The organism is Azospirillum sp. ST 5-10 (assembly GCF_051225715.1).
GTDB lineage: Bacteria > Pseudomonadota > Alphaproteobacteria > Azospirillales > Azospirillaceae > Azospirillum.
Genome location: NZ_JBPJSP010000009.1, coordinates 153,729 through 199,795 on the forward strand (window position 1 = coordinate 153,729; position 46,067 = coordinate 199,795).

Genomic DNA, 46,067 nt, shown 5'->3' on the forward strand with positions numbered 1-46,067 from the left:
GCCGCCAACAGCAACGGTCATCCCGTGGCGCTGGCCGACATCGCCGAACGCCAGGAGATCTCTCTGTCCTACCTCGAGCAGCTGTTCGCCAAGCTGCGCAAGGGCGGCCTGGTGAAGAGCGTGCGCGGCCCCGGCGGCGGCTACCTGCTGGCGCACACCGCCGACGCCACCCGCATCTCCGACATCATCCTGGCGGTGGACGAGCCGATCCGCACGACCCGCTGCGCCAACATCACCCCGCAGGGCTGCCGCACCAACCGCTCGCGCTGCCTGACCCACGACCTGTGGGAGGAGCTGGGCAACCAGATCCACATGTATCTCAGCTCGGTCACCGTCGCCGACGTGGTCGAGCGCCGGGTGATCGGCTCCAGCATCCTCGCCGGCAAGCTGGCCGGCGCGGCGGAGTCCGGGAACGCCGCCGTCGCGGCGGAATGACCGGGGGCGCCCCTTCCCGACGATGCCGTCTCCCGTCTATCTGGACCACAACGCCTCGGCGCCGCTGAGACCCGCCGTCAGGGCGGCGATCGCCGGGGCGCTCGACCTCGTCGGCAATCCCTCGTCGGTCCATGGCCACGGGCGCGCCGCGCGCCGGGCGGTCGAGGACGCCCGTGCCGCGGTCGCCGCCCTGGCCGGCGCCGCGCCGGCGCGCGTGCTGTTCACCGGCAGCGGGACGGAGGCCAACAACCTGGCCCTGCGCGGCTTCCCCGGCCGCCGCGTCCTGGTCTCGGCGATCGAGCACGATTCGGTGCTGGCGGCCGAACCCGGCGCCGAGCGGCTGCCGGTGCGCCAGGACGGCGTCGTCGACCTGGCGGCCCTGGAGGCCCGTCTCGACGCCGCCGGGCCGGCGCTGGTGTCGCTGATGCTGGTCAACAACGAGACCGGCGTGGTCCAGCCGGTGGCCGAGGCGGCGGCGCTGGTCCACGCCCGCGGCGGCCTCGTGCACACCGACGCGGTGCAGGCGGCGGGACGTCTGCCCCTGTCCATGGCGGCGCTGGGGGCCGACCTGATGACCCTGTCGGCCCATAAGATCGGCGGCCCGGCCGGAGCCGGCGCGCTGGTGCTGGCCGAGGGGCTGGAGCCGGAACCGATCCTGCGCGGCGGCGGACAGGAACGGCGCCGCCGCGCCGGGACCGAGAACCTGATCGGGCTGGTCGGATTCGGCGCCGCCGCGGCGCTGGCCCGCGTCGAGGCGGCGGAGCCCGGCCGCACCGCCCTGCTGGCGGCGCTGCGCGACGCCCTGGAGGAGCGGGCGCAGGCGGCGGTGCCGCAGGCGCGCGTGTTCGGCGCCGCGGCGCCGCGCGTCGCCAACACCAGCTGCCTCGCCCTGCCCGGCGTGCCGGCGCAGACGCAGATGATGGCGCTCGACCTCGCCGGGGTGTCGGTGGGGACCGGCGCCGCCTGCTCCAGCGGGACGGTCAAGGCCTCGCACGTGTTGACCGCCATGGGCGCGGGCGACGCCGCCGCGGGGTCGGCCGTCCGCGTCAGCCTCGGCTGGACCAGCACGGCGGCGGACGTGGAGCGCTTCCTCGACGCCTGGACGGCGATGGCGCGGCGCCTGGCGCCCGGCGGTGCGGCCTGACCCGCGCCGCCGCCGGTGCCGCCGATCGTCATTCCCGATCGTGACCGTTGCGTCGCGCCGCCGATGCCGGTATGACGCGCCGGAACGGGCGCAGGGTCGTGCCGCGACGACCAGGGGTGGGAACGACCGTACGGAAATGAACGCGTCCAGGTGAACCGACCATGAGCGAATCGGGAAAGGGCACTGGCGGCCCGCGCATCGCCGGCACCATCGACGGCGACCTGCACCCGTGCTGGCTGTGCGGCCGCTCGGTGGCGGCGCGCGCTCTGTTCTGCCACGGCTGCGGCGCCGTGCAGCCGCCGGCGGCACTCGACCATTTCACCCGGCTGGGGCTGGAGCGCCGCTTCGACATCGACCTGGAGCAGCTCGCCCGCCAGCACGCCGGCCTGTCCCGCGCCCTGACGCCGGAGCGGTTCGTCGCCCGCGGCGTCCGCCAGCAGTCCAACGCCGCCGCCCAGGCCGAGGCGCTGGCCGAGGCCCACGCGGTGCTGCGCGACCCGGTGCGCCGCGCCCGCTACCTGCTGGAGCTGCTGGGCGGCGACCGCATCGAGAACGATCCCGGCACGGCGCCCGAGGAATCGGAGCTGCGCGCCCGCCTCGACGCCGCCGCCGCCGACCCGGACGCCGGCGCCGCCGCGATGGACCGGGTGGCCCACGAGGTGGCGCAGCGCATCGAGGGCTGCATCCGCGAACTGGCGCACGCCTTCCGCACCGGCCTGACCGGTGCCGCGGCACGGGTGCTGGCGCGGCTGGAGGCGCTGGAGGCGGTCGCCGCCGACGCCCGCGCCCGGCGCGCCCGCCGTGCCCCGCCGGCCTGACCCGCCGCCCCGCCCTTTTCCGACCATCGAACCGCCTACCAGGGAGTCCCGACACCGATGCCCAAGATGACCTTCATCGAACCCGACGGCGCCCGCCGCGACGTGGACGCTCCGCTCGGCCTGTCCGTGCTGGAGATCGCCCACAAGCACGGGCTCGACCTGGAGGGTGCCTGCGAAGGGTCCCTCGCCTGCTCGACCTGCCACGTCATCGTCGAACCGCAGTGGTACGACGTGCTGAACGAGGCCAGCGAGGAGGAGGAGGACATGCTCGACCTCGCCTTCGGCCTGACCAAGACGTCGCGCCTCGGCTGCCAGATCATCATGACCGAGGAGCTGGACGGCCTGACCGTGCGCCTGCCCGGCGGCTCCCGCAACGCCATGGGCGGCTGAGGCGCCGCCCGGCGCCGCGCCGCCGGGCCCGGCCGTGCTTGTCGCGCCGCACGGCCGGCCCATATGGGGCACCATGAATTCGCTCGGCCTTCCCAAGCGCCCGCAGGACACCCGCGTCGTGGTGGCCATGTCGGGCGGCGTCGATTCCTCCGTCACCGCGGCCCTGCTGCGCGAGGAGGGCTACGACGTCGTCGGCATCACGCTGCAGCTCTACGACCACGGCGTCGCCCTGCGGAAAGCGGGGGCGTGCTGCGCCGGCCAGGACATCTACGACGCCCGCCAGGTCGCCGACCGCATCGGCATCCCGCACTACGTGCTGGATTACGAGAGCCGTTTCGGCCAGGACGTGATCGACGACTTCGCCGACAGCTACCTGCGCGGCGAGACGCCGATCCCCTGCGTGCGCTGCAACCAGCGGGTCAAGTTCCGCGACCTGCTGAACACCGCCCGCGACCTCGGCGCCGAGGCGCTGGCGACCGGCCACTACGTGCGCCGGATGGCCGGCGCCGCCGGGGCGGAGCTGCACCGCGCCGTCGACCCGGGGCGCGACCAGAGCTATTTCCTGTTCGCCACGACGCGCGACCAGCTCGACTTCCTGCGCTTCCCGCTGGGCGGACTGACCAAGCCGGAGACGCGGGCGCTCGCCGAGCGCTACGGCCTGGCGGTGGCCGACAAGCCGGACAGCCAGGACATCTGCTTCGTGCCCGGCGGCTCCTACGCCGACGTGGTGGCGCGGCTGCGGCCCGGCGCCGTCGAGCCCGGCGACATCGTCCACGTCGACGGCCGCGTGCTGGGCCGCCACCGCGGGATCGTCCACTACACCGTCGGCCAGCGCAAGGGGCTGGGGATCGGCGGCTTGAAGGGCGAGGAGGAGCCGCTCTACGTCGTCCGCGTCGAGGCGCCGACCCGGCGCGTCGTGGTCGGCCCGAAGCGCACCCTGGCCCGCGCCCGGGTGCGGGTGCGCGAGGTCAACTGGCTGGGCCCGGCGGCGGCGCCCGGCGAGCCGGTGGCGGCCCAGGTCAAGCTCCGTTCCGCCCAGCCGCCCGCCCCGGCCACCGTGCGCCTCGCCGCCGACGGCACCGCCGAGGTGACGCTGGACGAGGCGCAGTTCGGCATCGCTCCGGGGCAGGCCTGCGTCATGTACCGGGACGACCGCGTGCTCGGCGGAGGCTGGATCGCGGCCGCCGCGTGAGCGCCACCGAACGGTCACACAAGCGCTTGACACTCCCGGCCGCTTCGCCTATCTAACCGGTCCCGGCCGGCGACGGCCGGACCCGATGGCAGCGTAGCTCAGTGGTAGAGCAGGGGAATCATAATCCCTTGGTCGGGGGTTCAAATCCCTCCGCTGCTACCATCATTGCAGTCCTTCGGCGACTGCCGCTGGCGGCCTCGCCCGACCCGGGTCGGGCGAGGCCGATCAGTTCTTCGATCCTCCCCAGCACCTTCAGTTCGGTGACCCCTCGCTCTGCGCCGGGATGCACCTCGATCCGCGCCACCAAGGCGCGCAGGTGGGCCATGGCCTCGGCCCGGGCTTCGTCGTCCTGCGCCAGCGACAGGGCGCTGTGCAGCGTGTCCAGGCGGCTGCGGTACAGGTCGACGGCTGCCGGGTGCAGGCTGACGACGGTCGCGCCTTCCTCGGCGGTCAAGGCCGCCCACTCCGCGGCGAGGTGTGCCCGCTCCCCTTCCAGCTCCCTCAGCTTCGCCTTCATGGTCGGGCTCGCCACGCCGTCGGCGATGGCGTCGACGATGTTGGCGCACTGCCGCTCGACCTTGGCGAGGCGCGCCTTGACCTCGTCCCGCCGGCCAGCCGATTCGCGGGCCAGGCGCCGGCGCTCGGCCTGGTAGGTCTCGACGAAGACGGCGACGGCGCGCGGCGACAGCAAGCGCGTGCGGATGCCGTCGAGCACCCGGCGCTCCAGGTCGCCCATGCGGATCGTCCGGCCGTTGGCGCAGGTGCCCGCCTCGCGGTGCACCGAGCATGCGAGCTGATCCTTGCTCTTGACGGTGTAGGCACCGCCGCAGCAGCCGCAGCGGATCAGTCCGGACAAGGCGTGCTTGGCGCGCCGACGCTTGTCGACGCGCATGTGCGCGAAGCCCGCCTTGATCGCCTGCACCGCGTTCCAGATCTCGTCATCGACGATGCGCAGCTCGGGCACCTCGGTGACCACCCACTCCGCCGGCGGGCGCGGCCGCGAGATGCGCTTTCCCGTCTCGGGGTCCTTCACCATCGTCAAGCGGTTGTAGATCAGGATCCCGATGTACGCCTCGTTGTAGAGGATGCCGTTCTTCCGGCTGGCGCTGCCGTTGATCGTGCTGGCGTTCCAGTGGCCGCCCGACGGCGACGGGATGCCGTCGCGGTTGAGGCCGGCGGCGATGGCGCGGGGGCTGAGGCCGGCGGCGTACTCTTCGAAGATGCGGCGGATGGCCTTCGCCTGGTCGGGATCGACGCGGCGCTTGCCGCGGATCAGCTCGCCGCGGGCGTCCAGCTCCCGCACCAGCGCATAGCCGTACGATAGGCCGGCCGGAACGCTGCCGGCGATGGCGCGGCCCTGCTGGCCCCGGCGCACCTTGGCGGCGAGGTCCTTGAGGAACAGCGCGTTCATCGTGCCCTTGAGGCCAACGTGCAGCTCGCTGATGTCGCCTTCCTGGACGGTGGCGATGCGGACGCCGGCGAACCCCATCCGCTTGTGGATGGCGGCGATGTCTTCCTGGTCGCGCGACAGGCGGTCGAGGCCTTCGGCGATCACCGTGTCGAACAGGCCGGCGCGGGCGTCGTCCAGCAGGCGCAGGGCCTGCGGCCGACTGCGCAGGTGCGCACCGGACAGGGCGTAGTCGGCATAGACGCCGGCCACCGTGCCGCCGTGGCGCGCCACCCATTCCTGGCAGAGGCGCACCTGATCGTCGATGGATCGCTCGTGCTGGTTCTCCGACGAGAACCGGGCGTAGATGGCTGCGCGCATGTCAGAGGGTCCGGGCCGTCTTGGCGTCCTGCTCGGCCCGATGGTGCGCGCGCGCCAAGCCCCGGGCAAGGGCACGCACGAAATCGTCGAGGATGTCATCCGCCGACCGATGGTCGGCGGGGATGCCCCCGGCAGGCCGTTCAAGAGGAGGAGGTTGGGCGCGCGGCATGCCGTCTCAGCCTTGCCGCTCGCGCCGGCCGGTGGCGGGGTTGTAGACGCGGGGCCGCCAGCGGCGGCCGGCGGTGCGGTCCTCGTCCAGGAAGCGGGAGACGAGGGCGGTCACGACCGAGAACCCGCCGCGCCGGCGCAGGACGCGCCACGCCATGACGGCCTCATAGAGCTGCGCGCCGCGCACCTTGGCCCGGTTGTTCCACCGGGCCCGGCACATCGGAGAGCAAAATTCCTGCGCGGCATCGCTGGGGCGGTAGGGTTTCGCGCACTCCCGGCAGGGGCACTCAGCGTAGCGGCCGCCGCGTGACGCTGTGGAGGCCTCTGGCGCGACGCGTGTACACGGCTTGCGCATCACGATCACTCCGCGGCGACGGCCGGCGCGCTACGCGCCAGCTCGAGGACGTTGGCGAGGACGTGAGCCGCCGCCCATGGAGGCGACACGCTGTTGCCGCACATGCGGATCTGGGCGGCCTTGCTGAAGCGCCGGCCGTCGTGGCCGCGGTCGATGACGTAGCTGTCCGGGAAGCCCTGCGCGCGGAACAGCTCGCGCGGGGTGAGCATGCGCATCCCGATGTCGACGATCTGCCAGGCGCTGCCGGCGACCGTGACTAGCCCGAAGCGGGCCTTGGTCGGCACGGTGTGCAAGGGGTCGCGGCAATCCTGATCCTGCCCGCCCTCGCCGTAGTATTTGGTGAGGAACGCGCGCACCTCGGCGACGTGGCTGCCGCCGGCGGTCACGGTCGGCATGGGCTGGTCAGGGTGCTGGCCGTCGCGGCAGGTGCCGTAGAGCTTCATCAGGCTGGCGGCGGCCAGCATCTGGTGGGACCCGGCGTTGAGGATGGTGGATGTCGGGCCGTCGACGCTGTGGCCGACCGCGCCTGTGTTGTGCTGGACCATCCATGGCATCACGAGCGCGCTCTTTCCGCCACCACCAGCCGTGACGGTCGCGGACGGCTCGTCAGCTCCGTGGCCGACGCTCTGGCCGAACTGGCGGGAGAGGTAGGGCGCGATGACGGCGTGCTTCCCGCCGCCGCCCCCATGGGTGACCGGGATGATGAACGGGTCGGCGTGCTCGATCACGTACCGGCGCAGGCCGGCGAAGATCCGCCTAAGGGTGTTTTCCTCGAGCGGCCGCTTCACCTTCAGCAGCTTCGCCTCTTCCTTCATCAGGAAGATCGACGGGCATGGGATCGACCAGTCGATGACGTCACGGGCTGCCGTGCGGTAGGGCAGCAGCGCGCCGGCCAGCACCTCAGGGCTGGTGGCCGGGCCGTGCGTCGCGGCCAGCCAGACGATGGGGCGCCCGTCGCACCGGGCGATCACCGCCAGGCGCTTGCGGATCGTCGGGGCGCCGTAGGTGCAGGCCCGGCTCTCGCGCCACTCCACCCGGTAGCCGAGGCGGCGCAACTCGCCGACCCACTCCCGGAAGGTGTGACCGCGCCGGTCCGGGCAGGGGTGGCCGGCCTCGGTGAGCGGCCCCCACGTCACGAACTCCTCGACGTTTTCGAGCATCAGCACACGCGGCCGGATGCGCATCGGGAGCTTGGCGTAGGCCACGACCACCCACGCCAGATCGCGGATGTGCTTCTTGCGCGGCACGCCGCCCTTGGCCTTGCTGAAGTGCGTGCAGTCCGGACTGAACCACGCCAGCCCGATGGGCCGACCGCGGGCGACGTCCGCCGGCGAGGCCTGCCAGATGTTCTGGCACCAGTGGTTGGTCTCCGGGTGGTTGGCGCGGTGCATCGACACCGCGTCCTCGTCGTGGTTCAAGGCCTCGTCGGGCGAGCGACCAAGGGCCATGCGGATGCCTTCGCATGTGCCGCCGCCACCGGCGAAGCCAACAACGATGATCTCGTCGGGGCTGGGTTGCCGAGGGCCATGGGCGGGAAGGTCGAAAAGGATGCCGTCCATCGCGGTCAACCTTCCCGATCGGCGCAGACGCACACGTCTTCGCCGCAGTGGTGGTCGTCGTCTTCCGGCTCGTCAGCGAGCATCGCTTCAATCGCCGCATCGGCTTCGGGGCTGGACCAAAAATCCAGCTCCCGCAGCTCCTCGAAAGCGGTTCGGAAATCCCACTCGTCGTGCTCGTAGGAAACGCGCCGATAGACGAGAGGCGTGCCCTTCAGCAGAGAGACGAATGGCAGGGACCGACCGGCGACGCGCTCGCGCTGGTGGCGCGGCCATCCGCGCGCCGGCACATCGGTGGTTTCGTCTCCATTTGCCGTGGTGAAGTCGCCCAGCTTGTAGCCGTGGCGCTCGCAAAGGATCTTTACCGCTCGCTTGGATAGCTTCTTCAGGATGCGGAGGTTCATGCCTCGCCCCCGCGCCCTTTCGCCGCCAGGGCGGCGTTGTGCAGGGTGATGAGGTGGGCGGCCAGGGCCGCCGCGTCCTCGTCGGACAGGCCGGCGTCGCGATGGGGATCGACCGTCAGGACGCAGGCGGCCGGGCCGTCCTGGCCGACGTCGGCGAGGATCACGCCGGGCTCTCCGTCGGGTCGCCAGGGCAGCGCCAGCAACTCGGCGGCCGTCATGACGCCACCTGCACGCCGAGGGCGAGGGCGAGGGCGAGTGCGGCGACCTTGATCGTCGTGCCTGTCGTCTCGCCATCGACCAGGTAGGTGCGGAGCATAGGCATGCCTCCGGAAAGGCCCCCGGCGCGGGTGCGCCGGGGGTGAAGGTTGACGGATACTGAGGTCGAGGCCGGGACAGGCTCCCGGTGGGCCCCGCCGGCCGGCGGCGGCCGGAAGAGGCGGCGGGGCCGCCCCCTCGGGTCGCCGTCGCCGGGCCGGCACGCAGCCGGCCCGGGCGGGGTCACGCGGCGTGGTCGAGGCCGCGGCGGCGGGCCAAGGCGCGGGCGGCGTCGCCGTGGCGGGCGATGTCCTCGCGGCTGTAGCCGGCGGCGAGAAGGTCATCCTCGGTGCAGCAGCCGCCGGCGGCGGCGCGCTCGCCCATCAGCTCGGCCATGGCGCGGGCGGCGTCGGCGGGGGTGGTGTGGCGCATGGTGGACCCTCAGCAGGCGGTGCGGGGATAAACGCGCCCGTGCTCGCCCAGGCGCAGGGCGAGGCGCTGGTGCGGCAGGCGCTCGACGACGACGCGGCGCGGGATGGCGAACTGGGCGTGCCAGTCGTCGGAAAGCCGGAGCTGCGCCAGCTCGCACAGGCCGGCGTCGTAGGCGGCGACGGCGGCCGCCAAGGCGCCCGGCCTGGTCTCGACGACGCGGCGCGGCGAGCCGACGGTGACGGTGGCGACGTGGTGGGACGCGAGATGCGCCGGCACCTTGTCGAGCGGGAGATCGGGGAGCTGCACGCGAAGCCTCCGGGAAAGATCCCCGGCGGGTGATGGAGCAACCCGCCGGGGGAAGGTTAGGGAGGAAACGCCCACTCGGGTGGACGCGTCACGCATATATGCGCCTACGCATAACGCGTGTCAACGCGAAAAATACAAGCGCGTATAACGGCGACGCTTGTGATGCGCGGTTATTCAGATCGGAGGGTGCTTAGCGCCGAACGAAGGTGCGGTACGATCCGACGACCAGGGCCGAAATCACGATGCTCTCGACGTCGTCATCGTGCCCGTCGTTCAGGGGGATCGGCTTTTGAAATGCCGGGTGATCGGACTCTGGCATCAGCCATGGCACGCCGTCGTGGACGACCAGCTTCTTGACGGTGGCTTCGATCAGGGCGTCGTGCCGATGCCGCTCGACAACGACGTAGTCGCCTTCGCGGGGCTCGGACATGATGTCCTCGAAGCGGATGCACTCGACGACCGCACCCTCCGGAAAGACCCGGTTCATGCTGGGCCCCCGGACTTCAAGGCCGAAGCGCTTGATGTTCGGAAACTGCGGATGCGGTGGGAGCGACACCGAGTACCACTGCTCTCTTTCCCATTCCACCGCTTCGACCCACTCTCCCGCCTGCACCGCGCCCAGCACAAATACAGGTTGGAGCGTTAACTCTTCATTGACCCGTTCGCCGAAAGCAAACTGCTGCGGCGTCTCGCCCGCAAGGTCGCTCAGTGCGACGATTTGATCGAACTCGGGTTCCTGCATCCCTCGTTCCCAGCGGCTGACGGTCGGCTGGGACACGCCCAGCAGTTCAGCAAACTCGTGCTGGTTAAGCCCGCGGGATTTGCGGAGCCGACGGATACGTTCTGCGAGCGGGTTCATGAGGTAGGGCATATTCGCTGGCGTATCACAAGGCAAATACGAGCGCACATAATCAACCAAATTACCTCTTGCGCTGATATGCGCATGCGCATAAATTCAGCGGCCATGAACCCGATGCGATACATCCGCAAGCACGTCCTCGGCATCTCGCAGTGCGAGCTGGCCCGGATCGCGTGCACCACACAGGCGACCGTCAGCCGATGGGAGCGCGGCGAACTGGAGCCGTCGCAAGGCGACTTGGCTCGCATCCGCACTCACGCCCTCACCTCGGCAGCGACGTGGGATGACGCCTGGTTCTTCGAGCCCCCGGCTCCGGAGGGGCAAGGAGCCGGGCGATGACGCTTCCGCCTACGCGCGGCGCGGCGGTGCTGGCCGTCCTGGCGACCCTGGCGCTGTGGGTGGTGTGGGCCGCGCTGCTGCGGCCCGCGCTTGGTGCTGGTGTCCATGACGGCAGTATCGCAGGTGGAGCGCCACCCGTCTTGTTCCATCCACAGGAAGGGATCGGACAATGAAGCTGCGGCAGCCGGGCACGCTCAAGGACGGGGTGTCACAGGCGCTCGTCATCCTCGGCGACGACGGCGCGAGCCGCGTCGCGGGCAAGAGCACGCGGCTCGTCCGCTACTGGGCGGACCCCGATGACGACGACCACCATCTGCCGGCCTATCAGATGGTCGCGCTGGACCGCGCCTGCATGGCCGCGGACGCCGCGCCGCCGCTGCTGGCGGGCTACCGGGCCGAGCTGCGCCGCGGGCGCTGCCGCTCGGCCGATCCTCTGGCGCTGGTGGCGGCCCTGATGATCGAGGTCGGACAGGCGACGTCGGCGGTGTCGGCGTCCCTGTCGGCGCGGTCGGCCGGCGGCTCGCGGGTCACGCCGGAGGAGCTGCGGGCCATCCTGCAGGAGTGCGCCGAGGTGCACGCCGTGGTCGACCGCCTCGAGGAAGCGGCGCAGGCGGCGGCCGAGCTGCTGGGCGCGGGGAGCTGACACCGTGGGCGCGCTGCCTCCCCTCACCGCCCTGGCCCTGGCCGCCAACGGGGCGAGCCTCGGCCGGTGCTGCGGCGACGCGGAGCGGGCGCGCCTGACCGAGGCGGTGGCCGCGGTCGCCGCCGACCCGCCGCCGCCGGGCGGCTTCGCCGGCACCTTGCTGGCCGAGGCCATCGCCTTTCTGGACGGCGGCGGGGGCCGCGACGCGCTGGGCCGCGCCGCCGCCGCCTACTGCGCCTCCGTCGCCCCGTGCCAGCGCGCGGCCGCGCGCGGCGGGGCGACCCCTTCAACCCCGGCCGCGACCGATGCGCAGATGACCTTCGCCGCGCTCGCCGCCGAAGCCATGGGAGAGTAGACCATGTCGAGTGCGACCAGCAGCATCGCCCGCGAGCCGGCGCCGGCGCCGGACGCCGAGGACAAACCGCGCAAGCGGGGGCGCACGGCGGAAACCGCGCTGGCGTTCGCGCGGGCGGCCGTGGAGCCGGGGGGTGCCGGCGAGTGCGTCACCGTCGGGCAGCTCTACGACCTCTATGTGGCCTACGCCACCTGGCACCAGGCGCGGGCGCTGGACCGCGTGCACGTGGTGCGGCTGTGGGCCGAAGTGGGGCTGGTGGTCTCCACCCGTCTCGGCGTCGAGGTCTATGCCGAGCGGCGGGTGAGCTGGACGCCGTGGGGCGGCCTCGCCGGGCGGACGCTGGTGCTGCCCGCGGGGCTCGGTCCGCAGGACGTGGTGGCGCTGCACCGGACGGCGGCCGAGCGGGCGCGGCAGATCACCGGCGAGGGATGCCGCCCGGCCGCCGACGACCGGTATCCGCCGGGCGAGCTGGCGGCGGCGGGGGCGGCCTACGCGCTGTCGGCGTTGGCGCACGGGCTGGCCGCGGGGTGGCGGCGCCGGGCGGTGCTGGGGCTCGCGTGGCTGGTGTGGCCGTGGTCAGCTGCCTGGTGGAAGCCGAGGGACGCCGGGCGCGACCTGGACCGGGCCGGGGCGCTGCTGGTCGCGGAGCAGGCCCGGCGGCTGCGGACGGGGGAGGCGTGACCATGGCGGTGATCACGCTGTGCGGCTCGACCCGCTTCAAGGCCGCGTTCCAGGAATGGGCGGCCCGCCTAACCCTGCAAGGCAACGTCGTCCTGTCGATTGCGGTGTGGCGCGGCATGGGGCGCGCCGACCCTGCGCCGGACGAGAAGGCGATCCTCGACGAGGTCCACCTGTCCAAGATCCGGCTTTCGGACGCGGTGCTCGTGCTCGACCTGCCCGTCGACGGGCAGCCGTACATCGGCGAATCGACGCGCAACGAGATCGCCTTTGCGGAGCGGCGAGGATTGCCGGTGCTCTACCTTTCCGCCCTTCAATCGGACTGGTGGGCCGCGCCGGAATACCGGTATGCGCCCGACCCGCGCGGCCCCTCGGAGGTGTGGTCATGACCGCCCCCGCCCGCCTCGACGTGCTGCCGCTGGTCGACCGGATCGGCACCACCGGCATCCGCCTGCTGAGCGACCTCGGCGACCGGCAGGCGACCCTCTTCGCCCGGGCGATGGCGGTCGACATCGCCGACGAGCGCGGCACGTGCACCGCGCTGCGCGGGCGCTGGCTCGACCTGGTGTGCGGGTGAGGTGCGGCATGCGAGCGCTGTCCATCCGGTCCCCCTGGTGGTGGTGGATTTTGCAGGGCGCCAAGCCCGTTGAGAACCGCCCGAAGCCGACCAAGATCCGCGGCACGATCCTGGTGCACACGTCGAAGTGGTGGCGGACCGTCGACGTGCTGGAAGAAATGTACGAGTTCAGCCCGATCGCCGAGCGCGCCGGATGCCCGAAAGTCACCGCCCCGATGGTCCGGCCGTCGATTGGCTGCATTGTCGGGCAGGTCGCTATCGTCGACTGCGTCACCAGGATGGAGTCTCCCTGGTTCTTCGGGCCGTACGGCTACGTGCTTGAACGCCCCGTCGTCTACGAACGCCCGATCCCCTGTAAGGGCATGCTGGGCTTCTGGACCCCGCCGGCCGAGGTGTTGGCGGCTCTGCCGGCGGTGGTGCGCCATGGGTGAGCGCAGCGGGATCGAGTGGACGGACCACACCTTCAACCCGTGGGTCGGCTGCACCAAGATCAGCCGGGCGTGCGATCACTGCTTTGCCGAGGGGTGGGCCAGGCGGTCCGGGCACGTGCAGTGGGGCGGCGAGCGCAAGCGGACGACGACGACCTACTGGCAGCAACCCATCAAGTGGAACCGCGCGGCCGAGGCTGCCGGGGTTCGGCCGAAGGTGTTCTGCGCCAGCCTCGCCGACGTCTTCGACAACCAAGTGCCGGCTGAATGGCGGGTGGACCTGTGGGCGCTGATCGCGTCCACGCCGCACCTTGACTGGCTGTTGTTGACCAAGCGCCCGCAGAACATCGGCAAGATGCTGCCGGGCAGCCACGTCGAGCAGCTGGTGGAGCGCGACCTTCCGCCGTGGCCGTGGCCGAACGTTTGGCTGGGCACGACGGCGGAGAACCAGCAGGAGGCCGACCGGCGCATTCCGCACCTGCTGGCCGCGCCGGCAGTGGTGCGGTTCCTCAGCGTGGAGCCGCTGTTGGGGCCGGTGGATCTCCGCGCGACCGCCGATGACGCGCTTGACGATCTCTGCGGCGACCGGCCGGCCCTCGACTGGATCATCGTCGGGGGTGAGTCCGGTGCGCAGGCTCGGCCGATGCATCCCGATTGGGTGCGGAGCCTGCGCGACCAGTGCGCGGCGGCGGGGACCGCGTTCTTCATGAAGCAATGGGGCGAGTTCCGCGAGTTCGACACGGGCAGCCCGGCCGTCGACGTGGTGGAAGCTGATGCCGATTTCGAGACGGCACCCAACCCGGCCGCCCTGGGTGCGATCCGCCCGTCGTTCGTCGCTCTCGACGGCCGCCATTTCCAGCAGTTCGGCGAGGTTCCCGAAGGGCTGCCGGTGCGACTGATCGAGCGCGTCGGCAAGAAGGCTGCCGGTCGCCTGTTGGACGGCGTGCTCCACGACGCCATGCCGCCGCCGGTGTTCGACGGGGGCCGGTCATGACCGGCGAGGTGCCCGGCCCCGAGCTTCAGGAGGCAGCAGCGCAGTACGCCGGCCTCGGTTGGCCCGTCTTCCCGTGCCAGGAGCGCGGCAAGGTTCCTTGCAAGGCCGAGGGCCTGATTGAACACGGGGTGCTCGACGCCAAGAGGTCCCCGTTCTGGGTAAAGCAGTTCTGGGGCCGCTGGCCGCACGCCAACGTCGGCGTCGCGGCCGGCGAAGGTGCCGGCTGGTGGGTGCTCGACGCCGACATCGACCAAGCCGCGGGAAAGGATGGATTCGCCACGCTGGCGCTCCTGCAGGACCTGTTCGGCGAGGCGCTGCCCGAGACGCTGGGCCAGTCGACGCCGTCGGGCGGTCGGCACTGGCTGTTCAAGTGGCCGGGCCATGCGGTGCCGAACAGCGCGTCGAAACGGCTGGGCCCGGGGCTCGATACCCGCGGCGACGGCGGGTACATCGTCGTCGGCCCTTCGATCCACCCCAACGGCGGGCGGTACAGGTGGTCGGGTGATCCGGCGGCGACGCCGATCGCCGCGGCGCCGGACTGGCTTCTCCGCCTGCTGGTGGGCGGGGACGAGGACCTGGAGTGGTGCCGGGCACGGGTCGAGGGCAAGACGCTGCCGGCGTGGCTGGCGAAACGGCTGGACAAGCCGCAGCCGGTTTCCGCGGCCCGGCCGCTGCCGGCCGGTGGTGTGCACCCCTACGCGCGCGCCGCCCTGGAGGACGAGTGCAAGACGGTCCGGCAGACCTTGCCGGGCAATCAGAACAATGCCTTGAACGAGGCCGCGTTCAAGCTGGGCACCCTAGTGGGCGGCGGCCACCTGCCGGAAGGCTTGGCGCGTCAGCACCTGATGGCGGCGGCGTTGGCGTGGTCCTGGGACCCGAAGAGGGGGCCGTGGAAGCCGGAGAAGCTGGCGAAGATCATCGACAGCGGGCTGACCGCCGGCGCCAAGGAGCCGCGTGACCTGCCACCGCCTCCGGCCCGGGGCGGGCTTGGCTCCCGGCGCGGCGGGCGCGCCGGTGCCGGCGGGATGCTGCGCCTCGATCCGGAGCGCCGGGGCGAGGCGGTTGAGCGGGCGCGGACGCTGTGGCGGTCGCGCCAGGCGCTTGAGCGGACCCCGGCGGCGCGCTGGCTGGCCGCGGAGCGGATAGACCCGGCGGGGCCGGGCGGCCGAGGCGGCTGGCCGGTGCTGGGGTTCGTGCCGGCGCTGACGTACGAGGTGGCGGCGGCCGGCGGTGGCGTCTCGGCGGAGTTGGGGCGCTGGCCGGCGCTGGTCGCCCCCATGGCGCGCTGGGGCGAGGACACGGACGGACGGCCACTCCTGTGCGGTGTCCTGGCGCTGTGGCTGGCCGACGACGGGCGGCCGGCGCACATCGTCGACGGCGGGGGCACGGCGCAACGCGCCATGCGCGGCCTCGGCGACTGGTGGGGCGCCGCTGTGCGGCTCTCTCCGCTGGGGGGCGACCGGTTGCTGTTGGCGACGGGCTTGGCGGTGGGGCTGCGCGCCCGGATGGCGCGGCCCGATCTGCCGGTTTGGGTGGCGGGCAGCCTGTCGGCCATGGCCGGCCTCGTGCTGCCTCCGTCGATCGCCGAGGTGGTGGTGCTGGGGGCGGAGAGGGCCGGCGACGAGGCGCGGGCGCGGACGCGCCATGCGCTCGCCCGGGGCGGCCGGGCCGTGGGCTTTGGCGACCGCACCGCGGCGCGCGCCGGCGCACCGTGGAGGGCGACGGGATGACGGACGAGATGGACGCCCGGAAGCTGGCCCTGGAATGGATCGGGCAGACCCGCCGTGCCCCGGCCGACGTGTACGCCGAGCTGCTGCGGCTCTACGGGCACCCGGAGCGCCGGTGCGCCCGGCCCCGGCAGCCGCGGCGCATCTGGTCGGACGTCTATGACCTCATGTGGCCGATGATCATGGAGTCGCCGACCTACGCACAGCGCGTGGCGCGGGCGGTCAAGGCCGCCCGGTTGCGGGGCGACGCCGTGGACGGTCATGACCGGCGGGGGAGGGTTGTGGCGTGACGCTGCGAGTGCTTTCCCTTGGCGCCGGCGTGCAGTCGACCACCATGGCGTTGATGGCGGCTCATGGAGAGATCGAACCGCCCGACTTCGCCGTGTTCGCCGACACGGGCGCGGAACCGGCACCCGTCTATGAGCATCTGCGTTGGCTGATGAGCGGCAACGTCCTGCCCTTCCCGGTGCACATCGTCTCCCGCGGCAATCTTCGTTCCAACCTGCTGGAAGGGGTCAACGCGGACGGTCACCGGTTTGTAAGCATTCCGTTCCATGGGCGTGCCCCAGCCGGCAAGCCGATGATGGCACGACGGCAGTGCACCGAGGAGTACAAGCTCAAGCCGATCCGGCGGTTCATAAGGGACCGCTTGGGCGTGAAGCGTCCGCGTCCCGGCTCCTGCACCATGCTGGTGGGAATCAGCCGTGACGAAGTCGAGCGGATGAAGCCGAGCCGGGTGAAGTACATCACCAACACGCACCCGCTGATCGACCTCGGCCTGCGCCGCTGGGACTGCCTGCGTTGGTTGGAGCGCAACGGGTACCCGACGCCACCGAAATCGGCCTGTTGCGAGTGTCCGTTCCGCAAGAATGAAGAGTGGCGCTGGCTGCGGGACAATGATCCGGCCGGGTTCGCCGCAGCCTGCGCGGTTGACGCGGCTCTACGGGCGAACGGTAGGGCCGGACGCTTCGAGGCCGCGCTTTACCTGCACCGCTCCCTGGTGCCGTTGGCCGAAGCCGACATCCGCAGCGACGAGGACCGCGGGCAACTGGATTGGATCAGCGAATGCGAAGGGATGTGCGGAGTATGACCGGCGATCCCCTCCCCGCGCCCCTCCCGGTGGCGAAGAACGCTCTCAACCGGCACGGGTCGGCGGCGTACGAGCACGATCCCCACGACTGGTACGTCGAAGAGCCCTGGTGCACCGACGAGCTGCTGCGCGCCGTCGACTTCGCCGGGACGGTGCTCGACCCGGCGTGCGGCATGGGACGGATCGTCGAGGCGTGCCGGCGGCACGGGCTCGACGCCATCGGGTCCGATCTGGTGGACCGGGGCTATCGCCATTGCACGCCGCTGGTCGACTTCACGCTGCCGGGCGCCTGGCCGGCGGGCAGCTTCGACAACGTCATCTGCAACCCGCCCTACTACAGCGGAAAGGGCAGCGTGGCGTTCGTCGAGGCCGGCCTGAGGGTGGCGCGCCGCCGAGTGGCGGCGTTGGTGCCGCTGCCGTTCCTCGCCGGGCAGCGCCGGCATGCGCTCTACCGGCGGGCATGGCCGGTGAGCCACGTCCTCGTCCTGTCCCGGCGGCCGAGCATGCCGCCGGGACGCCTGCTGGTCGAAGGCTCCGTCACCCAGAAAGGCGGGAAGGAGGATTACGTGTGGATCGTGCTGACGCACGGCCATGGCGGGCCGCCCGTCGTCGATTGGCTCTTGCCGGACGCGCGCCGCCCCTGAGGCGCACCGAACGTCGACGACCGGACCTCAGGGGGCGGTGCCGGCCACTGCGCCGGACCGGTCGCTCCTCCCCGCACCCCTCCTCTGTAGGGTGCCCACGATGATTTGCGCTGTGAGGTTGCATGTGTCCACTTGACCACGATTCCGGAGGGGCTGCCGCGCTCGACGAGCTGGCGGCAGCCATCGACGGCGCGGCCCTGGTGGATGTGCCCGCCGACGGGGGCGAAGGCGATGATCCGCCCCCGGGGCTTGGCGCGGCCGATCCGCTTGACCTCGCGCAGTACGAGCAGAACGACACCGGCAACGGACGGCGGCTGCGGGCGCGGTGGGGCGATGATCTGGTGTTCGTCGACCGGCGCGGATGGCTGTGCTGGGACGGGCGGCGCTTCTCCATGGAGATGGGCGAGGCTGGCTTGGTGCGGCGCTGCCACTGGACCCTGCGGCAGATGGCCGAGGAAATCGAGGCGCTGCGCAAGCTGGGACCGCCGGAGCCGTCCGAAGAGGAAATCGACGCGGCCGAGGCCGATCCGAAGTACGCGGCGAAGCTGCGCGACGAACGGATCAAGGCGTGGCACCGCGCCTTGGAGCGGTTCGAGACGTGGCGCCTGCGATCCGGCGACGCCGGGCACGTCAAGGCCATGGCGGAGATGGCACGGGCCTATGTGACCCGGCCGGCCCGGGCCATGGATGCCGACCCGTGGCTGCTGTGTGCGGGCAACGGAACGCTCGACCTGCGGCACCGGCCCGAGACGGCGGTGGGCATGGCGCTGCGGGCGCACCGCCGTGCCGATCTGATCACCCGGTTGGCCGGCGCCCGGTTCGACCCGGACGCGCGGGCGCCGACGTTCGACCGCTTCATCCGCCGCATTCTGCCTGACGATGCCGTGCGGAGCTTCGTGCAGAGGCTGTTGGGATACTGTCTCACCGGGTTGGTTTCCGAACAGATATTCGTGATCTTCTATGGCGTTGGGAAGAACGGCAAGTCCACGTTGGTGGACATCATTCGCGAAGTCTTCGGCGACTATGCGGCGACTGTGCCGGTTGGCGTGTTCCTTGACCAGGGACCGCGCAACGCCGACGGACCAAAGCCGACCCTGGCGAAGTTGCCGGGCATTCGGCTGGTGCTGATGGCGGAACCCGACAAGGGGTCTGCGCTCTCCGAAGGTCTCGTGAAGGAGGTCACGGGTGGCGAACCGATCGAAGCCCGCGACATGCACGAGAAGAGCTTCGAGTATCGACCGCAGTTCACGGCCATCATGAGCACCAACTACAAGCCCATCATCCGGGGGCAGGACATCGGCATCTGGCGTCGCGTGCTGCTGGTGCCGTTCGAGGTGGTCATTCCGCCGGGCGAGCGCGACCCGCTGCTGTTGGACAAGTTGCGCCAGGAGAAGGACGGCATTCTGTCGTGGCTGCTGGACGGGTTGTGGTTGTGGCACGAAGAGGGCCTTGACCCGCCGGACGCGATCCGCGCCGCGGTCGAGGAGTACCAGCGCGACAGCGATCCCATCGGCGAGTTCCTGGACGCCTGCACCCTGCCCTCACCCGGCGAGCGGGTCACGGCGCACGCCCTCTATCAGGCCTATTGCACCTGGTGCCAGGACAACGCCGTGGATGCGCTCAAGGCCAACGCCTTCGGCCGACGCATGCGCGACCGCGGCGCCCGCGTCCAGAAGTCCATGGGCATAAACCACTACGTCGGGTTGCGGCTGCAATCCCCGGCGACGGCTCCCGCCGGCGGTGCGGGAGAAGGGCTGATCTAGGGAGCAATCGGGCAAGAGGGAGCGGTCGTCGGACAATTCTCCCTGGGGTGCGGGGCGGAATTCCTGGCCTGAGGGAGGAGAGGGAGGACAGGGAGCAATTCGTTGCGGTCCATGTCATGTGCACATGCATGTGCGTGCGGGTGCGGTAGGTCGTCGGGTTGCTCCCTCTCCTCCCTCTCCTCCCTAAAGGGAGAACAATCAACGGGTTGTGGTGTGGTGGCTGGTGGTCTTTCAGGGAGAACTTGGGTGGCTAAGGGAGCTTTGGCTATGGACGGTGGCGGTACGATGGCGTCGGTCCGGGGGCGCGGGACGCGGCGGCAGCGGCGGGCACTGGAAGAGGCTGGCCCTGGCGGCGCGGGGTGGCTTGCGCTGATGGTGGCACGGGGCTATGCCGACGGGGCCATGGCCCGCGCGGCGGTGGACATCCGGCACGCCCAGATGGACGACGCGTCGGCGGCGGCCGGCTTGCGTGCGGTGGACCCCGGCCGCCTGGTGGTGGACGGCGGCCGGGTCGCGCAGTCGCTCCACCCGGCCGAGCTGCGGGGCGGATGGGTGGCGCTGGGCGGCGCGGCGCGGTCGCGCTGGGCGGCCTACGCCGGGGACCTGCGCGCCAGCGGCGCGATGCTGCGGGGGCGGCGGGCGACGCTGTATCTGGACGCCGTGCTGGTGCGGGTGCTGGTGGGTGGCGTCCGGCCACGGGCGCTGGACGCCGAGCTGGGCGTGCGGGATGGGCGCGTCGGCGACACGGTGCTGGCCGAGCTTCGCCGCTACGCCGAGCGCTACCACCTTGGGGCTTGACAGCGCGGGCACGTTTGTTCAATCGTCTTAGCCATTCTGAACAAGTGCGCCCGGCCGGGGGAGACCCCGGCCGGGCGTTTCGCGTTTACGACCCAGACACGATGCCTCCGATACCAAGGATGCCCTTTCTGAGGGCGTGGATGGGCGCGGCCGTTCGCGCTATGTTCTCCGTCCATGAGACCCGATCACTCCTATGGCCACTGTGCCTTGGAAACCCTGCGTCGCGAGGGGGTGACGCATCTGGAGATCTGGTGCGTCGCGCCGCGAGCGCTGCGTTGCGGTGCTTGGAAGAGGGTGGCTGTCGCCGAACTGCTGCGACAGCACGGGCCGGGCACGTCGTTGGTGATGCTGGCGCGACGTCTGCGATGTTCGCACTGTGGCCATCATGGTGCGCATGTCCAGCCCGCCGCCCCGCCGGCATTTGGCACGCCCGGCTATTGGGAGTGGCTCGACGGAGTGTTGCGGCGGGCTGCCGATCTGCTGCGCCTCCACGGCCGTCGCTGACTGCGCCCTCCCCCACCCCCGGCGGGTCCTTCCGGCTGACCCAGAGAATACGGGCAGCAGAGGCGTCTGTGCGTGGCAGTCGATAAGCTGTTGATTTGCCGCAACGTTGCGCAACGATGCAACCGGACGATCTGGCCAATCTGACCAACGCAGCGGCGGCGGTGGGTGTCAACAAATCCACCGTCAGCCGCTACCTGTCGCAGGGGGTGCTGGCGAACCACGGCGGCGAAGCGCGGCCGTTGGTGTCGGTGGCGGAGCTGCGCGCGCTTCGGGAGAAGGGGCTTGACCCGGCGAAGCGGCGGAGCGAAGCGCCGGCCCCGGTGCCGGCGTCGGCGGACTCCTCGCTGGCGGTGGAGCGCATCCGGAAGACGCGCGCGGAGGCGGACAAGGCGGAACTCGACCTGGCGGAGCGGCAGCGCACGCTGGTGGAACGGGGGCCGGTGGAAGACGCCGGCTTTGAAATCGGCGTCATGCTGCGGAACCTGCTGGCGCAGCGCGCGCCGGGGCTGGCGCAGAAGCTGGTCGGCGTTGTCGACCAGCGGGCGGCGGCGCTGATCGTGGAAGAGGCCGACCGCGCGCTTCTCGCCAAGCTGGACGAGATGGTGGCCAAGATCCTGACCGAGGCGGGAATCGGTGACGCCGTTGCGTGATCGGTTTCCCGGCCTGGCGGACGGCCGGGCGGTGCTGCTGGCCGGCCTGCGCCGGGGGGCCACGCCCCCGCCGCGCCTGACGGTGACGCAGTGGGCGGAAGAATACCGCTACGTCGGCCAGGAATCGGGATCGCCCTTCCCCGGCGAGTGGTCCGGCGACCTGGTGCCGTACCTGCGCGAGCTTCAGGACGAGCTGTCCTTCACCAGCCCGGCCACCGAGGTGGTGGCCAAGAAGTCGGCGCAGGTCGCCTTCACCGAGGCCGGAATCAACCTTGTGGGATCGATCATCCACACCGACCCCTCCCCCGTCCTGGTGCTGCTGCCGACCACCAACGAGGTCGAAAAGTACGCCAAGCTCAAGCTCGGCACCGCGGTGGAAGCCACGCCGGAGCTGGCGAAGCGCGTCCGGCCGCAGAAAAGCCGCGACGCCGACAGCTCCACGCAAGGCATGCTGCGGTTCGCCGGCGGCTTCGCCGTCATCGGGCACGCGTCGTCGTCGGCCCCTCTCCAGATGATGAGCTACCGCGTCATCGTCATGGAGGAGGTGTCGGAATACCCCTGGGACGCCGACGGCCGCGGCGACCCGGTGGAACAGGCCTACGCCCGCACGAACGCATGGCGGGAGACCCGCGGCGCGAAGATCTTCTACAACTCGACCCCCGGAATCGACGGCCTGTGCCGCATCACGGCGAAGTTCGACGCCTCCGACCAGCGCCGCTACTACGTGCCGTGTCCACACTGCGGCGCCTACCAGGTGCTGCGCTGGGACCGGCTGAAGTGGAACGACGCAGCCCCCTACCGGGCTCATTTCGTGTGCCAGGGGGCCGATTGCGGCTGCCTGATCGAACACCGGCACAAGGAAGCCATGCTGGCGGCCGGCCGGTGGATCAAGAGCTATCCCGGCGGCGAGGGCAACCCGGCCCCGCCGCCGGTGTTCGCCGCCGCCGACCTCGACCGCTGGACGGCGCGCGGCGCAGGCGGCCGCCAGCCGGGCTTCGCCATCTGGCAGGCCTACAGCCCCTTCAACACCTGGGACGGCATCGTCAAGGCCTTCCTCACCGCCAAGGACGGCGGTCCGGAGAAGATGAAGGTCTTCACGATGCAGGTGCTGGGTGAGCCGTGGAAGGAAACCACGGACGCGCCGGACGCGGAAAAGCTGCTGGAACGCCGCATCCCCTTCGCGTCGCGGCGCCTCCCCGTCGGCGCGCTGGTGCTGACGGGCTTCGTCGACGTCCAGGGCGACCGTCTGCGTTGGGGCGTCTACGCCTGGGGCGCCGGCCTGCCCGGCGTGCCGACCGGCTGGCGGATCGATGGCGGCACCATCCCCGGCGACCCCGAAGGGGACGAGGTGTGGAGCCGGCTGGAATCGATCCTGCCCCGCCGCTACGCCGACCAGCGCGGGGCCCTGTGGGGCGTGGAAGCCTGGGGGGTCGACACCGGCTACCTCTCCCACCGGGTCTATCTGTTCTGCCGCCGCCGGGCCGGCGTGTTCGCCTGCGACGGCCGCGGTGGCGAGGGCCGGCGCGCCTGGCTGATGCCGGCGATGGGGAGCCCGGTCAAGGTGGACGTAGACTGGCGCGGCCAGCGCATCAAGGGCGGCTGCCTGCTGTGGCCGCTCGGCACATGGCCACTGAAGTCCCAACATTTCAGCGCCCTGCGCCGCATGCTGCGCGGCCCGGCGGCCGACGGCACGCTGCGGCCCGGCGGCCTGTACTACAACGAGGATGCCGACCTCACGCTGCTGAAGGAAGCGACGGCGGAATCTCTGAAGCGCGGCGAGCGCCAGGGCCGGCCCTACCAGTGGTGGGAACAGCACGGCCCCAACGAAGAGCTGGACATCGCCGTCGGTTCCCGCGCGCTCGCCTACTACCTCGGCTGCGACACCATGTCCGCCGAGCAGTGGCAGGCCCTGGCGGCGCAGCGTGCCGCGGTGCCCATCGGACAGACCACCCTGTTCGACCTGCCGCTTGCCCCGCCGCCGGCCCCGCCCATCGCCTCGGCCGTTCCGTCCGATCCGGATGGGGAGCCCGCAGCCCCACCCCTGTCCGCAGCACCCCCGCCGCCGGTGGCGCCGGCCGGCCGGCGCGTGCGCTCCGAAGGTCTGAGGTGACCATGTCCGAGAGCTACCAGACGCAGCTTGACCGTGTGCAGGCGGCCATCGCCGCCGTGGAAGACGGCGGCCAGGACGTCACGTACGACGGCCGCCGCATCACCATGGCCGACCTCAACGCCCTGTACCGGCGCGAAACGGCCTTGCGCCGCGCCGTAGAGCGCGAATCGCGCGGCGGGATCGGCGTCCGCTTCGGGGTGCCGGAATGAGCGGGCTCAAGCTGCCGCCGCCGAACGCCCTGGACCGCGTCATCGGCTACGTGTCGCCGGCTGCCCTGGCGCGTCGCATGCAGGCGCGGGCGACGCTGGCGGCGCTGGGACAGGGCGGCTTCACCGGCGCCCGCCGCGACCGGCGGCAGACGCTGACCATGGGCGGGACCGGCGCGTCGGCCGATGCCGACTTGCTGCCGGACCTGCCCACCCTGCGCGAGCGGTCGCGCTGGCTCTACCAGAACGCGCCGCTGGCCACCGGCGCCATCAACACCGTGGTCACCAACGTCGTCGGCCCCGGCCTCACCGTCCGGCCGCAGATCGACCGCGAAGTGCTGGGCTTGTCTGAGGAAGAGGCGGACGCCTGGGAGCGCAAGGCCGGGCGGTGGTTCCGCCTGTGGGCGGCTTCCAAGGAAAGCGATGTGGCGCGCACGCACAATTTCGCGGCGCAGCAGGACATCGTCTTTCGCGGCGCCCTGCTGAACGGCGACCATTTCGTGCTGCCGCGCTTCGTGGAGCGGCCGGGATCGCCGTTCGGGTTCCGGACGCAGCTCGTGGAAGGCGACCGCGTGTGCAACCCCTCCGGCGTGCGCGACGGCGCACCGGTCGGCGACGGCCGGTGGCTGAACGGCGGTGTCGAGATCGACCGCGACGGCGCGCCGCTGGCCTACCAGTTCGCGAGCGGCCACGCGGCCGAGCTGGCGCTCGGCGGGCGCACGTGGTCGCGGGTCCCGGCCTTCCTGCCGTCGGGCCGCCGCCGGGTGCTGCACGTGCTGGCGCCGGACCGCGCCGGGTCCACCCGCGGCGTTCCATACCTCGCCGCGGTGATCGAAAGCCTGAACCTGCTGGACCGCTACCGCGACGCCGAACAGATGGCGGCGGCGGTGTCGGCGCTGTTCACCGTGTTCGTCAAGACGGACGGCGGGGCGTCCTCGCCGCTGGCGCAGGAGGCGGCCGGCGCCGCACCGAAGAAGGCCGGAGGCTCGGCCGATTTCCGGTTGGGAGCGGGTGCGATCCTTGACCTCAACCCGAACGAGAGTGTCGAAGTCGCCAATCCGGGCCGCCCCAACGCAGCCTTCGACCCCTTCGTTCTGGCGATCCTGCGGCAGATCGGCGTGGCGCTGGAACTGCCCTACGAGCTGCTGGTGAAGCACTTCACCGCCAGTTACAGCGCCGCACGGGCGGCGATCCTGGAAGCCTGGAAGTTCTTCCGGAAGCGCCGGGCGTGGCTGGCCGCGGAATTCTGCCAGCCGGTCTATGCCGAGGTGATCGGCGAGTGCGTGGCGCGCGGCTGGCTGGCGGCGCCGGGCTTCTTCGCCGACCCGTTCATCTGCGCGGCGTGGCTTGGCGCGGAGTGGGATGGCCCGTCGCCTGGCCAGATCGATCCGAAGAAGGAGGCCGACGCCGCGGTCATCATGACCGAGCACGGCTGGAAGACGGACGCCGAGGTGACCGCCGAACTGACCGGCGGCAGCTTCGAGCGCAAGCACCCGCAACGCCTGAAGGAAGCGGCGATGCAGCGCCGGGTGCGCGAGGCCGGCGGCCCGGTGCCGGGGGCCGCCCCGGCGGCGGCCGACGAACCGGCCCCGGAGGATGCTGCGGCCGACCGGCCGGAACGGGAGGACATGCCATGACGACGGCCTTCGCCGCCGCGGCCGGGGTGCCGTGGGCGATCTACGAACCGGCGCTGCACACGCTGTTGGAGATCGCCGACCGGCACCCGGTCACACCGGAGGTGCTGGCGGCGTGGAAGCGCGGCGAGGTGGAGCCGTGGATGCAGCCGGCGGCCGTGGCCACGCGCACCGGCCCGGCCCTGGACGGGACGCGGTCGGTGCAGATGCGCGACGGCGTGGCGGTGGTGCCGGTGCACGGCCCCATTTTCCGCTATGCCAACCTGATGACCCGGCTGTCGGGGGCAACCTCGCTGGCCCTGCTGGCGCAGGACTTCGCGGCGGCGGTGGAGAGCCGCGACGTTCGGGCGATCCTGCTGGACGTCAACAGCCCGGGCGGCGAGGTCGCGGGAATCGCGGAGTTCGCCGCGCAGGTGCGCGCGGCGGCCGGCGTCAAGCCGGTGGCGGCCTACGTCGACCACATGGCGGCCTCGGCCGGCTATTGGATCGCGGCGGCGGCGCCGGACATGGCGGTGGCCTCGCAATCCGTCTTGGGGTCCATCGGCGTCGTCAGCACGCACCTTGACCAGCGCGAGCGCGAGGCCAAGGCCGGCGTGCGGCGGATCGAGATCGTCTCCAGCCAATCCCCGTGGAAGCGCACCGACCCGACCACGGACGAAGGACGCGAGCGCCTGCAAGCCCTGGTGGACCGGCTGGCCGCGGGCTTCGTGGCCGCCGTCGCGGGCTTCCGCGCCGTGTCCGAGGAGAAGGTGCTTCAGGACTTCGGGCAGGGCGGCTTGCTCGTGGGCGCCGACGCCGTGGCGGCCGGGATGGCCGCCCGGGTGTCGAGCTTTGAAGAGGTGCTCGCCGTCCTGGCGGGCCGAACCCGGAGCGGTGCAGTCCGCTCCTCATCCAGGGAGACCAGAACCATGGCGGAGACCACCAGGGACGAAGCCGGCGTCCAGCCGGCGCCGATCACCGCGGACATCATCCGCGAGAAGCACCCGGACATCGCCGCGGCGTTCCGCGCCGAAGGCGCCGAACGGGAGCGGGCCCGCATTCTCGGCATCGAGGCGCAGGCGCTGCCCGGCCATGAGGCCCTGATCGCCGGCCTGAAGGCCGACGGGACGACGACGCCGGAACAGGCGGCCGTCAAGGTGCTCGCGGCGGAGCGGCAGAAGGGGGCCGACCAGCTTCGCATGCGCCGTGACGACGAACGGGCGACGGAGGGCACCGGCCCGATGGCGGACGCGACGCAGGCGCCGCCGCGGTCCGGGAGCGGCAAGCCCGCGAACCCGCTGGTGGACGACGGCCGCCCGCTGGAAGAGCGGGCCAAGGCGGCGTGGGGCGCCGATGCCGAGCTGCGCGGCGAGTTCAAGAGCTTCGCCACGTACCTCGGCTTCCTGACGGTGCAGGCGCAGGCGTCCCGCCGCTGATCGCAACCGGTTAACAGGGGAACCCCGACATGACCACCCTCACCGCCGACCAGCCCCGGACCTATCTCCAGGGCGACATCAACGACCTGCCGGTGATCGCCACCGACATCATCTACCAGGGGGCCGCCGTCGGCGACAACGGCTCCGGCTACGCCCGGCCGTTGCAGGCCGGCGACCCCTTCCGCGGCTTCGCGGAAACGCAGGTGGACAACGCCTCCGGCTCCGCCGGCGACAAGCACGTGCGGGTCAGGACGCGCGGCCTGATCCGGCTCGCCATCTCCTCCCTGGCGATCACCGACGTCGGCAAGGACGTCTACGCCTCCGACGACAACACCTTCACGCTGACGCAGGGGAGCAACACGCGCATCGGCCACGTGACGGCGTGGATGTCCACCGGCGTCGGCGTCGTCGCCTTCGAGGCGGCGCACGGCTTGGTGGCCGAGCTGACGGACAATTCCGGCGGCACGCCGGCCGACACCATCGCCGTCATCGGCGGCACCTACAGCCAGAGCGAGGTCGCGAACGCTATCGCGTCGCTGGCGGCCAAGATCAACAACGTCATCCGCCGTCTCGGCAACTGACGCGACGAAGGAGTATCCCCGACATGACCGCTCCGATCATCACCGAGCGCGCGGTGCTCGGCATGTTCTACGAGTCCCTGATGCAGTCGACCGGCACCGCGTGGGTCGATGCGATTTCGACGCCGGCGATCCGCTCCGACCAGGACAGCGAGACGTATCCGTGGCTGGGCATGGTGCCGCAACTCCGCGAGCGCCGCGGTCCCAAGCAGTTCGACCAGCTCCGCACCACCACGTGGGCGGTCGCGAACGTGCCCTACCAGGGCGGCGTCAGCATCCCGAAGCACTTCATCCTGTACGACAAGACGGATCAGGTGCGCATGCGCATCGACGACGTGGCCACGCGCGCGAAGGCGCACTGGGCGTCGCTGGTGGCGCCGCTGGTGCTGAACGGCGCGTCGTCGGTGTGCTACGACGGCCAGTATTTTTTCGACACCGACCACGCCGAGGGCGACAGCGGGGCGCAGTCGAATTCCATCGCCGCCGACATCTCCACCTATCCCGTCAGCGTGCACGGGTCGACGACGGAGCCTTCGGCGGGCGAGATGGTGCACGCCATCATGGCCGGCATTCAGCAGATGATCGCCTTCAAGGACGACAAGGGGGAGTTCTGCAACGAGGGCCAGACCGAGTTCCTGGTGCTCACCGGTCACACGCTGATGAAGAACTCGGTGGCGGCCCTGCGGGCGCGCGCGATCGACGGCGGCGACACCAACATCCTGGTGGAGCAGGACAGCTTCCGGTTCCGCGTGGAGGCCACGCCGCGGCTGGGGGCCTGGACCAACAAGTTCGCCATCTTCGCCCTGGGTGGCAACCAGAAGCCCATCATCCGCCAGCAGCGCGTGCCGAACAACCCCGGCACCGGCTACGACGTCGACGGCATGCTGTTCTGGACCCTCTGGCTCGAGAGCGAGCACTGCAAGAAGAAGGACGAGGTCCTGGTGTCGGTGGAAACCGAGCGGGCCGCCGCCTACGGCGACTGGAAGAAGGCCTGCCTGGTCACCCTGACCTGACGGAGGGACGGTCCATGAAGCGCTATCAGGTCGCGGGCGCGGTGGCCCGCTTCGCGCCGGGGTTCGTCCTGGCGCTGTCCCCGGAACAGGCGGCGGCGCGCGCCACCTGCCTGCACCGCGTCGACGAGGACGGGGACCTCTACGAGGTGACCGGCCGCGTCGAGTTCAAGCGCGGCGAGGTGCTGGGCGTGGCGCACGGCGAGATCGGCAAGGACGTGCTGGCCGAGCTGCGCGAGCCGCGCGCCCGCGGCAAGGCCGGCGGGGCGGGCTGACGGTGTCCGTCTTCTCCGCGGCGCTGGACCGGGTGTTCGCCTCGCGCCTGGCGATTGCGGCGACCGTCGTCCGTGATGGCGAGGCGGCGGTGCCCTGCCGCGTCATGTGGAGGGCACCGGACCGCGACTGGTCGGGTGCCGGTGCCGGAGCGACCGCCGCCGCCCGCATTGCCGAGCTGCGGGTGTCGGAGGTGCCGGACCTGGCCGAAGGAGACCAGCTTACGGTGCGCGGCGTCACCCACACCGTGCAGAAGGCCAGTCACCCCGACGCCGACCGGCTGCTGTGGCGGGTGGAGCTTTCCTGATGCCGGCCAGCATCCAAGAACAAGTGATCGCCGCCGTCGAGACCAAGCTCGGCACGGTTGTGGCCCCCAACGTGCCCGGCACCATCACGGTCTTCCGCGGCCGGCGGAAGGAGGTGCCGGAGGGCAAGCGGCCGGCGTTGGCGTTCCGGGTGACCGGTGGCAACCCTCCGTCGGAACAGCTCGCCGCCGGGGTGGTGCGCAACCTGCTGGTGGTGCGCATCGAAGGCCTCACCGACGACACTTCGGACACCGGCTTGGACCGGCTGCTTACCGACCTTGCGGCGGCGGTGCAGGCGGCGTTCGAAACGGATTGGACGCTCGGCGGGCTGGCGGTGGACTGCACCCCGATCGCGATGGACCGGGATGCGGCCGACGACGAAGGCATCGGCGGGGTGGGCGCCATTCTCGCGGAATACCTCGTCGAGTTCTGGACGAAACCGGGCGACCCCTACGCGCTCGCCCCCTGACCAACCTGAGAGAGAGGGCCCGATGAACGACACCCCGCCGGACGGTGGGCGCATGGCCGTGACTGTGCGCAAGGCCGTCTCAACCGTGATCCACGCGCCGGGACCGCCTTCTCCCGAACAAGCCCCTCCCAATCGCAAGCCGCGCCGCGGCGCGGCCGGCGACGCGCCCGTCACTTCCCCCGAAGAGGAGTAAAGGCCCATGGCCATGCGCACGCGCAACGCCCTGGTGGCGGTCAAGATCGAGTCGAGCGAAGGCGTCTACGCCTCGCCGTCGGCTGCGACCGACGCCGTCCTGGTGGAGAACCCGCGCCCGACCCCGCGGCCCAACCAGATCGAGACGAACGAGGTCACCGGATCGCTCGACCCGTTCGAAGACCTCGTCGCCGGCATGATGTTCGACCTGACGTTCGACAGCTTCCTGAAGGGCAGCGGCACGCCCGGGACGGCTGCGGAGTGGGGCAACCTATGGAAGGCCACCGGCGGTGCGGAGGTGATCACCGCGTCGGCGGTGCCGGCGTCGGCGGAAGCGGCGTCGGCGGGCAGCGGAACGACGCTGACCCTCGGCTCGTCCGCCGCGGGCACCGCGCAGATCTACCGGTACATGCCGCTGCTGCTGGGGACGAACCCGGCGGGCGGCGCCACGACGTTCGTGACCGACTACACGTCGGGGAAGGTGGCGACGCTCGCCGACAGTTTCGATCCGGCGCTCGACAACACCACCACGTACCAGATCCCGGTGAACGTCCTCTACCTGCCGGCGTCGGATGACATCCCGTCGGTGTCCATGGACGTGTACATGGACGGCATCAAGTATGCGATGGCCGGCTGCCGCGGGCGGCGGTCGCTGCGCCTCGAGGCGAACGGGGTCGGTCGCTTCTCCTGGACCTTCAGCGGCGTGTTCGTCTCCAAGACGGACGTGGCGGTGCCCACGGGCGTGTTCGACGCGACCCGTCCGCCGGTGTGGAAGGGCGGCGTCTTCACGTGGGACCGCAAGCCGGCCGCGCTGAAGACGCTGACGTTCGAGGACGGCGGCCAGGTGACGATGCCCGACAACCCGAATTCGGAAGAGGGCTACGACCCGGCCGTGATCACGGGGCGCAAGTGGACCGGGTCCATGGACCCGCTGATGACGCTCGTGGCCACCCGCAACGTGCTGGCCGACGTGCGTGCCGGCACCAACCGCATCCTGCACGCCCGGCTCGGCACCGCGGCCGGCAACCGGATCGGCATCACGGCGGCGCAGACCAAGCCGCTGAACGAGACCCCGGGCGACCGCAGCGGCCTGCTGACCGGCGAAGTGCCGCTGCAGTACGTGGGCCAGGATTCCGGTCTCGGCATCTGCATCTTCTGACACGAGGACGAGGACCGACCATGACGACGTTGCCGGCCAGCACGAAGGCCGTGGGCCGCCACACCCCGGTGGAGGACGGCCCCACCTATCTCTACCGCGTCCCGTCCTATCTGGAACGGGCCGCGTTCCGCCGGGCCATGCGCAAGGCCGGGGCGGACTACCCCGGTGACCGCGAACTCTACCGCGCGTTGCGCGACGATCTGCGCATCATCGCCCCCGTCAACCTCGACACCCTGCTGGCGGCGGTCGACGAGGCCGAGGCGGCCACGGTCGCCGACATGGACCCGGATGCGCTGGTGCGCCTGGGGGACATCGCGCGGTTGGCGCGCTCGCTGGGTGCCCGCTACGCGGCGGTGGAGGCGGAACGGGCGTATTGGTTCGAACTCGTCCCCTACTTCGCCTGCCAGCACTTCCTGATCGGCTGGGAGGGGCGTCCGGAGCCGTTCGTGCGCGAGCACGGGCTCACCAGCGACGCCACGCTGGCCGTGCTGGGCGAGGGCGGCATCAAGTCTCTGGGCTACAAGATCGTGTCGGAGATGACGGTCGACGAGGCCGCCGCGGGAAACTCCGCATCGCCGTCGCCGTCGCCTTCGAGCCGGCGGCCTTCGACGCCGCGCTCGAAGAGCTTGCCGCAGGCGCCGGCGGATGGGACATCTGCGGCACCGTCCACCACACCAACCCCGCCCGCCTCCTGACGGAAGGCGACTACGAGATGCTGCACCTGTGGCGGGCCTACCGGCCGGCGCCTGGGCGCGTGGGCGGCATGGCGTCCGGGATCGTCCCGGTGACCGGCCATCTTCCGGAAGCCGGCGGTTGGGGCGACCAGGCCGCCGTCATGATGGACGCGTTCGCCATCATGGACGCGGCCGACGCCGACTTGCGGCGGGACGCGGTGGCGTGATGCCGCAGGTCAGCGAAACACCATTGCACCACGGAGGTGACCATGAGCACAGCGAACACGCCCGGCGGCGCGCCGGGGACTGCCGTTGCGGCGAGCGAGCGGCATTCCCCCCAACCGCGCGGTCCCGCTCGGCCGGGCTTTCATCTGGTCGGGGACGCCGGACCAGAACTCACCCGTTCGTCACCTCTTGGACGCGCTGGAGAACGAGCCGCATAAGCCTGTCCATGGCTGCGGTTGTCGCCTCAGCGAGCTGTTCGAACTCGGCTTGGTCCATTTCCGGTCCCGGCCGTGACCGCGACATCAGGACGGCGGCACGTTCGCCGGCAGCCACCGCGTTCTGTACGGGATCGGAAGCTGTCAGGCACTGCTGTGCGAGGATCTGTTCCAGCAGGAACTCAATCGCGTTGAGGCGACCTTCCAGACGTGCAACGTACGGGTCCATTTCGTCCTCCGTGAATGTCCGTCCGGAGACAATGACCCCTGGGTGGAACAGAGTCGAATCCAAATCACGCGTCGGGGGCAGGTTTCGGCCTCACCCCGCCGTCCGGCGTAAACTCGACGCCAGCCTCTTCGAGGGCCTGTCGGATGACGACAAGCGTTCCGCGGTAAGGGGTTGTCTTTTCGTTCTCGAAATTTCGGATGGTGACGATGCTGATTCCGCACAGGGCGGCAAGATCCTGCTGGGTCAGTCCGACGAGAGCCCGACCAGCTCGGCATTGTGCGGCGTTCATCATGGCGAGATGGTAGGAGAGACGCCATTTCCGGTCAACTCTGTCGAAAAACGATTGACCTCCTCTGTCCAATATGGCGAAACTCTTTCTAAATTGGACAGCATGGAGCATGTCATGCGCGACGTTTCCAACCTATCCCGCCGTGCGCTGCTGGCCGCGTCGGCGGCTGCCGCCCCCGTTCTGGCCGTCACGGCGCTGCCGGCGGCAGCCAGCCTGCACGATCCGATCCCCGGCCTGTACCGTCGATACGTGGAGGTTCGGCGAGCCCGTGCCGTGGTCGAGGACTTGATTGAGACAACCCTCGGGCGTCTCGAACGGCGGTGGGGGGCTGTCCCGAAAGGCCGGTTGATGGATGCCCACTATGGGCACGATCCCGAATTCGGCGATCTGCTGGCCGCAATCAGAATGGCCGACCAGCTCGACGACGACGAGGTCAGCCTGACCAGGGCCCTGTTGGCCGTCGAGGCCGCGACTATGGATGGTGCGCTGTGCAAGATGCGCCTCACCATGGACCTGAAGCGCGCCGCTGCGAAGTCAGCGACGTCCTACGACGAGCAGGCGGCTTGGTCGGTGCTCCAGGATGCCGCCCGTCTGCTCGGGCCTCTGGTACGGGCGGAGGTGTGAGATGTCGATGATGTTGGAAGCGGTGCCGTTCCCCCCGACCGGCGACACGCTGTGGGCGCGGAGCGACTCGGACGGGCGCGTGTTCGTGGCGGTGCGGCCGATCTGTGAAGCGATTGGCCTTGACTGGCATTCGCAGCGGCAGCGCATTCACCGCACGCCGTCGCTTGCGGAAGGTGAGGTTATGATAACCGCGCCTTCTGGGGGCGGGATGCAGCGAACTCTCTGCCTCCCCCTCGACCTGATCCCCGGCTGGCTGTTCGGGGCGGACGTCAACCGGGTGAAGCCGGAGTTGAAGGAGCGGCTGATCGCCTATCAGCGCGAGTGCCACCGGGTGCTGTTCGAGCACTTCAAGGGCGCGCTCCACAGTGCGGCGGCGGTGGCGGCCGTCGCCGAGGCGACGCCGGTGGAGCCGGCGGCGGAGGACGAGCCGTCCGGGCTGGTGGGAACGGAGCGCAGCCTGCGGCTGTGGCTGGACATCATCAATCAGGCGCGGATGCTGCAGGGCCCCAAGGCGGCGATCCGCCTGTGGGGCGCGTCGCCGCTGCCGCCGCTGGACGGTCCGCCGGAGGAGCGCGGGCCGGACGCGGTCACGGCGTTCCTTGAGTCGTGCACGGCGGCGGCGGACCCGCAGGCGCGCCTGCCGGCGGAGGAGCTGTGGAGCGCCTACCTGCTGTGGTGCGGCCGGACCGCGGCCGACCCGGTGACGCAGAACGCCTTCGGCCGGGTGCTGCGCCAGCGGGCCCGGTGGCTGAAGTCGAACGGCCGCATCGTCTATCTGGGCATCCGCCTCGTGGCGGGCGGCTGAGGCCAGACGGTGCCCGCTTCCGTGTCACGCTCGCTTCAGCCAGTCCGGGTCCATGCGGGCCTCTGTGCCGGCGAACTGCACGATGACGAAGCCGTCGTCTTCGGTCCGGATGACCACGCCCTCGCCGCGCACGGGATGGGACACCAAGTCGTTCGGCCGCAAACGTGCGGCCTTGCCGTCGTGCTCGTCGGCCTTCATCGGCGCTTTGGGCGGTGCCGGCCAGTTGGTGACGGTCACGGCCATAGCCGGCTTGGCCGCCAGCTTTTCCAGCGCGCGGGCGCAAACGTACGGCGTGACGATGATGAACAGCGCCATGGCCGCCGCGGCCGCCTGCTGCGGCGCGCTCTGCGCCGCCTGCATGTCCGCGACGAAGCCGAACGTCCCCAGGACGCAGGCGACAAACACGCATCCCCAGACGAACTTCATGTGCTTCCCCTTTCCCCGATGGAACGTCCCATCCGATGGTGCAGCACCGGGCGTGTGCTGTCCAATCGGATGGTTGAAGGGGAAGCCGAATTCGCAACTCCGTGCCGGATGACGCCGTGGTGCTGATCGTCGGCCGGATCGACGGGGACCTACGGGCGGTGCTGGACGACCGCCTTTCGGAGATCGCCGACGCCGCGCGCGCCGCGGTTTCAGGCGTCGCCGCGGAGTTGCAGGCGGATCTGCGGGCGCAGGTGCGCGCGGCCGGGTTGGGCGAAGGGCTGGAAAAGGCGTGGCGGTTGGAGGTGTACCCCAAGGCGCGGCGTCGCAGTTTCCGCCCGGCCAGCCTTGTCTATTCCAACGCGACGCGGCTGCACGCCGCCTTCGACGCCGGGCCGGCGATCCGGGCCAAGAACGCTTCATGGCTGGCCATTCCGCTGCCGGCGGCGGTGGCCGCCGGGCTGGATCGGCAGTGGGGGCGCCGCGACAACGCGCATTCGCGCTGGCGCGCCAAGGCGAAGTGGTCGGCGATCCAGGCAGCGGAAGAACGGTTCGGGGGCCTGCGCTTCGTGCCGATCAACGGCAACCGCCGGGCGCTGCTGGTGGCGGACGGCAAGGCGCGCGGCGATCGCCTGGCCCGCGGTGGCGTCGGGCGCGCCACGTCCATTCCCCTCTTCCTGCTGGTGCGGCAGACGAAGCTGCCGAAACGGCTCGACCTCGACGGCGCGGCGAGCCGCGCCGAACAGCGGCTGGCCTCCCGCCTTTCCAAGATCCTGCCTCGGTGACGGTGATCCATGACTGAAAAGCGCGTCTCTGTCCGTCTTCAGGTGGCGGCCGAGAACGTCGACGAGGTGCGGCGCAAGCTGGAAGGCCTCGACGTCGACATCAAGAAGGTGGGAAGCACCAACCTCGACGCGGTGCGCCGGCAGTTCGAGGCGCTGGAAGGGCGCGTCGATCCGCTGGCCCGGGCGACGCAGCGGCTGGCCCGGGACAACGAGACACTGAACAAGGTGCTGGCCGCGGAACCGGCCCTCGTCGAGCGGGTGAACCGGATTCGCCAGCAGCGCCAGACGCAGTTCGAACAGGAACGGCGGGCGCTGGAAGCTGCGGCGCGCACCGGCACGGCGTTCAACGCGGTGAACGACAATCTGGTGCGCGGGCTGGGGCGAACGCACCAGCAGATGCAGGTAATGAACGCTGCGGCGGTCAATACCTTCCAGTCACTCGCATCCGGAGCGCCGGTGATGCAGACCCTGGTGACGCAGGGTGCGCAGATGGCCGGCGCGTTCGGCAGCGTGAGCATGGCCATGCTCGGCGTCGTCGGTGCCTCGGCTGCCGCGGCCGGCGGTATCGCCTTGCTCGCCCGTGCTGCTCTTGAGGCCGGCGACCGCATGACGCAAGCGGAAGGTCGCCTGCGAGCGGCCACGGGATCGCTGGCGGCGGCGCGCGACGTGTATGGACAGCTTTACGAACTGTCGCAGCAGACGGGTATGGCCGTCGCAGATTCTGCCGGCCAGTTCGTCCGCTTCCGCATTGCCGGAAACGCGGTGGGAGCGACCAACGAAGAGGTGGTGAGGCTGGTGGAAACGGTGCAGAAGTTCGGCATCGTCTCTGGCGCCTCGACTTCAGAAGCGCAGGCCGGCGCTGTCCAGCTTGCGCAGGCGCTCGCCTCCGGCCGCCTGCAGGGCGACGAGCTGCGGTCCGTTCTGGAGAACATGCCGCTACTGGCGCAGGAGATCGCCGACGAGTTGGGCGTACCCATCGGCAAGCTGAGGGAGATGGGCGAGGCCGGAGAGCTATCGGCGGAGCGCATCTTCCGGGCGATCCTGGACGCCAAGGAGAAGGCGGACGAGCAGTTCGGGTTGATGCCCGTCACGGTGGAGCGCGCGTCCAACATCATGGGCGCCGCATGGGAGCGGTTCACGGCCGAGATCGACCGGTCGCTTGGATTGTCGGAGAAGCTGGCCGCAGTGTTGATGGGTGCCGCCAACGCTATCAACAGCATGACGGCTGCCATTGAAGCCGCCCCGGCCAACGTTCTGAAGACGCTGCAGCAGCAACGTGCTGAAATTCTTGCCATGCCGGAGATGCGCACGGACCCGCAGACCGGTCGTCCGGCAAATCCCCTCGTCTACGAACAGCGCATGCGGCAGGTCGCGGAACTCGATCGCGCCATTGAGCAGACCGGCGAGTTGGCCCGCGCCGAACAGATGCTGACAGCACATCGTCAGCTTCGAGAGCGGGCAACCGCCGCTGCGGCCAAGGCGGAGGCCGAGCGTGCCCGGGTCCTGACGGACTACCAGCGTGCCGTGAAGGGGCTGCATCCGCAGGAAGTCGCGCTCGCCAAGTTGGAGGAGACGAAGGCCGCCATCACGGCTGCCCTCAAGGCCGACCTGATCGATCAGGCACAGGCCACGAAGGACATCGCCGCCGCGGAGGACGCCTACCAGCAGGCCCTGGAGAAGGGCAAACCGAAGGTCGACGAGGCGACGAAGGCCCGCAAGAAACTGGTGGACGAAATCCTTCGCGGCGTTGAGGCCGCCGACAAGGCCGGCGAATCCGACTGGACCCGTCGTATGGAGGAAGGACGCCGGGTCCTGGAAAGCGTCCGCTCGCCGGCCGAAAAATACGCGGAGGAAGTCGAACGTTTGCGTGGCCTGCTCACCGATGGTGCCATCGATCAGGATACGTTCAACCGGGCTGTCCAACAGGCCGACCCGGCGTTCCAGCAAGCCCAGCAGGCGGCGCGGCAGTTCCAGCAGGACGTCGAAAACACGTCCAAGAACATCGCCGACGATCTTGCCGAAAAGATGTTCGAAAAGGGCGGCGACATACTGGATTGGTGGCGCAACCTGCTGAAGCGGATGGCGATCGAGATCGCCAGCACCCAGTTCATCATGCCGATCGTGCAGCAGGTGGTTGGCGCGGTGCCGGGGCTGTTCGGCATTCAGTCGCCCGCCGGAGCCGTGGCCAGCCAACAGGCAGGCGGCGGCTCCGGCCTCGGCAGCATCAACACCCCCTTCGGCCTCGGCATGTCCAACTCGGGCATGGGGCCGTCGTCGATGTGGTCGCACGGGACGTTCTTCGGCGACGCCGTGAACTGGCTGAACACCCCCATCGCCGGCGGCCCATCCACCGCTCTTATGTCCGGCATCGACGACGTGGGGCAGCTTGGATACGCGCCGGGCACTCCAGCGGGCGGCATCACGCCGGGCAACATCCTCGGTGCAGCGGGCTACGGTATCAATTCCATCATGAACTTCAAGAACGGCAATCCGATTGCGGGCGTTGGTAACGCGGCCGCCACTGCGATGATGTTTATACCCGGCGCCCAGCCCTTCGCCCCGTTCGTCGCCATCGGGTCGCAGATCCTCGGGGGCATCTTCGGCGGCCTCTTCGACAAGGGGCCGCCGGCGGCGGCGGCCGGCAATGTCACCGGCCCGGACGGCTATGTCCGGTCGGACAGCGACACCGACAACGATGGCGATCCCGAGGCCGCCGCTCAGATGGAACAGGCGCTCAACACCGCCGCAGAAACCTTGCGGCTGGTGTCCGGTGCCAAGTATGTCGGCGAGGTCTACCAGGGCATCGAGTTCAAGTCGGACAAGTGGAAACCGCGGATCGGCGACGACGAGGAGTTCCTTGGGAAGTTCGACACCTTCGACGAGGCGCAGATTGCCGCTTTCAAGGAGATGGTCAACCGCGGCCTGATCGAAGTCGGCGACGATGTTGCCGTTGCCCTGAAGAACACCACGGCCACCACGCTCGACGACTTCAGCAAGGACCTGGACCTTGCCCGGCGCCTCGACGAGGCGAGCACGGCGCTCGACGAGCTGGACACCAGCCTGACCGGCGTCGAGAAGGCGGCGAAGAAGGCGACGGCGGCCGGGTACGAGACGGCGATCGAGGAGGTGGAGCGCGCCGACAAGCTCGGCCTCGGTGACGAGTATCGCCGGGTGGCCGAGGCGCAGATCCGCAGTATGCTGGACCCGGTGACGACCGAGTTCACGGCCGTCCAGCAGACCCTTGCGACGGTGGCCGGGCAGGCGGCGGCGACCAAGGAGGCCATCGACACGATGAACCTCGCCATCTCCGACACGGAGGTGGACGCTTGGCAGGCTGCGCAGGTGACCAAGCTGCAGGACGCCAGCAGCGCGGACCGGGATACCCTGCTGAACACCCTGCGCGGCGAGAGCTGGCGGAATTCGGTGCAGGGCTTCGCCGACTGGTACGAGGATCAACAGACGGACATCGCCGCCCTGTGGGGCGACGGCGAACAGGCGCAGGTCGAGCTTGGAAAGGCGGCCGAGATCGTCCGGTTGCAGTTCCTGCAGCTTGCCGAGGATGGGGAGATCACGGCCGAGGGGCTGGCCGATCTGAAGGAGCAGTTCCCGGAGTTCACCGCCGCCATCGACGGTGCCGCGGCCGCCCTGTCCGACGCCGAGGAGGCGGCCCGGATCAGCGCGGCCCGCACCGCGGCCGAAGCTGATCTGGAAACCGCTTTCGCGTCGGCGCTCCAAGGGCTGATCGGCGAGACGGAACAGCTCGCCGACGGGTTCGGGACCGCGGCCACCAGCCTGTCGGGGTTCCGCCGTGGCCTGCTGATCTCGTCGTCGACGTCGCCCTACGGTGCCGAACAGCGCCGGGCGATGGCGGTGGAGGAGGTGTATCGCCTCGCCGCCCTCACCCGGTCCGGCGACCCGGACGAGGCGCTGCGGGCGATGCAGGACCTGCAGCCGGCCATCCAAGCGGCGCTCGAGGCGTCGCGGGACGTGAACACGTTGCTGGGCCCGGGCTACGCCCTCGACGTCGAGACGATGGTCGGCATCCTCGACAGCACCGAGACCCTGGCCGAACGGCAGGAGCGGACGCAGCGCGACCAGCTCAGCGAGCTGCGCCGCATCGCCGGCGTCAACGAGAGCGGCTTCACCGACCTGGAACAGGCGTTCCGCGACGTGCTGTCCAAGGGCGATTTCCGGGACTACGGGTCCGGCTCGCAGGGGGCGCTCAACCGGCTGATCGCCGCTGCCGTGCCGGAGTACGAGGGCGGTTTCGGCCCCGGCGAATTCGAGGCGTGGGCGCTTCAGCAGCATGGGGCCGTCGGAGCAAACCCCGGGCTGAACGCCATGCTGATCGCCTTGGGGGCCGACCCGAACGGGTTCGGCGGCAAGGGCACGTGGGGAAACCCGTTCCGGCAGATGGATGCGAGCGACCCGCAGCGGGCCGCAGCCGACTACCTGCTGAAGATGTTCGGGTTCCCCGGGTTCGCCGACGGCGGGTTCCACTCCGGCGGGCTCCGGCTCGTCGGTGAGCGCGGCGTGGAGTTGGAGGCCACCGGCCCGTCCCGCATCTGGTCGGCCGAACAGACGGCCGAGATGCTGGCGGGGGTGGGGCGCGCTCCGCCGGTCACGGCGGTGCCGGCTGCCGGTGATTGGAGCGACGCCGTCACCCGCGACCTGCTGGCCGAGAACCGCCGCCTGCGCGACGAGGTGCGGGCACTGAACGCCCGCATGCAGTCCCTCCTCAATGTCGCCATCGCGGCCGGTGACCAGAGCCGCACGGATCTGCGCCGGCTGGAACGGGCGCTTGAGCGGCAGCGCGACCGGGAGCGCGCGGCATGACGGCACAGTTCGTCCGCCTCTTCGAGGCATCGTGCTTCGTCGGCGCGACGTCGACGACGGAACAGACCGTCGGGACCGGGCCGAAGACCTGGACCCTCGCCGCCGGCCCGAAGCTGACGACGGGGATGACGGTCCGCGTCGAGGTCGACGGCGACCCGGACACGTGGATGGAGGGGCGCTGCACGGCCGCCGGCGACGACACGGCCACGGTCAACGTGGTCTCCGTCGCCGGTTCCGGCACTCACGCGGCGTGGCTGTTCGCCGCCGGCATGGTGCGCCTGTCGACCGGGACCTACGAGCCGTCGGATGCGCCGATCTACGAACCGGTGTTGGCCGAGGATGGATGGCTGCAGGGCGGCGTCACGCTGTTCGCGGACGGCCAGACCTTCGGCGCGTCGGGGGGCTCGTCCGGGGCGTTCGTGAAGGCGATCAACGGTGGCGGCGTGCGGGACCACTGGCGGGCCTACGGCTGGCACCGTGCCAGCGAGCTGGTGGTCACCGCCGGCGCCGACCGCGCCACCGCCGCCGTGATGCGGACGGGCCGGGTGGAACAGTGCGTCGTCTCCGACACGGACGTGATGTTCCGCTTCCGCGACCTGCTGGCCGAGCTGGACCGGGCGGTGCAGGCGGACGTCTACGCGGGCGACAACGCGGAGCCGGCCGGGATCGAGGGCAGCACCGAACTGGCGGGGCGCAACAAGCCCCTGCTGCGGGGCTACAGGGCGGCGTTCGAACCGGTCAACGTCAACGGCTTCCGCAACATCCGGCAGATCTCGGCGAAGGCGATCCACGGCATCGGTGCCGTCAAGAACGGCGGCGTGCCGCTGAACGTCGGCACCGCGCGCGCGACGGCGGCCGAGCTGGACGACGAGGCCAACGAACCCGACCCCGGCGCCTACGATTACTGCCTCGCCGATCCCGATCACGGGGCGTTCATCCGGACCGCAACGGCGGCCGACCTGACCCTCACCGTGGAAGCGTGGGAGGGGGCGACGGCGGCCGACCGCACCATCGCGCAGGTGTGGAAGCGGACGCTGATCGAGGACATGGGGTACGACTCCGCCGCCGTATCGTCGGCCGACGTCGCCGCCCTGGACGCTGTGTGCCCGTACGAGACGGGCTTCTGGGCCGGCAACGGGGAGACGGCGCGGCAGGTCCTGGACGAGATCTGCGGCGGTGTGGCTGGCTACCACGCCGACCGGGCGGAGACCTGGCGCCTCCTGCGGATCGCGGCGCCGGCGGGCACGCCGGTGCTGACCTATCGCCAGCTCGGCCGTGGTGCCGTGGCGACGCTGTCCGAAGTGCCCTACGACAGCCTGGAGCTGGTGGCGACGGCCGACGAGGGCCGGGGCCGGCCGGCGTGCCGGATCACCCTGGAGTTCGCCCCCTACGACGTCACCCTCGGCGTCGACCAGCTCGGCGGCGACGTCACCGCCCCGGACACCGACCTGGTGGGCGGGCCGGCGGCGCGGGAGCGGTGGAAGCGGCAGTACCTGACCGTCACCCATCCCGCCGAGAAGGACCCCGACGTCCTGCGCAAGTTCGGCGACGACGCGCCGGAGATCACCTTCCGCTCGGCCCTGCGCCACCGGGTCGATGCCGAGGCGCTCGCCGCGGCGCTGTGGGCGATCTACGGCGTCCAGCGCGACCGCCTGAAGCTGTCCGCCCCGGCGACGCCGACGACCGCGCCGACGGCCGTTCCCGGCGTCCTGGTGGGCGCGCAGTCCGACCGCTACGGCCTCGGCTCGGGGAAGGTCTTCCTGGTGCTGGGCGTCGACTATCAGGGGACCCGCATGACGCTCGACATCTGGGGTGCCGCGACATGACCAAGGCCATTGTCGGGTTCGACCGCTGGACCCCGCTGTTCACCTTCGCCGCCGCCGCGGGAAGCACGTGGGATGCCGACTACCCCGTCACCAACATCGGCACGGACACCCTCTATTGGCCGGCGTGGGCGGTCGGGGCGACGTGCGGTTTCGTGGCGACGTCCGCCACGCCGTGGCCGGTCGGGCTGCTGGCGTTCGTCGGCCACTCCGCGGGGGTGGACGACACGTTCCGGATCGAAGGCTTCTACGACGAGGCCCTGTCCGTGGCGGCGTTCGACACGGGTGTCATGGACTTCTGGCCGGTGGTCTACCGGCGGGAGGATCTGCCGTTCGAGCACGAGAGCTTCTGGACGGGCAAATACTCGCCGCGCCAGATCGCCAAGATCCGGTACCGGAACCGGCCGGTCCGGCTGGACAAGGTCTACCAGGTCCGGGGCATTCGGGTGTCGGTGACCTCGGCCGGCTTCCTGTGCCGGCTCTTCGAGATCTGCCAGGGGTACGAGCTGGGCTGCAACTTCAACTTCGGCTCGACCTTCGGCCCGGTCAGCCGGACCACGGCGGTGGAGGCGCACAGCGGGCACAAGGAATTCGACGTCCGCGAGGCGCGGCAAGTGTTCAAGGGCACCATCCCGCTGATGCAGCGCTCGGAAGCGCTCACCCGGTGGCAGGAGATGCAGCAGGAGCATGACGTGCACACGCCGTTCCTGTGGTTCCCGCACCCGGACGAAGAGGTGTTCTGGCTGAGGACGGTCCGGTTCGTGCGCAACGCCGAACTTGGGCTCGGCGAATACGTCAGCCACAACCGCACGAAAGTCCCGTTTTCTTTCGAAGGGGTCCTGTAATGGCGAACGACGTGGTCCTGTCCGGACAAACCTATTCCGGCTCCGGCATGGGGACCGGGTTCGGGCACAACGCCCTGACGGTGGCCGGAAGCGACGGCGAGACCCGGGCGCAGTGGGTCAACATGTGGGTCGACGGCCTGGCCGAGATGCAGGCCCGGATCGAGGCGGTGAACCCCGACGGCTACGCCATCGTCTACGAGTTCTCCACGACGACCACCGACGTGGACCCCGGCGACGGGATGTTGCGCCTCGACGCCGCGACGCAGAGCAGCGCCACGCTGATCATGGCCGACCTGAAGGACGTCAACGGGGTGGACGTGACCGGCTTGCTCGACCTGACGGACGACAGCACGTCCGACGTCAAGGGCGTGTGGCGCCTGCAGGCGATCTCCGATCCCGATGCGTGGATGGCTGGCACCGTCACCGCGCTCGCCTTCCCGGCCGGCTATCGCAAGCTGACCGTCGCCGTGCTGGCCTCGTCGTCCGCCTCGCCCTTCTCGGCCGGCGACATGGTCATCCTGTCGTTCACGCCGAAGGGCGACAAGGGCGAACAGGGCGATCCGGGCGGCGTGTCCGGCGGCAACCTGAGCGGCGCCTTGAACGAGGCGTCCGCCACGGTCGCATCGGCCGGCACCGCCGACATCGGGGGTGCCGGCGGGAACACCATCACGATCACCGGGACGACGACGATCACCGCCCTTGGCACGGCGCAGGCCGGCGCGCAACGCCGCGTCACCTTCGCCGGCGCCCTGACCCTGACGCACAACGCCGTCAGCCTGATCCTGCCCGGCGGCGCGAGCATCGCGACCGAGGCCGGCGACTCGGCCGAGTTCGTGTCACTCGGGTCCGGGGCCTGGCGGTGCACCTCCTACACCCGCGCCTCGACGCCGCCCTACGCCCCGTGGGCGCCGGCGCAGGTCGCGCTCTTCGCTTCCTTCTTCGGCTGAGAGGAGATCGCCATCATGGCGGCGCAGAAGACGATCGAGAAGATGAAGCTGTCCGGCAGCACGAACGGCCGGCCGATCAAGGTCGTCGCGACGGCGACGGCCGGCACCACCATCCACACGGCGGTCAACTCGGCGGGCCAGCTGGACGAGATCTGGCTGTGGGCGTCCAACACGGACGGCACCGACCGCAAGCTGACCATTGAGTTCGGCGGCACCAGCAGCCCCGACGATCTGATCGAAGTCACCATCACAGCCGAAAGTGGCCTCGTCCCGGTCATCCCGGGTCTTCCGCTTGACGGCGGTGTGGTGGTACGCGCCTTCGCCTCGCAGGCCAGCGTCATCAACGTCGTCGGCTACGTGCTCCGGGCGGTGTCGTGATGCGCAACCGGTTGGAAATGGGGCGCGTGTCCGTCCCGATTAAAGAGCGGCGGGGCGGGAACGCGAGTAAACTTATCGCGTGGAGCACGACAGACAAGCATGCCGCGATAACGCTGGCAAATTTCAATTGCTCCGTAACCATGACAGGCGGCGGGTGGACAGGCGGCATTCGCACTACTGATTTCCTGGAAGGGAAAGTGGTGTTCGGCCTGAAAGTGTTGGGTACCGGAACTTATGTCACTATTGGCGTTGGCACGTCATCGGCGTCGATCGACGGTCCGACCGCCCACCTTGGCACTGATGCATATGGGTGGGGATACAGAAGTGACGGCAATAAATTGCACGCTGGTTCTGTAACGGCATATGGCGCAGCATTCACGGCAGGAGATTGGATACACGTTGGCTTCGACAAGATCACACAATCACTATGGTTTGCAAAAAACGGCACCTGGCAAGGTAGCGGAGATCCTGTCGCCGGCAGCAATGCAGCATTTACCAATGTTTCCGGCGTCGTTTTTCCGATGGTGACATTTACTAGTTCTGGCGGTTCGGTGGATGGCCCGGTCTTTGCTATAGTGAGCGGTTTTACCGGCTAGGACCTAGCCTCGGCATTGATCCACCAAGCGCCCCCTGGCCGCTCTGCACCCCCGCAGAGCGGCCTTTTTCATGGAGACCCCCATGCCCACCGCGACCCCCGCGGCGACGCTGCCGCGCGACCTGATCGACGATCTTCTCGGCGAGATCCTGCGCCGGGAAGGCTGGCCGAAGTACACCGACCACCCGGCCGACCGGGGCGGCCCGACCAAGGGCGGGATCACCATCCCGACCCTGTCCAGGTGGCGCGGCCGGCCCTGCACCGCCGACGACATCCGCCGCATCGAGGAGGACGAGGTGCGGGCGATCTACCGGCAGATGTACGTGATCGAGCCCGGCTACGCCGGCATCGCGGACGACCAGCTCCGGTGCCTGGTGGTGGACTCCGCCGTCCTCTACGGCAGCGACGATGCATCCCCGTGGCTGCAGCAGGCGGCCAACGACCTCGGCGCTGCCCTGAAGGTGGATGGAGCCGTCGGCCCCAAGACGCTCGCCGCGGTCAACGCCCTGCCGGCCGATCCGCTGGTGCTCCGGGTCTGCGCCTACCGCCTGCGCAAGATGGGCCGGGTCATCACCGATGACGCGCTACGCCGCGGGCGGACCGCGGATCAATCCCTCAACGCGGCCGGGTGGAGCAACCGCCTCGCCGAATTCCTGGAGGTGTGAATGTTGCCGCTGTTGGTTCCGATCCTCTCCGCCCTCGCCCCCGTGGTCGCAGAGACGGCCGCCGCTCAAATCTTCGGCGACGACAGCCCGGTGGCGGGCAAGGTCGCCGACGCCGTCGTGTCGGTTGCCTCCCAGGTTACCGGCCTGCCTATGCAGTCCACCCAAGACGCGCAGCAGGCCGCGCAGATGATCGCCGCCGATCCCGCCGTGCTCGTGGAGTTTCAGAAGCGCGTGAACGAAGCGACGGCCACTGTGCTGTCGGAGGAGACGAGACGGCTTCAGACCATCAACGAGACGATGCGTGCGGAGATCGCCAGCTCCGACCCCTATGTTCGCCGGATGCGCCCGACGTTCGGGTACGTGATGGCGGCGGCGTGGGCGGCGCAGATGGGATCGATCTCGTACACCATCGTCACCGCGCCGCAGGAGGCCGGACGCATCCTGTCCGCCTTGGCGGACACCACGGCCTTGTGGACGGTCGGCCTCACCGTGCTGGGGGTCTACATCTATCGTCGGTCCGGAGAGAAGACGGGCACCGCTGGCGGCCTTCCGGCCGTGCTCGCCAACCTGCCGCTGCCCGGCCGGAAGCCGGCACCGCCCCTCTGAACGCGCGGAGACCAGCATATGAGCACGTCGCAGGCCCCGCCGTCCGCGGGGAGCTATGTCGAGCACCTGGCGCGTCCTGCGATTGCCGTCGCCGATCGGGCGGTCACCGGGGACATCGTCGCCGTCGTGCTGTTCCTGGTGCTGATCGCGGCTGCCTTGGCTGGCCTGTGGATCTGGCGGCGGCCGGCGGTGGCACCGGCGCAGGCCGCCCCCAACCCTCAGCATGGAGAAGAGACGTGGTCGGAGGCGATCCAAGCCGTGCTCCGGCTTGAGCGTATGGTGGTCGCTGCGGGCGAAGCCACCGAGCACGTCGAACAAGAGACGCGCGTCGAGCTGCGGGCGATGCGCGCCGACATGGTCACGATGGCCGCGACCTTCGACAGCAGCATCCGCCGCGTCCATGGTAATTGCTCACGGGGTTGGCGCGAGCTGTTGTTCAGGCGATAGCGAAGTCGCCGTCGATGAGGCTGCGGACAGCGG

Annotated in this window: 54 protein-coding genes and 1 tRNA gene (1 of these 55 only partly in view); 45 read left to right on the forward strand and 10 right to left on the reverse strand. The window is 70.5% G+C overall.

Annotated features, from left to right (window positions below; translation table 11 throughout):
- The 6 genes from ACSBPG_RS13045 to ACSBPG_RS13070 all read left to right on the forward strand — a co-directional run.
- On the forward strand, nt 1-435 hold the 3' portion of the coding sequence (locus ACSBPG_RS13045; protein ID WP_435537601.1) for an Rrf2 family transcriptional regulator. The gene continues 51 nt to the left of window position 1, outside the view; only the last 435 of its 486 coding nucleotides appear in the window; its start codon lies beyond the left edge, outside the window; its stop codon occupies nt 433-435.
- A 22-nt stretch (nt 436-457) separates the two neighbouring features.
- On the forward strand, nt 458-1,579 hold the full coding sequence (locus ACSBPG_RS13050; RefSeq protein WP_435537602.1) for a cysteine desulfurase family protein: 1,122 nt from the start codon (nt 458-460) through the stop codon (nt 1,577-1,579).
- A 161-nt stretch (nt 1,580-1,740) separates the two neighbouring features.
- Complete coding sequence (locus tag ACSBPG_RS13055) at nt 1,741-2,397, forward strand: molecular chaperone DnaJ (RefSeq protein ID WP_435537603.1); 657 nt, start codon at nt 1,741-1,743, stop codon at nt 2,395-2,397.
- Between the two features lie 57 nt (nt 2,398-2,454).
- Nucleotides 2,455-2,787, forward strand: a complete 333-nt coding sequence (locus ACSBPG_RS13060) for a ferredoxin family 2Fe-2S iron-sulfur cluster binding protein (RefSeq protein ID WP_435537604.1) — start codon at nt 2,455-2,457, stop codon at nt 2,785-2,787.
- Nucleotides 2,788-2,860: 73 nt separating this feature from the next.
- Nucleotides 2,861-3,979, forward strand: coding sequence for a tRNA 2-thiouridine(34) synthase MnmA (gene mnmA / locus ACSBPG_RS13065; RefSeq protein WP_435537605.1), 1,119 nt, complete (start codon nt 2,861-2,863; stop codon nt 3,977-3,979).
- An 87-nt stretch (nt 3,980-4,066) separates the two neighbouring features.
- Nucleotides 4,067-4,141 (forward strand) — tRNA-Met (locus tag ACSBPG_RS13070).
- Here ACSBPG_RS13070 and ACSBPG_RS13075 read toward each other — a convergent pair.
- From ACSBPG_RS13075 to ACSBPG_RS13110, 8 genes are all read right to left on the reverse strand, one after another.
- Nucleotides 4,098-5,846 carry a recombinase family protein gene (locus ACSBPG_RS13075; protein WP_435537653.1) on the reverse strand — a complete coding sequence of 583 codons (1,749 nt, stop codon included), beginning with the start codon at nt 5,844-5,846 and terminating at the stop codon, nt 4,098-4,100. The genes ACSBPG_RS13070 and ACSBPG_RS13075 overlap by 44 nt on opposite strands.
- A 76-nt stretch (nt 5,847-5,922) precedes the next feature.
- Nucleotides 5,923-6,135 (reverse strand): hypothetical protein, encoded by a 213-nt coding sequence (locus ACSBPG_RS13080; RefSeq protein ID WP_435537606.1) that lies wholly within the window; start codon nt 6,133-6,135, stop codon nt 5,923-5,925.
- Nucleotides 6,136-6,275: 140 nt separating this feature from the next.
- Nucleotides 6,276-7,829, reverse strand: coding sequence for a DNA cytosine methyltransferase (locus ACSBPG_RS13085; protein ID WP_435537607.1), 1,554 nt, complete (start codon nt 7,827-7,829; stop codon nt 6,276-6,278).
- A 5-nt stretch (nt 7,830-7,834) separates the two neighbouring features.
- Complete coding sequence (locus tag ACSBPG_RS13090; RefSeq protein ID WP_435537608.1) at nt 7,835-8,230, reverse strand: hypothetical protein; 396 nt, start codon at nt 8,228-8,230, stop codon at nt 7,835-7,837.
- Nucleotides 8,227-8,448, reverse strand: coding sequence for a hypothetical protein (locus tag ACSBPG_RS13095; protein ID WP_435537609.1), 222 nt, complete (start codon nt 8,446-8,448; stop codon nt 8,227-8,229). Before ACSBPG_RS13095 ends, ACSBPG_RS13090 begins: the two co-directional genes overlap by 4 nt.
- Before the next feature lie 280 nt (nt 8,449-8,728).
- Nucleotides 8,729-8,917 (reverse strand): hypothetical protein, encoded by a 189-nt coding sequence (locus tag ACSBPG_RS13100; protein WP_435537610.1) that lies wholly within the window; start codon nt 8,915-8,917, stop codon nt 8,729-8,731.
- Between the two features lie 9 nt (nt 8,918-8,926).
- The gene (locus ACSBPG_RS13105; RefSeq protein ID WP_435537611.1) at nt 8,927-9,223 is read right to left on the reverse strand and encodes a hypothetical protein; all 297 of its coding nucleotides are present in this window, start codon (nt 9,221-9,223) and stop codon (nt 8,927-8,929) included.
- 190 nt (nt 9,224-9,413) lie between these two features.
- A complete protein-coding gene (locus ACSBPG_RS13110; protein WP_435537612.1) occupies nt 9,414-10,094 on the reverse strand; it encodes a LexA family protein in 681 nt (226 codons plus the stop codon).
- A 102-nt stretch (nt 10,095-10,196) separates the two neighbouring features.
- Between ACSBPG_RS13110 and ACSBPG_RS13115 the strand changes: the two genes are divergently transcribed.
- The 27 genes from ACSBPG_RS13115 to ACSBPG_RS13245 all read left to right on the forward strand — a co-directional run bounded on the left by ACSBPG_RS13115 (nt 10,197) and on the right by ACSBPG_RS13245 (nt 31,524).
- Nucleotides 10,197-10,421: a helix-turn-helix domain-containing protein gene (locus tag ACSBPG_RS13115; protein ID WP_435537654.1), complete on the forward strand. Its 225-nt coding sequence runs from the start codon at nt 10,197-10,199 to the stop codon at nt 10,419-10,421.
- A gap of 169 nt (nt 10,422-10,590) precedes the next feature.
- Nucleotides 10,591-11,064: a hypothetical protein gene (locus ACSBPG_RS13120; RefSeq protein ID WP_435537613.1), complete on the forward strand. Its 474-nt coding sequence runs from the start codon at nt 10,591-10,593 to the stop codon at nt 11,062-11,064.
- Between the two features lie 4 nt (nt 11,065-11,068).
- The gene (locus ACSBPG_RS13125) at nt 11,069-11,419 is read left to right on the forward strand and encodes a hypothetical protein (protein ID WP_435537614.1); all 351 of its coding nucleotides are present in this window, start codon (nt 11,069-11,071) and stop codon (nt 11,417-11,419) included.
- A gap of 3 nt (nt 11,420-11,422) precedes the next feature.
- Entirely contained in the window at nt 11,423-12,100 is a 678-nt protein-coding gene (locus ACSBPG_RS13130; RefSeq protein ID WP_435537615.1) for a hypothetical protein, read from the forward strand.
- A gap of 2 nt (nt 12,101-12,102) precedes the next feature.
- Nucleotides 12,103-12,486 carry a hypothetical protein gene (locus tag ACSBPG_RS13135; RefSeq protein WP_435537616.1) on the forward strand — a complete coding sequence of 128 codons (384 nt, stop codon included), beginning with the start codon at nt 12,103-12,105 and terminating at the stop codon, nt 12,484-12,486.
- A complete protein-coding gene (locus ACSBPG_RS13140) occupies nt 12,483-12,674 on the forward strand; it encodes a hypothetical protein (RefSeq protein WP_435537617.1) in 192 nt (63 codons plus the stop codon). The genes ACSBPG_RS13135 and ACSBPG_RS13140 overlap by 4 nt, the downstream gene beginning before the upstream one ends.
- Before the next feature lie 8 nt (nt 12,675-12,682).
- On the forward strand, nt 12,683-13,105 hold the full coding sequence (locus ACSBPG_RS13145; RefSeq protein ID WP_435537618.1) for a hypothetical protein: 423 nt from the start codon (nt 12,683-12,685) through the stop codon (nt 13,103-13,105).
- Nucleotides 13,098-14,096, forward strand: coding sequence for a phage Gp37/Gp68 family protein (locus tag ACSBPG_RS13150; protein WP_435537619.1), 999 nt, complete (start codon nt 13,098-13,100; stop codon nt 14,094-14,096). Before ACSBPG_RS13145 ends, ACSBPG_RS13150 begins: the two co-directional genes overlap by 8 nt.
- Nucleotides 14,093-15,826 (forward strand): bifunctional DNA primase/polymerase, encoded by a 1,734-nt coding sequence (locus ACSBPG_RS13155; RefSeq protein WP_435537620.1) that lies wholly within the window; start codon nt 14,093-14,095, stop codon nt 15,824-15,826. The genes ACSBPG_RS13150 and ACSBPG_RS13155 overlap by 4 nt, the downstream gene beginning before the upstream one ends.
- Nucleotides 15,823-16,113 carry a hypothetical protein gene (locus tag ACSBPG_RS13160; protein ID WP_435537621.1) on the forward strand — a complete coding sequence of 97 codons (291 nt, stop codon included), beginning with the start codon at nt 15,823-15,825 and terminating at the stop codon, nt 16,111-16,113. The genes ACSBPG_RS13155 and ACSBPG_RS13160 overlap by 4 nt, the downstream gene beginning before the upstream one ends.
- Nucleotides 16,110-16,913 carry a hypothetical protein gene (locus ACSBPG_RS13165; protein ID WP_435537622.1) on the forward strand — a complete coding sequence of 268 codons (804 nt, stop codon included), beginning with the start codon at nt 16,110-16,112 and terminating at the stop codon, nt 16,911-16,913. Before ACSBPG_RS13160 ends, ACSBPG_RS13165 begins: the two co-directional genes overlap by 4 nt.
- A complete protein-coding gene (locus ACSBPG_RS13170; RefSeq protein ID WP_435537623.1) occupies nt 16,910-17,557 on the forward strand; it encodes a hypothetical protein in 648 nt (215 codons plus the stop codon). The genes ACSBPG_RS13165 and ACSBPG_RS13170 overlap by 4 nt, the downstream gene beginning before the upstream one ends.
- A 122-nt stretch (nt 17,558-17,679) precedes the next feature.
- The gene (locus ACSBPG_RS13175) at nt 17,680-19,320 is read left to right on the forward strand and encodes a DNA primase family protein (RefSeq protein ID WP_435537624.1); all 1,641 of its coding nucleotides are present in this window, start codon (nt 17,680-17,682) and stop codon (nt 19,318-19,320) included.
- A 372-nt stretch (nt 19,321-19,692) separates the two neighbouring features.
- On the forward strand, nt 19,693-20,118 hold the full coding sequence (locus ACSBPG_RS13180) for a hypothetical protein (protein ID WP_435537625.1): 426 nt from the start codon (nt 19,693-19,695) through the stop codon (nt 20,116-20,118).
- A 620-nt stretch (nt 20,119-20,738) separates the two neighbouring features.
- On the forward strand, nt 20,739-21,272 hold the full coding sequence (locus ACSBPG_RS13185) for a hypothetical protein (RefSeq protein WP_435537626.1): 534 nt from the start codon (nt 20,739-20,741) through the stop codon (nt 21,270-21,272).
- Nucleotides 21,265-23,382, forward strand: coding sequence for a phage terminase large subunit family protein (locus ACSBPG_RS13190; protein ID WP_435537627.1), 2,118 nt, complete (start codon nt 21,265-21,267; stop codon nt 23,380-23,382). The genes ACSBPG_RS13185 and ACSBPG_RS13190 overlap by 8 nt, the downstream gene beginning before the upstream one ends.
- Nucleotides 23,383-23,384: 2 nt before the next feature.
- Complete coding sequence (locus tag ACSBPG_RS13195) at nt 23,385-23,591, forward strand: hypothetical protein (RefSeq protein WP_435537628.1); 207 nt, start codon at nt 23,385-23,387, stop codon at nt 23,589-23,591.
- Nucleotides 23,588-25,225 carry a phage portal protein gene (locus ACSBPG_RS13200; RefSeq protein WP_435537629.1) on the forward strand — a complete coding sequence of 546 codons (1,638 nt, stop codon included), beginning with the start codon at nt 23,588-23,590 and terminating at the stop codon, nt 25,223-25,225. Before ACSBPG_RS13195 ends, ACSBPG_RS13200 begins: the two co-directional genes overlap by 4 nt.
- Nucleotides 25,222-26,637: a S49 family peptidase gene (locus ACSBPG_RS13205; protein ID WP_435537630.1), complete on the forward strand. Its 1,416-nt coding sequence runs from the start codon at nt 25,222-25,224 to the stop codon at nt 26,635-26,637. The genes ACSBPG_RS13200 and ACSBPG_RS13205 overlap by 4 nt, the downstream gene beginning before the upstream one ends.
- Before the next feature lie 29 nt (nt 26,638-26,666).
- On the forward strand, nt 26,667-27,218 hold the full coding sequence (locus ACSBPG_RS13210; protein ID WP_435537631.1) for a cytoplasmic protein: 552 nt from the start codon (nt 26,667-26,669) through the stop codon (nt 27,216-27,218).
- A gap of 23 nt (nt 27,219-27,241) precedes the next feature.
- Nucleotides 27,242-28,228 (forward strand): Mu-like prophage major head subunit gpT family protein, encoded by a 987-nt coding sequence (locus tag ACSBPG_RS13215; RefSeq protein WP_435537632.1) that lies wholly within the window; start codon nt 27,242-27,244, stop codon nt 28,226-28,228.
- A gap of 14 nt (nt 28,229-28,242) precedes the next feature.
- Entirely contained in the window at nt 28,243-28,500 is a 258-nt protein-coding gene (locus ACSBPG_RS13220) for a hypothetical protein (protein WP_435537633.1), read from the forward strand.
- 2 nt (nt 28,501-28,502) lie between these two features.
- Nucleotides 28,503-28,805, forward strand: a complete 303-nt coding sequence (locus tag ACSBPG_RS13225; RefSeq protein ID WP_435537634.1) for a head-tail joining protein — start codon at nt 28,503-28,505, stop codon at nt 28,803-28,805.
- The gene (locus ACSBPG_RS13230) at nt 28,805-29,272 is read left to right on the forward strand and encodes a hypothetical protein (RefSeq protein WP_435537635.1); all 468 of its coding nucleotides are present in this window, start codon (nt 28,805-28,807) and stop codon (nt 29,270-29,272) included. Before ACSBPG_RS13225 ends, ACSBPG_RS13230 begins: the two co-directional genes overlap by 1 nt.
- A 199-nt stretch (nt 29,273-29,471) precedes the next feature.
- Nucleotides 29,472-30,623, forward strand: a complete 1,152-nt coding sequence (locus tag ACSBPG_RS13235; protein WP_435537636.1) for a hypothetical protein — start codon at nt 29,472-29,474, stop codon at nt 30,621-30,623.
- 20 nt (nt 30,624-30,643) lie between these two features.
- Nucleotides 30,644-31,318 (forward strand): hypothetical protein, encoded by a 675-nt coding sequence (locus ACSBPG_RS13240; RefSeq protein ID WP_435537637.1) that lies wholly within the window; start codon nt 30,644-30,646, stop codon nt 31,316-31,318.
- A 17-nt stretch (nt 31,319-31,335) separates the two neighbouring features.
- A complete protein-coding gene (locus ACSBPG_RS13245) occupies nt 31,336-31,524 on the forward strand; it encodes a hypothetical protein (RefSeq protein WP_435537638.1) in 189 nt (62 codons plus the stop codon).
- 169 nt (nt 31,525-31,693) lie between these two features.
- Here ACSBPG_RS13245 and ACSBPG_RS13250 read toward each other — a convergent pair whose 3' ends face one another.
- Nucleotides 31,694-31,966 (reverse strand): hypothetical protein, encoded by a 273-nt coding sequence (locus tag ACSBPG_RS13250; RefSeq protein ID WP_435537639.1) that lies wholly within the window; start codon nt 31,964-31,966, stop codon nt 31,694-31,696.
- Between the two features lie 31 nt (nt 31,967-31,997).
- Between ACSBPG_RS13250 and ACSBPG_RS13255 the strand changes: the two genes are divergently transcribed.
- On the forward strand, nt 31,998-32,879 hold the full coding sequence (locus ACSBPG_RS13255; RefSeq protein WP_435537640.1) for a hypothetical protein: 882 nt from the start codon (nt 31,998-32,000) through the stop codon (nt 32,877-32,879).
- Between the two features lie 10 nt (nt 32,880-32,889).
- Complete coding sequence (locus ACSBPG_RS13260) at nt 32,890-33,684, forward strand: phage antirepressor N-terminal domain-containing protein (protein ID WP_435537655.1); 795 nt, start codon at nt 32,890-32,892, stop codon at nt 33,682-33,684.
- 24 nt (nt 33,685-33,708) lie between these two features.
- Here ACSBPG_RS13260 and ACSBPG_RS13265 read toward each other — a convergent pair whose 3' ends face one another.
- Nucleotides 33,709-34,110 carry a hypothetical protein gene (locus tag ACSBPG_RS13265; RefSeq protein WP_435537641.1) on the reverse strand — a complete coding sequence of 134 codons (402 nt, stop codon included), beginning with the start codon at nt 34,108-34,110 and terminating at the stop codon, nt 33,709-33,711.
- A gap of 116 nt (nt 34,111-34,226) precedes the next feature.
- On the opposite strand from ACSBPG_RS13265, the gene ACSBPG_RS13270 reads away from it, so the two are divergent.
- The 10 genes from ACSBPG_RS13270 to ACSBPG_RS13315 all read left to right on the forward strand — a co-directional run bounded on the left by ACSBPG_RS13270 (nt 34,227) and on the right by ACSBPG_RS13315 (nt 46,034).
- Entirely contained in the window at nt 34,227-34,892 is a 666-nt protein-coding gene (locus ACSBPG_RS13270; RefSeq protein WP_435537642.1) for a DUF6441 family protein, read from the forward strand.
- A 9-nt stretch (nt 34,893-34,901) separates the two neighbouring features.
- Nucleotides 34,902-39,728 (forward strand): tape measure protein, encoded by a 4,827-nt coding sequence (locus ACSBPG_RS13275; protein ID WP_435537643.1) that lies wholly within the window; start codon nt 34,902-34,904, stop codon nt 39,726-39,728.
- Entirely contained in the window at nt 39,725-41,554 is a 1,830-nt protein-coding gene (locus tag ACSBPG_RS13280; protein ID WP_435537644.1) for a hypothetical protein, read from the forward strand. Before ACSBPG_RS13275 ends, ACSBPG_RS13280 begins: the two co-directional genes overlap by 4 nt.
- The gene (locus ACSBPG_RS13285; protein ID WP_435537645.1) at nt 41,551-42,396 is read left to right on the forward strand and encodes a hypothetical protein; all 846 of its coding nucleotides are present in this window, start codon (nt 41,551-41,553) and stop codon (nt 42,394-42,396) included. The genes ACSBPG_RS13280 and ACSBPG_RS13285 overlap by 4 nt, the downstream gene beginning before the upstream one ends.
- Complete coding sequence (locus ACSBPG_RS13290; protein WP_435537646.1) at nt 42,396-43,343, forward strand: hypothetical protein; 948 nt, start codon at nt 42,396-42,398, stop codon at nt 43,341-43,343. Before ACSBPG_RS13285 ends, ACSBPG_RS13290 begins: the two co-directional genes overlap by 1 nt.
- Nucleotides 43,344-43,358: 15 nt before the next feature.
- The gene (locus ACSBPG_RS13295) at nt 43,359-43,721 is read left to right on the forward strand and encodes a hypothetical protein (RefSeq protein WP_435537647.1); all 363 of its coding nucleotides are present in this window, start codon (nt 43,359-43,361) and stop codon (nt 43,719-43,721) included.
- A 26-nt stretch (nt 43,722-43,747) separates the two neighbouring features.
- The gene (locus tag ACSBPG_RS13300) at nt 43,748-44,317 is read left to right on the forward strand and encodes an SPRY domain-containing protein (RefSeq protein WP_435537648.1); all 570 of its coding nucleotides are present in this window, start codon (nt 43,748-43,750) and stop codon (nt 44,315-44,317) included.
- Nucleotides 44,318-44,399: 82 nt separating this feature from the next.
- Nucleotides 44,400-44,981 (forward strand): glycoside hydrolase family 108 protein, encoded by a 582-nt coding sequence (locus tag ACSBPG_RS13305; RefSeq protein ID WP_435537649.1) that lies wholly within the window; start codon nt 44,400-44,402, stop codon nt 44,979-44,981.
- Nucleotides 44,982-45,587, forward strand: a complete 606-nt coding sequence (locus tag ACSBPG_RS13310) for a 3TM-type holin (protein WP_435537650.1) — start codon at nt 44,982-44,984, stop codon at nt 45,585-45,587.
- A gap of 18 nt (nt 45,588-45,605) precedes the next feature.
- A complete protein-coding gene (locus tag ACSBPG_RS13315; protein WP_435537651.1) occupies nt 45,606-46,034 on the forward strand; it encodes a hypothetical protein in 429 nt (142 codons plus the stop codon).
- The last annotated feature ends 33 nt before the right edge of the window (nt 46,035-46,067 follow it).

Bases quoted from the DNA above. Each gene is read 5' to 3' on its own strand.
- ACSBPG_RS13050 (WP_435537602.1), top strand. From the start codon at position 458: ATGCCGTCTCCCGTCTATCTGGACCACAACGCCTCGGCGCCGCTGAGA.
- ACSBPG_RS13055 (WP_435537603.1), top strand. From the start codon at position 1,741: ATGAGCGAATCGGGAAAGGGCACTGGCGGCCCGCGCATCGCCGGCACC.
- ACSBPG_RS13060 (WP_435537604.1), top strand. From the start codon at position 2,455: ATGCCCAAGATGACCTTCATCGAACCCGACGGCGCCCGCCGCGACGTG.
- mnmA (WP_435537605.1), top strand. From the start codon at position 2,861: ATGAATTCGCTCGGCCTTCCCAAGCGCCCGCAGGACACCCGCGTCGTG.
- ACSBPG_RS13075 (WP_435537653.1), bottom strand. From the start codon at position 5,846: ATGACATCCTCGACGATTTCGTGCGTGCCCTTGCCCGGGGCTTGGCGC.
- ACSBPG_RS13080 (WP_435537606.1), bottom strand. From the start codon at position 6,135: ATGTGCCGGGCCCGGTGGAACAACCGGGCCAAGGTGCGCGGCGCGCAG.
- ACSBPG_RS13085 (WP_435537607.1), bottom strand. From the start codon at position 7,829: ATGGACGGCATCCTTTTCGACCTTCCCGCCCATGGCCCTCGGCAACCC.
- ACSBPG_RS13090 (WP_435537608.1), bottom strand. From the start codon at position 8,230: ATGAACCTCCGCATCCTGAAGAAGCTATCCAAGCGAGCGGTAAAGATC.
- ACSBPG_RS13095 (WP_435537609.1), bottom strand. From the start codon at position 8,448: ATGACGGCCGCCGAGTTGCTGGCGCTGCCCTGGCGACCCGACGGAGAG.
- ACSBPG_RS13100 (WP_435537610.1), bottom strand. From the start codon at position 8,917: ATGCGCCACACCACCCCCGCCGACGCCGCCCGCGCCATGGCCGAGCTG.
- ACSBPG_RS13110 (WP_435537612.1), bottom strand. From the start codon at position 10,094: ATGCCCTACCTCATGAACCCGCTCGCAGAACGTATCCGTCGGCTCCGC.
- ACSBPG_RS13115 (WP_435537654.1), top strand. From the start codon at position 10,197: ATGCGATACATCCGCAAGCACGTCCTCGGCATCTCGCAGTGCGAGCTG.
- ACSBPG_RS13120 (WP_435537613.1), top strand. From the start codon at position 10,591: ATGAAGCTGCGGCAGCCGGGCACGCTCAAGGACGGGGTGTCACAGGCG.
- ACSBPG_RS13130 (WP_435537615.1), top strand. From the start codon at position 11,423: ATGTCGAGTGCGACCAGCAGCATCGCCCGCGAGCCGGCGCCGGCGCCG.
- ACSBPG_RS13135 (WP_435537616.1), top strand. From the start codon at position 12,103: ATGGCGGTGATCACGCTGTGCGGCTCGACCCGCTTCAAGGCCGCGTTC.
- ACSBPG_RS13140 (WP_435537617.1), top strand. From the start codon at position 12,483: ATGACCGCCCCCGCCCGCCTCGACGTGCTGCCGCTGGTCGACCGGATC.
- ACSBPG_RS13145 (WP_435537618.1), top strand. From the start codon at position 12,683: ATGCGAGCGCTGTCCATCCGGTCCCCCTGGTGGTGGTGGATTTTGCAG.
- ACSBPG_RS13150 (WP_435537619.1), top strand. From the start codon at position 13,098: ATGGGTGAGCGCAGCGGGATCGAGTGGACGGACCACACCTTCAACCCG.
- ACSBPG_RS13155 (WP_435537620.1), top strand. From the start codon at position 14,093: ATGACCGGCGAGGTGCCCGGCCCCGAGCTTCAGGAGGCAGCAGCGCAG.
- ACSBPG_RS13160 (WP_435537621.1), top strand. From the start codon at position 15,823: ATGACGGACGAGATGGACGCCCGGAAGCTGGCCCTGGAATGGATCGGG.
- ACSBPG_RS13170 (WP_435537623.1), top strand. From the start codon at position 16,910: ATGACCGGCGATCCCCTCCCCGCGCCCCTCCCGGTGGCGAAGAACGCT.
- ACSBPG_RS13175 (WP_435537624.1), top strand. From the start codon at position 17,680: ATGTGTCCACTTGACCACGATTCCGGAGGGGCTGCCGCGCTCGACGAG.
- ACSBPG_RS13180 (WP_435537625.1), top strand. From the start codon at position 19,693: ATGGTGGCACGGGGCTATGCCGACGGGGCCATGGCCCGCGCGGCGGTG.
- ACSBPG_RS13185 (WP_435537626.1), top strand. From the start codon at position 20,739: ATGCAACCGGACGATCTGGCCAATCTGACCAACGCAGCGGCGGCGGTG.
- ACSBPG_RS13195 (WP_435537628.1), top strand. From the start codon at position 23,385: ATGTCCGAGAGCTACCAGACGCAGCTTGACCGTGTGCAGGCGGCCATC.
- ACSBPG_RS13200 (WP_435537629.1), top strand. From the start codon at position 23,588: ATGAGCGGGCTCAAGCTGCCGCCGCCGAACGCCCTGGACCGCGTCATC.
- ACSBPG_RS13205 (WP_435537630.1), top strand. From the start codon at position 25,222: ATGACGACGGCCTTCGCCGCCGCGGCCGGGGTGCCGTGGGCGATCTAC.
- ACSBPG_RS13210 (WP_435537631.1), top strand. From the start codon at position 26,667: ATGACCACCCTCACCGCCGACCAGCCCCGGACCTATCTCCAGGGCGAC.
- ACSBPG_RS13215 (WP_435537632.1), top strand. From the start codon at position 27,242: ATGACCGCTCCGATCATCACCGAGCGCGCGGTGCTCGGCATGTTCTAC.
- ACSBPG_RS13220 (WP_435537633.1), top strand. From the start codon at position 28,243: ATGAAGCGCTATCAGGTCGCGGGCGCGGTGGCCCGCTTCGCGCCGGGG.
- ACSBPG_RS13230 (WP_435537635.1), top strand. From the start codon at position 28,805: ATGCCGGCCAGCATCCAAGAACAAGTGATCGCCGCCGTCGAGACCAAG.
- ACSBPG_RS13235 (WP_435537636.1), top strand. From the start codon at position 29,472: ATGGCCATGCGCACGCGCAACGCCCTGGTGGCGGTCAAGATCGAGTCG.
- ACSBPG_RS13240 (WP_435537637.1), top strand. From the start codon at position 30,644: ATGACGACGTTGCCGGCCAGCACGAAGGCCGTGGGCCGCCACACCCCG.
- ACSBPG_RS13245 (WP_435537638.1), top strand. From the start codon at position 31,336: ATGCTGCACCTGTGGCGGGCCTACCGGCCGGCGCCTGGGCGCGTGGGC.
- ACSBPG_RS13250 (WP_435537639.1), bottom strand. From the start codon at position 31,966: ATGGACCCGTACGTTGCACGTCTGGAAGGTCGCCTCAACGCGATTGAG.
- ACSBPG_RS13255 (WP_435537640.1), top strand. From the start codon at position 31,998: ATGACCCCTGGGTGGAACAGAGTCGAATCCAAATCACGCGTCGGGGGC.
- ACSBPG_RS13260 (WP_435537655.1), top strand. From the start codon at position 32,890: ATGTTGGAAGCGGTGCCGTTCCCCCCGACCGGCGACACGCTGTGGGCG.
- ACSBPG_RS13265 (WP_435537641.1), bottom strand. From the start codon at position 34,110: ATGAAGTTCGTCTGGGGATGCGTGTTTGTCGCCTGCGTCCTGGGGACG.
- ACSBPG_RS13275 (WP_435537643.1), top strand. From the start codon at position 34,902: ATGACTGAAAAGCGCGTCTCTGTCCGTCTTCAGGTGGCGGCCGAGAAC.
- ACSBPG_RS13280 (WP_435537644.1), top strand. From the start codon at position 39,725: ATGACGGCACAGTTCGTCCGCCTCTTCGAGGCATCGTGCTTCGTCGGC.
- ACSBPG_RS13285 (WP_435537645.1), top strand. From the start codon at position 41,551: ATGACCAAGGCCATTGTCGGGTTCGACCGCTGGACCCCGCTGTTCACC.
- ACSBPG_RS13290 (WP_435537646.1), top strand. From the start codon at position 42,396: ATGGCGAACGACGTGGTCCTGTCCGGACAAACCTATTCCGGCTCCGGC.
- ACSBPG_RS13295 (WP_435537647.1), top strand. From the start codon at position 43,359: ATGGCGGCGCAGAAGACGATCGAGAAGATGAAGCTGTCCGGCAGCACG.
- ACSBPG_RS13305 (WP_435537649.1), top strand. From the start codon at position 44,400: ATGCCCACCGCGACCCCCGCGGCGACGCTGCCGCGCGACCTGATCGAC.
- ACSBPG_RS13310 (WP_435537650.1), top strand. From the start codon at position 44,982: ATGTTGCCGCTGTTGGTTCCGATCCTCTCCGCCCTCGCCCCCGTGGTC.
- ACSBPG_RS13315 (WP_435537651.1), top strand. From the start codon at position 45,606: ATGAGCACGTCGCAGGCCCCGCCGTCCGCGGGGAGCTATGTCGAGCAC.